Source organism: Flavobacterium sp. (assembly GCF_043778725.1).
GTDB lineage: Bacteria > Bacteroidota > Bacteroidia > Flavobacteriales > Flavobacteriaceae > Flavobacterium.
This window is the reverse complement of record NZ_JAYWFT010000054.1, coordinates 1-51720: the sequence shown is the minus strand read 5'-3', so window position 1 is coordinate 51720 and position 51720 is coordinate 1. Positions and strand designations below refer to the sequence as shown.

The window sequence follows — 51720 nt, the reverse complement described above, 5'->3', positions numbered from 1 at the left end:
TTTTTCTGTTTTTGTTTGGTGATATAAACAACTACGGTTAGAAATAATCCCAAAAATAAAGATGCTAACAAGGCAATTGTCGTATTTTTATTTAAAATCGTTTTTTCTTGAAGTCTAATTTGCTGTACTTTTTCCTGTGTTTGGTATTTTGTGTCAAGTTCAATAATTTTTTCTTGCATTACAGTGTTTCCCATGCTATCATTCACATTTCGTATTTCTTCTTCATAGACTAAAGCATCTTTGAAATTATTTTTTTCAATAGAATATTTTTTTAAAACATTATAAAACAGACTTAGTTTTTCATACTGCCTATTTTTCTTTAAGGTCGTAATTTCATTTTTAATATTAGTTATATCGGCACTTTTCGGATTGCTTAGTGCTTCATATTCAGCTACTGTAGCGTCATAGTCTTGCGTCCAATTGTTAGAATTCACTTTTATAACAAGTGGTTTTATACCATCAAGTAATTTTTTAGCCTCTTCAAATTTTGCTTCTCTAACTAAATAAAGAACTTTCCAATCATAAAACGCTATTTTTAATACATCACTTTCAAATTTACTTTTATCAAAAGCAATGATTACGGAATCTATTAACTTGGAAGTTCTTGAGTCTGAAAAATCCTCATAAGTGCAAATTTTATTATACAAACTCATATAAGTATCATATGTGTTACCGGATTGTACAAAACATTGAATTGCCTTATTACTGTATTCAATAGCTTTTCTTTTGTCTTTTATGGCTCTATAGATATTTGTATAATTAGAATAAACGGCGCCTATTCCTTCAATATCATTAATTTTAGTAGAATATTTTAATGCCTGATTATTGGCGTGTAAACTTAAATTTTGTTTGCCCATACCATAATAAGTATAAGCCAAACTGTAGTTAGCTCTTGCAATTCTAAAACAACTTCTATAATCGTTGGGTTCTAGTATGGTGATTTTTTTAAAGTAGTCACATGCTGTTTGAAAATTTCCTTTATCATAATTATAATCTGCAAAGTAACTGTCTACAAATGTTGATTTTAAAACCGGAACTTTACTTCTATATTTTTGATCAAATTCTTTTATTGTGTTTAAAAAATGTTCGTTAAAATCATAAAGATATGCCAATTTTGCACTTATAATATCTAGTATCTTTGCCGCGTCTAAGTAGTTTTTTTGTGCAATTTTAGTATTGTAATACGTGTAAAAAACAGGAAAATAGTTTTTATTATTATTGTAATTATCTGTATTTCTTAACCATATTGTAGTTGCGTCTTCTTTTTTATTGGTTTCTTTTTTAAAAACTACAGCGCTTTTTTTTTCTTCATTACAGGCAATAAAGAGCATCACTATAGTTAGCGCAATAAAAATTTTTGCTAGGGTTTTCATGGTACTTATTTTAAACAAAAGTATTTAATTAAAAACTCATAATAGATTTTTTAGTAAAAATCAGGGGTTAACCCTTGTAAAGTTTTTGTTCGTTTTTTTAGCAAACAAATACTATATTTGAAAGTTGACTGTTAAATAAAAAGAATGAAAACCGAAAAAGAAAAAATGCTCAATGGAGAAATCTATTTTGCAAACGATAAAGAAATTTCTTTAGAACGAACTTTTGCCAAAAAATTACTGCATAAATTAAATGTCACCGAATATTTAATGAACGGAAACGCAAGAGCGATTTTGAGACAATTATTGCCAAATTCCAATAAGAAAATCTACATTGAACCACCATTTCATTGCGATTATGGTTATAATATCCATTCGGGAGAAAATGTCTATTTCAATGTGAATTGCGTAGTTCTAGACACAATGAAAGTTACCATTGGCGATAATGTTTTTTTTGGTCCAGGCGTTCATGTTTATACAGCAACACATCCGCTTGATGCTATTGAACGTCGTACGGTGGAATTTTCAAAACCAGTTGCAATAGGTAATGATTGTTGGATAGGAGGAAACTCGGTAATTTGTCCCGGAGTTACAATTGGAAACGGATGCACAATTGGTGCAGGAAGTGTTGTCACAAAAGACATTCCAGATAATTCACTAGCAGTTGGAAATCCGGCAAAAGTGATTCGAGAATTAAATGTATAAAAAAAGCAGAAATATGTTTCTGCTTTTTTGTTTCTTAAAGTGGAAGTAGTTTAAAAGATGTTACTACATATTTGTCGTTAATAATTTCACCCGAAATTTCAGCTTTTCTTATGGCTTCGCAAAAACCATCTTTGGCATGAGCATCACCATGATCGTCTAGTTTTGTTCCTTCGACAAAGTAACTTTTTCCGTCAATTCTAACAGCTAAATCACAACCTTTTTTACTGGTCATTCCAAACTGACATTGTCCGCAAGAAGCTTCCACAACCTGAGTTTTTTGTGTTTCTTTTTTTTGTGCAAATCCTAAACTAAAGGTCAACATCAATAAGAATGTTACAATTGATTTCATAATATTTAATATTCTATCGTTATTAATTTTGCAGCACTTTTTGCTTTTTCAATAATTTCTTCAATTGGCGTGTCTAAAGAATCATTGACTAATGAAACTCCCATTCTTCGGTAAGGTCTTGAAGTTGGTTTTCCAAAGATACGAAAATCTGTTTTTGGTAATGAAGCAATTTTTTCAATTCCAGAAAAAGTTGGACTTGTAGAATTCTCTGAAGCCAAAATTACTGCACTTGCTCCATTTTTTTCTAATGTGATTTCAAATATTGGCAAACTCAAAATTGCACGAAGATGCAATTCAAATTCGTTGAAATTTTGCGTTCCTGCCAAAGTTACCATTCCGGTATCGTGAGGTCGTGGTGATAATTCTGAAAAATAAACGCCGTCATCAGCCAAGAAAAATTCTACACCAAAAAGTCCTGCGCCACCAAGTGCTTCAGTTACCTTTTCTGCCATATCTTGTGCTTCAAATAAATCTTTGTCTGAAATTCTCGCCGGTTGCCAACTTTCTTGATAATCACCACGTTCTTGTCGGTGACCAATTGGTGCGCAGAATAATGTTGGATTCTTATTTTGAGTTACGGTCAATAAAGTAATTTCTGAATTGAATTTTACAAAAGCTTCTACAATAACTTCAACCACATCGCCACGTGAACCTTCAACGGCATAATTCCATGCTTTCTCAATGTCTTCTTGAGATTTTATAGTAGATTGTCCTTTTCCAGATGAACTCATTAATGGTTTTACCACACACGGGATTCCAATTTCTTGTATAGCTTTTTCTAATTCTAATGCTGAGGTTGCATACCTGTAATTGGCAGTTTTCAATCCGAGTTCTTTGGCAGCCAAATCACGGATTGCTTTTCTGTTCATGGTAAAATTTGCCGCTTTCGCAGATGGAACTACGGTAATGCCTTGTTTCTCGTAGTCATAAAAACGTTCGGTTCTTATGGCTTCGATTTCTGGAACTATGAAATCGGGTTGGTGTTTGGCTACAATTCGATCTAATTCTGAGCTATCAAGCATGTTGATTACTTCAAAGCCGTGTGCGACTTGCATTGCTGGAGCATTTTCGTAATTGTCAACAGCGATTATCGTTTGCCCGATTCGTTGTGCAGCGATTACAAATTCTTTTCCTAGTTCGCCTGAACCTAATAATAGTATTTTTGCCATTTTTAAATCTGATGTTGTATTTTATTCTATGGTTGCGTTAGGGATTGCAGTGGAAATCCTTTTTTCAATAGCTCGGGGTTTAAACCCCGAGCTATTGAAAAAAGATTGCAACGTAAAGCCCGACCTGAAAGGTAACGCCCAAAAAATAAATGTAATTAAAAAAGCCCCAAGTTTCCTTGAGGCAATTGTGATTTATGCTAAAACTTCTTTGATTCTTTTCATTGCTTCGGTAAGTAATTCTTCGCTGGTTGCGTATGAAAAACGGATGCAATTTGGGTTTCCAAAAGCGTCACCTGTTACTGTTGCAACGTTGGCTTCGGATAGTAAATACATTGAGAAATCGTCAGCATTATTGATTAAAGTGCCGCGTAATGTTTTTCCGAAGAACGATGAAACGTCTGGAAAAACGTAAAATGCACCTTCTGGAGTATTGATTTTCAGTCCCGGAATTTCTTTGATTAATCCAACAACTAAATCACGTCGGCTTTTGAAGGCTGAAACCATTTCGTTAAGAACGCTTGGATCGGCATCGACTGCTGTGATTGTTGCTCTTTGTGCTATCGAATTTGCTCCAGAGGTAACTTGACCTTGCATTTTTGTACAAGCTTTGGCGATGAATTCTGGTGCGCCAATGTAACCAATTCTCCAACCTGTCATGGCGAAAGCTTTGGCAACTCCGTTTACGGTAATTGTTCTTTCAAACATTCCTGGAATGGATGCGATACTGCAAAATGTACCTGAGAAATTGATGTGTTCGTAGATTTCGTCGGCTACGATGAGAATATTTGGATATTTTTTTAAAACTTCGGCAAGTGCTGTAAATTCTTCACGAGAATACACAGAACCACTTGGATTACAAGGCGAACTGTACCAAATCATTTTGGTTTTTGGTGTTATTGCTGCTTCTAATTGTTGTGGTGTAATTTTAAAATCGTTCTCGATTGATGTTGAAACTTCTACTGGAATTCCACCTGACAATTTTACGATTTCCGAATACGAAACCCAGTATGGCGCAGGAAGAATTACTTCGTCGCCATCATTTAATAAAACTTGCGCAATGTTGTATAACGATTGTTTAGCACCAGTAGAAACTACAATGTTTGCTGGTTTATAGTCTAAATTATTATCTCTTTTAAATTTTCTACAAATGGCTTCTTTCAAATCCATGTACCCATCAACTGGAGAATACGTAGAGTAGTTTTCGTCGATGGCTTTTTTTGCTGCTTCTTTGATAAAATCGGGTGTGTTAAAATCGGGTTCACCTAGACTTAAACTGATAATATCTTTTCCTTGTGCTTTTAATTCTCTTGCCAAAGCAGCCATAGCAAGTGTTTGTGATGTAGAAAGGTTGTTGATTCTGTCTGATAATAAATGTTCCATAGTTGTAGTTAATTGTGCTGTAAATTGTTGTAAATAAAAAAGACGTACAAAAATACGTCTTTAGAATTAATTTTTTATGCTGAAAGCAAAGGTTTTTGTCCTAAATCTTTTAAATGTTTGAAATGTGCAATAACGGCGCTTCTCATAGTTTTAAATTCGTGGTAAGGCAAGTTGCATTCTCTAGCGGTTTCTTTCACGATTTCTGCAATTTTTCCGTAGTGAATATGACTTATGTTTGGAAACAAGTGGTGTTCTACTTGGTGGTTTAATCCTCCAGTGAACCAGTTTACAATTTTGTTTTTAGGAGCAAAATTGGCTGTTGTGTACAATTGGTGAATTGCCCATGTATTTTCCATTTCGCCTTCTTCGTTAGGAATAGGATTTGTAGTTTCATCTACAACATGCGCAAGTTGAAATACAATACTTAAAATTAAACCTGCTGTGTAGTGCATTACAAAAAATCCTATTAAAACTTGCCACCAAACGATTCCTAATATCATTGGAATTGCCAGCCATATTGAAAAATAAATAACTTTAGTGATAATTAAAGTTGTCCATAAAATCTTTGGGCTTTTAGGTTCGCCATACGATAATTTTCTGCCAAGGTAGGCTTTCATCTGTTTAAAATCTGTAGTCAGTGACCAGTTGAAAGTTAGTAATCCGTATAGAAAAACAGAATAATAATGTTGAAATTTATGAAATTTATGCCATTCTGCTTCTTGTGTAAAACGAATTACACGACCTGCATCTAAATCTTCATCATGACCGTGAATGTTAGTATAAGTATGGTGTAAAACATTATGTTGCACTTGCCAGTTGTAAACATTTCCTGCCAATACATAAATGCTTCCGCCCATGAATTTATTAATCCATGATTTGTTAGAATAGGAACCGTGATTCCCATCGTGCATTACGTTCATTCCTATTCCTGCCATTCCAATTCCAATGACAATTGACAATAAGAAAAATACCCAGAAAGGCATTGTTGAGATCGATAGTATTAAAAAATATGGCGTAAGAAAAACCGTAAATAAAATTACTGTTTTTAAATGGAGTTTCCAGTTACCTGTTTTTTCAATTTTATTCTCTTTAAAATAGGTGTTTACTCGAGAATTTAAAGTCCTAAAAAACTTCAAACTGTCTTGTTTAGAGAATGTTGGCATTGTTGTATTCATATAATAGTATAATTTGTACAAATATAAATATTATTAAGATTGCACAAGTGTTAATTATTCAAAAAATAACATTTGTAAATTGTTTACTTTTGTAAAAAAAATAAAATCATGGAAGAAATTCTAAAGCAATTTCCAAATTTAACAGATATTCAAAAGCAGCAATTTGAAAAACTAAACGAATTGTACCACGATTGGAACGCGAAAATCAATGTGATTTCGCGCAAAGATATTGATGAGTTGTACACTAAACACGTTTTACATTCGTTAGCAATTGCCAAAATTCAGCCTTTTGAACCGGGTACTTATGTTTTGGATGTTGGTACTGGTGGAGGTTTTCCGGGAATTCCATTGGCGATTTTATTTCCAGAAACACGATTTTATTTGATTGATGTAATTCTAAAAAAGATAAACGTTGTGAAAGCTGTTGCCGAAGCTTTAGAATTGAAAAATGTAAAGGCAGAACAAATTAGAGCCGAAAATGTGAAAGGCGATTACGATTTTATTGTAAGTCGTGCCGTTACCAACATGCCCGATTTTGTTTCTTGGATTAAAGATAAAATCAAGAAAACCAACAAACACGAACTTAAAAACGGAATTCTGTATTTAAAAGGTGGCGATTTAACCGAGGAATTGAAAGATTTTTCAAAAGCAACCGAATATAATATTTCAGAGTTTTTTGATAATGAATTCTTCGAAACTAAAAAAGTGGTTCACGTTCCTTTAAAGTTTAAAATTTAATTGGTTAGTTTTTCAAATTTATAGCTACAAGCTTCAATGCAAGGATAATATAATATTAAATTGTTACCTTCCAATTGATAATGAATATTTAATCCTGCGGCGAAGCAATTGTTGGGTAGAATATAGTTTTCGTCTGCAAAATAAGGTGCTGTCAATACGTTTCCATCAGAACATAATGAGTAGTTTGCAACGACTGTTCCATTAGTTAAAAATTCGATTGTTTTGTTTTCTGTTACATTTTGATAAACGCCACTTCCATCACCAGGATCTGATAATACTTGTGTTAATTTCCATCGACCAATAAATTCGGCTGTTTCTGATGATTTGTTTTCTTTGTCTTTTGAACAGCATATAAATAAAAATAAAACAGATAGCACTGAGATTGTTTTTTTCATAATTGTTAGTTTTTTTTGTAAAAATAATTATTCTTTAACTATTTTCTTTGTAATACTTCCTTTTTCATTTTTAACTGTTACCAAGAAAATACCGTTGGACAATGAAATTGGAATTTCCATTGTGCCGTTTATTGTTTGATTACTTGCACTAAATATAGTTTTTCCCAATACATCGACAATCGAAATTGAAGCGTTTTCAATGGTATAATTCGTATTTATTTGTACTGAATTTTCAATTGGATTTTTAATCCAAACACTAGCTAATGCAAGATTTTGATTGGTTGTTAAAACCGGATTTAATATTTCATTCAATGCAAAAGTTACATTGTTGGGTGTTAATGTAACATGGTTTTCATTTGTAGTTGGAATATAATAAGCAGCAAATGGTGTTGTAGATGTCGCATTTACATTAGAATACAAATTGGTAGAACTAGAAATTGCCATAGAACTTAGTGTTGGAATAAAATCAAAATACAATATTTGTAAGTTATTAAAAAATTCTGTCAATAAAGCATTTCCTGATGTTCCTGCAGAAAGTGAATTCATATCAAATCTTCCTCCAGGAGCAGAATCAAGTCCACTTGTGTAAGTTGGAGATTTCGAATTGGCCAAGCTTTCATAAACAGTAATCCAAAAAAACAGGTTTGTTTGACCTCTAAATCGGCTAACTTGTAACGACAGATTTGTTAACGGTGTAAAATTTAAATTAATAATTGCTCTTTGAGTTGCCGTTACATTAAAAGTATGATCCATAACAACCATTCCAGGAGTTCCAGTCATAGTTCCGTTTCCTGCGCCGTTAGCTATTGAAATATTTCTTGTTGTTGTAGGAAATCCGTAAGTATTCAATTCATTTTGAAAAGCTGTCCTAAAGTTTGGTGCTCCAGTTGGAAGTAAAGTTGCTGCCGCTGTATTAAATTCGGTAACGCTTCCAGTTTGTAGATGTCCTTCAAAATGGTCAATCAACATTTCTTTGGCAGCTGGACTTTTCAACATTCCGTTTACAATTGCTTGAACTGTTACATCACCAAGCGGACCATAAGCCATGTAATTGAACAAATGCTGAAAACCAATTGGTACATTTGCTCCCAAATGAGGTGAATCGAATGAAATGTACAATCTTGTGTCTGGATTCATGTTATTTGTTTCCATATAGCGAAGTGCATATCTCGAAATTAAACCTCCCATACTTGGTCCGATAATTACATTTTTTTCAGTTCCAATTTTTTGAGCATTTATTTGATTTATGAGCGCTACTAAAATCATCGCATTTCTTTGAATATAATCTACACCACCATCAATTACAGTAGTTGTATTTGGTCTTGTGTAGGTTGGAAAGTTCAAAACTATAATGTCAAATCCTTGAGCTCGAACTATATCGCCAAGATTTTGACCGCTTGTTCCATAGTTCAATAAAGAATAAATTGCCGTTGAATTTCTAGTGTCACCAGGATCAAATCCGTCTAGAAGAAAGATAGGTTTGTCTAGAATTCCATCTACTGTATCTGGAAATATTTCGTATTCTCCTTGACCTAAAAATGCTTGAGTTTCGGCATATCCTTGATAAGGAATAGTAGAACTTATAGTAGTAATTAAAGAAGGACTTTGCTGAGTTGGATCATTTTTATTGGTAAGAGTTGGGCAATCTACATCAAATGTTATCGATTGGGATATAATTTCTCCTGTTGAAAGTGTCAATTTAAATCGGATAATTTGACTGCCGTTATTAGTGAAATTAATTTTAAAAGCTTTGTTTAGATTGATGGTTTTCCAGCTTTTGCTATCGTTATAATTTACTGAAATAGACGAAATAGATCTATTAGTTGTATTAAAAATCAAATTGTCTTTAAGGATAAAATCAACATGATTGCTTTTGGATTTTTGTAATAATGCACCAATCAAATTGATGCTGTGTTTTTCAAATGGAGTAGGAGTTCCTGTTTTCATTTCCATTTGATTATTTTCGTTTAGGAAAATGTTTTTGCTTTCTATTTCCGCTGGTTTTATAGTTTCAAAATCAGATATCAAAATCGATAGAGGAATTTGTTTTTGAGCAAAACCTAGATTGGCTTGTTCTCTAATTTTTTCTAAAACAGGAAGTCTATTTTGAAAATCGGAACGTTGCATCTCATGATAAACTTGCAAAAAATAATTGGTTGAAATTTCTTCCAATTTTAAATTTGTAGCATTCGAAACACTAAAAACTCTGTCGTATAAAATGTTTGTTTGCGTCTTATTTTTTAATAAATCATATTTTTTATCTTGGCTAAATCCCAAAATAGAAAATAACATAAAAATTAGTAAGGTAATTTTTGTTTTCATGGTTTGTTGGTTTTGATTTTCGAAGATACAAAAAATTAACAATCAGGCAAATAAAAAAAGTTCAAACATTGCTGATTGAACTTTTTAAATTAAGAATTGTATTTAGTGCCTAGTATGTTGTACTTTATACTTTGAACTATTCTCCTAAAAATGGATATCTATAATCTTCTGGAGTTACAAAAGTTTCTTTTATAGTTCTTGGCGATACCCAACGCAATAAGTTTTGCATTGAACCAGCTTTGTCGTTTGTTCCAGATGCTCTTGCTCCACCAAAAGGTTGCATTCCTACAATAGCACCAGTTGGTTTGTCGTTAATGTAGAAATTTCCTGCTGCGTTTTGTAATGCATTGGTTGCTTCAATTGTTGCGTATCTGTCTTGACTGAAAATGGCTCCTGTTAAAGCGTATTCTGAAGTTTCATCAACTAAGGCTAAAGTTTCTTCCCATTTTGCATCATCATAAACGTAAATCGTCATTACTGGTCCGAATAATTCGGTTTCCATTGTGGCATATTTTGGATTTGTTGTTACAATAACTGTTGGTTCAATAAAGTAACCTTTAGATTTATCATAATTTCCACCAAGGATAATTTCGGCATCTGTATCTTTTTTAGCTTGGTCAATAAAACTTGCTAATTTATCAAACGAACCTTCGTGAATTACTGCGGTGATGAAATTGCCAAAATCTTCTGGTGATCCCATTTTCATTGATTTCACGTCAATAATTAATTGTTCTTTTACTGCTGGCCATAAACTTTGCGGAATGTATGCTCTTGATGCAGCAGAACATTTTTGTCCTTGAAATTCAAATGCACCACGAGTGATTCCTGTTACAACTTGTTTTACATTGGCTGAAGAATGGGCTACAACAAAATCTTTTCCGCCTGTTTCTCCAACAATTTTAGGATAGGTTTTATAAGTATGAATGTTGTTTCCAATTTTTTTCCAAATTTCTTTAAATACAAATGTAGAACCTGTGTAATGAACTCCAGCAAAATCTGGACTTGCTAAAACAGTATCAGTAATCATAACCGGATCTCCAAAAACTACGTTGATAACACCATCTGGAACTCCAGCTTCTTTGAAAATATCAATTATAATTTTTGCAGAAAAAACTTGGCTGTCACTAGGTTTCCAAACTACTGTATTTCCCATAAGTGCAGCACTTGCTGGAAGATTGGCTGCAATTGCAGTAAAGTTGAAAGGAGTAATTGCATAAATAAACCCTTCTAATGGACGGTATTCTACTTTGTTCCAAACATCGGAAACCGATTTTGGTTGGTCGTTATAAATTTGAGTCATAAACTCTACGTTGTAGCGTAAAAAGTCGATTAACTCGCAAGAAGCATCAATTTCTGCCTGATAAATTGTTTTAGATTGTGCAATCATTGTTGCAGCATTTATTCTTGCACGGTAAGGTCCAGCAATTAATTCGGCTGCTTTTAAGAAAATGGCAGCACGGTGTTCCCATGGCATGTTTGCCCATTTTTTTCTTGCTTCTAATGCTGATGCGATTGCTTTTTCAACATGAGATTTTTCAGCTAAATGATAGGTTCCAACGATGTGTTGGTGATCATGTGGCGCCGACATTTTTTTGGTATTTCCAGTTTTAATTTGTTCAGAACCGATGTATAATGGCACATCGATAGTTTCGTTCCACATTTTTTTGTAAGCTGCTAAAACGGCTGCTTTTTCTGGAGAGTTTGGTGCGTAAGATTTTACTGGTTCGTTGACCGCTTTGGGTACGTGAAAGAATCCTTTAGGCATATTTTTTTAATTTTAAATAATTATTGAATGAGATAATTTGATGCATCAAAGTTTGCGAATTATCTAATGAATAGCAAAAGTACAAAGGTTTTTTTGAACTTTTGATAACAAACAGTATTAAACTTATAGGTTGTTGTTTTAGATTGTGATTTGTCTAGCCCAGATAAGAATGGAAAGCTTTGTGAAGGAAAAAGCTATTTTTTCTTGACAAAAAACTGCGACCATAGAAGCACGTTTTTTGGCGTAGAAAAAAAGTTTTTTACAAGCAAACTTGCAATGGATAGCTGGAAATGGCTTCTAATTTAAAGCATACGGTGCACTTAAACGAAATGCTGGAACGATAACTTTGAAGTTTTTTGTGGTTGTAAAATTGATCATATTAAAGAAACCACGCATTGCTCCGTGAGGTGAAGAAAGCAAACAACCTGAACTGTAGGTGTGTGATTCGCCTGGTTTTAGAACTGGTTTCTTTCCAATTACGCCTTCGCCATCTACAACTTCTATATCGTTAAGAGAATCAAAAATTTCCCAATGACGTGAGGTTAATTGAACCGAATCTTTGCTGTGATTTTCTATTGTTATTTCGTAAGAAAAGGCAAAATGAATCTTATAGTTTTTGAAGTAAGTGCCTTCAAAACTAGTATTAACGGATATTTTTATGCCTCTTGTTATTTGAGTAACCATAAAGAAACTTTTTGTAAAGTTACAAAATTTATAAAAAAACAAATGTTTTTTTAATGTTAAAATATAATTAATTGATTATGTCTGTTGATGTTGCAACTCCTTTTCCTATAACTCTGTCGTAGCGTTGGTTGTTTTCGCGATAGTAAATAATGGCAAAATAATTGTTCTCTGTTTGATAGAAATTTCCGTCAATTGCGTTTTCGTCGTCTATTTTTCCTTTGCTGTCTGCAATGGTATAGTTGTAGTTTGTAAAGCCTTGTTTTATCATTATTGCTTTTTCATAAATGCCTTTTTCTACATTATAATCCATTTTATTTTCGTCGGAAAGTTTATTGTTATTGAACATTCCTGTGATGTAAATATTTTTGTTTTGATAAAACGCAGGTGCCGAAAGTGAGAAGTAAATCCAGGCATAATCGGCTTCAATTTCATCATTTTCTGCATTTAAATTTTTAATTAGGAAATTTCCGTTAATATCGGGCCAATAAGTATATGGTTTAGAGGCACGAGTAGTGTTGGTGTACAGATAACTATTATACAATCCGCCTTGTGTGTCTACTCTTGCAATGCTGTTGTTGGCTGCTCTAATGTTTTTATTTTCAAAGAAAAGGTATTCGTTTCCTGCCCAAAATTGTGTTTCGGTATCGTATTTATAAATTAAATCGTTGCCAATGGTGTACATTGGTTTAATGTTGGAAATCGTATTGTTGAATTTTCCGTTTTGCATTAAAAGTACTTTTACATTTTGCAACGGACTTTGAAATGTAATAGAAGTTGATTTTATAGAAAAATCTATATTGTGCTTTACTTGAACATCTTTAACGTTTCTCGCTCTTTTAACTTGCATGGGAACGGAAACCAACTCTTCAAAAACAATAAATTTTCTAGAAAAAACTATTTCTTGATCTTCATTGAGGATGCTTATTAGATAGTTTCCGCTTACTTTTAATTGGGTTAATTTGTTAGGAAAAGTTACTTTGTAGTGCGAATATATTTGAAGTGCATTGATAGAATTGGTGTATTCTTGAATTCGTTGGTTGTCAAATCCATTAAGGTATTCATTTATGGACAGTTGCGATTGTTTCCAGTCGTAGTCACAATGGGTTATTTTATAATAATAATTATCTTCTGTACCATGTAAATCATCAAATTGTAACTGGAATGAATCGCCGAGTTGAAAAAGTGGAATTGCATTTTGTCCGTTTTGAACAAATGATATTGTCTTAATATGATAAGGCGAATTCACTTCTTTTTCTTGAGCTTTTGATTTGGTAATCATAAAAAGTAAGCAAATGGATAGAAGATATTTTTTTAACATAATAAATTTTTTATGATAACGTAAAGATACTAAATATTAGTATCTACAATTATGCCAAATATAAAGTAATTTAGAATCTAAAAAAATTGATGCTTAAAAATAGAAAATTCTTGTTAATTTACAATAAAAGTATTTTTTAGGAGTTATTTGTTTATTAATTTTATTACCTAAAACTAAAATATTTATGAAACAATTAAACAAGATGTGGTGTCTTTTGTTGGCTTTGCCGCTTTCAATTGCCGCCCAAGATTTAAAAAGTGCTATTCCGTTTGATCCTAATGTTAAAACTGGTAAGTTAAAAAACGGATTGACGTACTACATTAGAAAGAATGCTAAGCCAGAAAACAAGGTAGATTTAAGACTTGTTATCAACGCAGGGTCGATTTTAGAAAATGATGATCAGCAAGGTTTAGCTCACTTTATGGAGCACATGTGTTTTAATGGAACAAAGCATTTTCCAAAAAATCAGTTGGTCGATTATTTACAAAGTATCGGTGTTAAATTTGGACAACACTTAAATGCTTACACAAGCTTTGACGAGACCGTTTATTTTTTACCTATTCCGTCAAATGATGTTGAAAAACTTGAAAAGGGTTTTCAAATTATAGAAGATTGGGCTTTTAATGCTAACTTAACTCCGGAGGATATTGACAAAGAAAGAGGCGTCGTTCTAGAAGAATACAGATTAGGTCTTGGTGCAGATAAAAGAATGGAAGATTTGTACATGCCCAAAATGATGTATAATTCGCAATATGCAAAGCGTTTGCCAATTGGTAAAAAAGAAATTTTAGAAAGTTTCACTTATGATAAAATAAAGACTTTTTATAGCGATTGGTACCGACCAGATTTAATGGCTGTTATTGTTGTTGGCGACATTGATGTGGCGCAAATGGAACAAAAGATTATGGCTCACTTTGGTAGTTATAAAAATCCAAAAAATGAAAAACCTAGAAAAATCTTCGAAGTGCCCAACCATAAAGAAACTTTTGTTTGTGTAGAAAGTGACAAGGAAGCATCTGACTCTCAGGTGCAATTGTTATATAAAGATGATGGATTGCCTAAAAAAACTATTTCTGTTGCCGATTATAGAAATGATTTAGTTAAAGGTTTGTTTACTACAATGATAAACAATCGTTTGCAAGAGTTAACAAATACGGCTAATCCGCCTTTTGTTTATGGTTTTTCTTATCATGGTGGAACTTGGGCAAGAAGCAAGGAAGGTTATCAATCTTTTGCAATGGTGTCCGACGATAAACAACTTGATGCTTTAAAAGTATTGGCTGTAGAAAACGAAAAAGCAAAGAGATTTGGTTTTACTCAAGGCGAATTGGATAGAGCAAAATCTGAAACATTGGCTAATTATGAGAAATCTTTTAATGAAAAAGATAAAACCAATTCAGATAGATTTGTGTCTGAATACCAGTCTTATTTTTTAACTAGCGTTCCAGCTCCAGGCATAGTTTGGGAATATGAAACTACTAAAGCTATGTTGCCAAAAATAACTTTGGCAGAAACAAATGATGTAATTAAAGGTTATGTTAAAGATGAAAATAGAGTTGTTTTACTTACCGGACCAGAAAAAGAAGGTTTGAAAAAAATTACAGAAGCAGAGGTTTTAAATGCATTAAAAGTCAATGATGCTGATGTTACAACTTATAAAGAAACTAAACTTGCATCAAGTTTGTTAAAAAATGAATTAAAATCCGGTTCTGTTCTAAAGAAAGAAAGTAATGAAAAACTAGGTACTACAACACTTTTTCTTTCTAACGGAGCAAAAGTTACTTACAAAAAAACAGATTTTAAAAATGATGAAATTTTAATGGAAGGCATAAGCTTTGGTGGCTCAAGTTTGTACAGTAATGAAGAGGCTAAAAAAGTGCAATTTGCAAATGGTGGATTAACTGAAGCAGGTTTTTCTGGATTAAAGAAAAATGATATTGATAAATTTATGTCAGGAAAAATCGCTAATGTTTATCCATATATTAGTAATGTAACAGAAGGTATTAAAGGTAGTTCAACACCTAAAGATTTAGAATATATGTTTCAAATGACACATGCTTACATGACAGATTTAAATTTTGACAAAGAAGCATTTGAAGGTTTTAAACAAAAACAATCTGCTTTTTATAAAAACTTATCGTCGCAACCAAATGTTTTCTTTCAACAAGAATTTTATGGTTATTTATTAAAAGAGAATCCAAGATTTATAGGTATTATCCCTACCGAAGAAATTTGGGCAGCAACAGATTATCAATTGGCTTATTCAAAATATAAAGAACGATTTGCTAATGCAGCCGATTTTGAATTTTTCTTTGTTGGAAATATTGACGATAAACAAATTGAAGATTTCTCTGCCAAATATTTAGCCTCTTTACCCTCAACACAAAATAAGGAAAAAGCAGTAGATTTAGGCTTTAGAATGCTAAAAGGCGATTTGAAAAAAGTGGTAAATAAAGGAGCAGACCCAAAAAGTAATGTTACAATTATGTACTATGGTGACGCTGTATATTCTCCTAAAGAGGCAATGGCAATGCAAGCACTGGGCGAAGTTCTTACTATTAAGTTAATTGAAGAATTAAGAGAAAATGAAAGTGGTGTTTATGGAATTTCTGCTAGAGGAAGCATGAGTAAAGTTCCTAATGGCGGTTATAATTTTTCAATTGGTTTTCCATGTGGACCAGAAAACACTGAAAAGCTAATTTCTTCTGCCCTAAAAGAATTGCAAAAAATTATTGACAATGGACCAGAAGAAAAAGATGTAGCTAAGTTTAAAGAAGGTGAAATTGCCGATTATAAAAAAGATAGTAAAGAAAATAAATTTTGGTTATCTAATTTTACAAAATCATTTAATAACACAACCAATCCCGAGGATATTTTAAAAATGGAAGAAAATATAAATGCAGTTACAACTAAAGAAATTCATGATGTGGCTAAAAAATATTTGACTAAAGACAAAGTTATAGGTGTTTTAATGCCCGAGACTAAGTAGAAATTTAATTATTTAAAAAAAAACCCTGTTATTATTTTTTAGTAACAGGGTTTTGGTTTTTATAAAACTATTTAAAACAAACCGGAATAATTTCTCCTTTTGCTAAGCAATATTTCTCAACTAATTCTGGTGCTAATTTAGCTGTATAATCTTCTTCAATTACTCTAAAACCAATGCTTCTTAGTTTGTCAAAATAATCTCTTCCATAAACGCGAACGTGATCATATTGTCCGAAAATTTTTGCACGTTCTTTTTGATCTATAATTGAATCGTCAGAAAAAGTTGTTGCGCGAGATAAATCTTGAGGAATTTGGAAAATTCCCATTCCGCCTGGTTTTAAAACTCTGTATAATTCTTGCATCGCTTTGGTATCGTCTGGAATGTGTTCTAGAACGTGGTTGCAAAGAATAACATCATATTGATTATCTTTAAAAGGCAAGTTGCAAATATCAGCTTTCACATCTGCCAACGGCGAAAGTAAATCGGTCGTAGTATAATCAATGTTAGTTTGCTTCTTGAAACGTTTATAAAATTCTTGTTCTGGTGCAAAATGAAGTACTTTTTTTCTCTCTTTAGAAGTAAAAAAATCGGTTTCATTATGTAAGTAAATCCATAATAAACGGTGTCTTTCTAAAGATAATGTGCTTGGTGAAAGCACGTTGTTTCTCTGGTTTCCATATCCGTAAGGTAAAAACATGCTAAAGCTTTTTCCGTCAATCGGATCCGTAAAACGACTTCCTTTTAATAGAAATGCTAAAATAGGACGTACCACAATACTAAGACGAATTAAGATTGGTCTTGGGATGGTGTTTAGTATGAACTTGAATATTTTTTTCATTTAGATGCCAACTTTATTTGTATTAATATAGTCATCAATAAACATCTTTTCATTTAAAATATCTATATGAAATATATTACCGTATTTTTCTTTTAAATGTGATTTAAGTGTTTTGAAATCATTTAAATCTGTTGACTTTGTCGAACTGAAAACAACCAAAAAATATAATTTACTATTATAGAAATCGATTTTTGGTATGTTGTTTTTTAAATATAAATCTAAAATCAAATTCATCGATTGAAATTTTTTAAAAATGATTTCAGTAATCTTTTTCCAATGATATTCAGGATTATAAACTCTTTCGTCCTTGAACTCCATTAAGTAATATTCCGTTCCGTTGAATTCTAAAGCATCTACAGTTGAATTGCTCAGATGTATTTTATCAAAATGGTAGCATTTTTTATCTGAATCAATAAGATGTTTAACTGATGAAGGATGTTTTTTATGCTCATTGTTTAAACTCAATTCTCTTAAGCTTTTACGAATAAGTTTATCATCCAGAATAGTAAAAATAGGATTACTCATCACTTTCGATATTTCTTAATTGATAAGAGGCTTCTGAAATAGAAGAATAAATTTTACTCAGAGAATCGTTAACATTTAAAATATTTGAAGTCAATCCATTTTCACTTTTTTCAGCAAAATAAAAATTTGTAGAGTCTAAATACTTATACTTTTTAGTAAATGCTTCCAATGCCTCTATAAAATACGGGCTATGTGAAGTTAAGAGAATTGGAATTGCAAATTCTTTAGAAAGTAATACTAAAATTTCAGCATATTTGACTTGCCAAGTTGGATGCAAATGCACTTCTGGTTCATCTATAATTAACAATGTATTTGAATTCAACTTACCTTTTTTAAATAACAATTGAAGTATTCCAAAACTTTTAATTCCAGTTGCAATATTTTCAAAGTCAAATTCAACATCACTTTTTTTAAATACTAATTCTTCATTAGAGTTAATTTCAAAATTACCGCCAATAACCTCTGAAATAATTGAACTTAATTTTTCAAAATCTTCTCTATTATCTGAAAAAATATCTTGTTCTATTTCTGGTTCAAAAATTTTAGTATTTAAATATGTGTTTTTATCTCTTGAGGTTGATTCGGGTAACCAATAAGACGATTTTTCAAGTAATATTGGTGACTCGATGAAGAAAACCTCATCGTAATAAAAATTATTATTTTGTTCAAATCCTTTAAATTCTAATTTATCATTTATTAAAATCTTTTTTTGGTATTTATCATCAATTAAAATAAAAGAATCTTCTTTACTGAACTTGTTTTTTATTTGTTTTCCAAATTGATCTTCAAGGTAGGATTCTAATTCATAAATCAATACTTCAACTGATTCTCTCTCAATTTCTAATCTATTTTTAATTTCGATTATAAAATTTTCCAGTTGTAGTTTTAATGTTTCATTTGAAAAAGAACTATAAAGTTCTTCAATTAAATCCAAGTCAACTAACATTTTATCGATGTAGTCTGGATTGTTTGTATTAATTCTTATAAGGCGATTAAAAATGGATTGTCTGTTATCAACAAAATCATTTAAAAACTTTTCGTTGATTGTTTTATCTGTTTCTGTAACTGACTTTGTTCTTAATAATAAATTTCTAATGTCTCTATTCCTGTTTCGAATGTATTCAACTTTAGAAGAATTAAATGATTTTTCATTAATATTGAAGCTTCTTACAATTGAATACAAAACTTTCCCAACAGTACTTTTACCAGAATCATTTTGCCCAGCAATTAATGTGATACCATCAACATTAATATCTGCACTTTCGATAATACCAATATTTTGAAGTTTTAACCTCATTTTTTTATTTTCTGTAAATGTAATCAATTTTATCAAATCTTTTAAGCGGATAAATTCATGTGTATTCTACAATGTGTAATGATTTCTAAACTCATCTTCCTCATTGCTCACAATTCCCAAAGCATCATAAATATACTTGAAAGTAGATAAAATTTCTGGTTTTCCATTAATTAAAGCAACATCATGTTCAAAATGTGCACTTGGTTTTCCGTCGGCAGTTAGAATTGTCCAACCGTCTTTTAATTGTTTTATGTTTTTTGTTCCCATGTTTATCATTGGCTCAATGGCAACAACCATGCCTTCTACAAACATTTTTCCGCGACCGCGTTTTCCATAATTTGGCATTTCCGGATCTTCATGCATTTTTTTGCCTAATCCGTGTCCAACAAGCTCACGAACTACACCATAACCTTGATTTTCGCAGTATTTCTGAATTGCACTTCCTACATCTTCTACACGATTTCCAGCTTTAAATTCACGAATTCCAATGTACAAACTTTCTTTAGTAACCTGAAGTAGTTTTTTAACCTCTGGAGCAACTTCGCCAATTTCAAAACTATAGGCATGATCGCCATAAAATTCATTTTTTAAAACACCACAATCTACCGAAATAACATCGCCTTCAAGTAATGGAGTATTGTTGGGAATTCCATGTACAACCTGAGCATTTGGACTCATGCACAAAGAATTTGGAAAACCATAAAGTCCTAAAAACCCGGGAATTCCTCCATTATCTCTTATAAATTCTTCTGCTATTTTATCTAATTGTAAGGTAGTTACACCTGGCTTAATCATTTTTGCAATTTCGCCCAATGTTTTAGAAACCAATAAAGCACTTTCGCGCATCAATTCAATCTCTTCTCTTGTTTTTGGAATAATCATTTTTCTAAATTTCTGAGTGCAAAAATAGTGAAAAGTGTTCAGTGTTCAGTAGTGAGTTAACAGAAATTTTTGAACTTAAATAATTGTTATTTAGATGCATCGTTTGATTTTTGAATTTTATACATTTAAGTTTTATTTAATGATGAAATTTTATAAGATTCATTAATTTTTGATTTTAATTTACTCAAAATCTTCATCATTTTTTTGCTTTAATAATCAAGAAGTATTTAAAACTAAAAATACCTCAAAAGCTTACTGCTATTTGAGGCATTTTTTATTCTATCATGTAAAAATTATTTTCTTAAAGTAACGAATGTTGCGTCATTACCGCAGGTTTATCAATTCCCATTAATTCTAAAATAGTAGGAGCAATGTCGCCAAGAACGCCGTCATGAATTGTTTTTAACTCTTTATCTACTAAAATAATAGGAACTGGATTGGTCGTATGAGCCGTATTTGGCGAACCATCAGGATTAATCATCGTTTCGCAATTTCCGTGATCTGCAATTATTAGGGTTGTATAATTATTGGCTAAAGCAGCTTCAATTACTTCTTTCACACAAGCATCAACAGCTTCGCAAGCTTTTATTGCTGCATCCATAACTCCTGTGTGCCCAACCATATCACCGTTGGCAAAATTTAAACACACAAAATCTACTTCACCTTTATTCAATTCGGGTACTAATGCATCTTTTAGTTCAAAAGCACTCATTTCTGGTTGTAAATCGTAAGTGGCAACTTTTGGTGAATTTCGCATAATTCGAGTTTCGCCAACAAACGGAATTTCTCTTCCGCCAGAAAAGAAAAAAGTTACATGAGGATATTTCTCGGTTTCGGCAATTCTAATTTGTGTTTTACCTGCTTTTTCTATAATTTCTCCTAGCGTTTCTGTCAAATTATCTTTGTCGTAAATTACATGAACATTTTTATAAGTGTCGTCATAGTTGGTCATGGTAACATAATACAAATTCAGTTTGTGCATGTTTTGTTCGTGAAAATCTTGTTGCGAAAGTGCTTCTGTCAATTCACGTCCTCTATCGGTTCTAAAATTGAAGAAGATTACAACATCATCATTTTGAATTGTTGCAATTGGCACATCATTGTGGTCAACCATCAACATTGGTTCTACAAATTCATCAGTAATATTGTGTTTGTAACTGTCAAGAATGCTTAATACGGCATCTTTAGAATGTTTTCCAGTTCCATTTACCAATAAATCGTAAGCCAGTTTCACGCGTTCCCAACGTTTGTCTCTGTCCATGGCATAATATCTGCCAATAACAGATGCCAATTTTACCGATTTATTATAGATGTAATTATTTAAATCTTCAAGGTACAATGCACCCGATTTTGGGTCAACATCACGGCCGTCAGTAAAGGCGTGAACAAAGACTTTTTCTAAGCCAAAATCTTGTGTTGCATCGATCAATCCGCGCAAGTGAGCAGTATGAGAATGCACGCCACCATCGGAAAGTAATCCTAAAAAATGAACCGATTTATTGTTGTCTTTTGCATATTGAAAAGCATCAAGAAGTGGTTTTTCTTGATTCATAGTTTTGTTTTGAACGGCTAAGTTTATCTTAGCTAAATCTTGATATACAATTCGTCCGGCACCAAGATTCATGTGCCCAACTTCAGAATTTCCCATCTGACCTTCTGGCAAACCTACATTTAAACCATCGGTTCTTAGTTGTGCACTTGGGTATTTAGTATATAAACTATTTATAAAAGGAACGTTTGCATTGTCAATTGCAGAAACTTTTGGATCTGGAGATTTTCCCCAACCGTCAAGAATCATTAAAATTACTTTTTTGTTCATGATTTTTTTTATTTTCTACAAAGATAATTCATTTAAAAAATGCAAGTTAATAGACTTGAAATTATTTTAAATAAAAAAGTCCGAATTATTACAATCGGACTTTTAAGGAATATTTTTTGATTATTTTTTAATGTTTCAACGAATTGTAGTCAATAAAATAGCGAATACTAATTGAGAATATATGGTCTAACGATCTATCGTTTAAGTTCTCTTTGAGCGTTGTAAGATAGTTTTTGTCTAAGGTTGAGCCAAACTGGTATGCGCCAGCATTATTTCTATATAAAATAGAAATTTGACTTCCTGGAGCAAACCACCATGAATAGGATAAATCTAAGTTCCAAGTTGAAAAGTTTCGGTCACTATTAGTCGTGTAAGATAAATTTTCAAGTAAACTGCCGTCGTCTTGAAGTGTGTAAAACTTGTTGTACTCTGCATAAGACCAGTAGTGGCGTATTGATAGATTAAAGTTCATTACATTGTTTACAGAATATTTTCCAGACAAAGTATTAGAAAAAGTTGTTCTGTCTCTTCGTCCCATATAAATTTCGTTAAGAGTATTGTTCTCATTTATGTAGCCAATATTGTTCTTTTGTTTATTAAATGAAAATTCATAAATCAATGCAAATTTATCTGTAAATCTATATCTTGGATTGATGTAAATACCATAGTTAATTCGTCCTTTTTGATTTGCAAAGCCTAATGATGGGTTAAGGTCAATAGCAAATTTTCTATTGTAGTTGGATGAAAAATAGAGAAAAGAATTTATACTTTTTGGAATTGTTAAAAATCGTTGTTGGTTTTCTGTTCTTGCTTCATAGAAATCATAAGTATCTATAGGTCGGCTGTTTATTCCTATATTATAAAAATCATTTTTCTTGGATGTGAAATTAGATTGTAAATTTAAATTGGCACTTTGTACTCTTCCAGTTCTATTGTCAAATTCTGTGTAGGTATTTAAATACACTCCAAATGAGTTTAATAATTTTGTAGGTTTAAGAATTCTATAACTTGCATTTCCATATCCTGCATGATAATGATTTTGAAATTGAATTCCCATATCATCTTTATCAAAACCACTAGAAACATATTCAGAACCAAAGCTGTATCTATAATTTCCGCTAGTTTCTGCAAAGTTTAAACTTGAGTTGTATCCTTTTTTATTATTAAACCCACCATAATCGTTTACATAGCTGTATTTATAATCTCCAGAAAGACTGTAGGTGTTTTTCTTAGTCTTTAAGTCAAATAATAATGCCGAAACATTGGCGTCTCTATATTCTCCATCGCGAGAAACATTAGTGTTAATGAAGGAAACAGAAGAGTTTTTTCTAAAACGTTGGTCTAAAACCAAAACATTATAATTGGCTAATGGCTCTATTAATTCAGTTCTTGTTGCGCCTGTACTTGTGTTTTGAATTTTAGCATAAGTTTGCGATGTAACAGCATTAAGAAACCCAATTCCAAGTCCGCCTTTTGTTCTACCCGAAACTTTCAATGCGTTTAATAAATTTACTTTACTAGGATTTTCAATGTATTCTTCGTCACTATTTAATGTTGCGCTAAGTGTTGGGCTTCCTCCAATTCTTCTAGAGTAGAACAATTCTCCTTTATTAAATAATTCAGTACCTTCTGTAAAAAAAGGTCTGTTTTCGCCAAATTGTTGTTCGAATGGACCAAGATTTAATTCGACTTTGTCAAAAGCTGTCTGTCCAAAATCTGGAACCAGAATTGCATCTAACGTAAAAGCATCATTTATACCATATTTAATATCTAAACCGCCTTTAAATTCACCTTTAGTTTTTTCATCGTTATTTCCATTTAAATAAAACGAAGTATACGGAATAAAAAATAACCTTGTAGGCGTTTTTATATCTTGAATTCCAGATAAAACTCCTGCTTGGTTAGCTTCGGTTCTTATTTTATTATCGATTAAGTTCCAAGTAAATTGTTGTCTGTCGCGTTGTATTTCTCTATAAAAATTTAAACCCCATGTTTGAGTTTTCTCTGATGAAAAACGTAATGCTGCATACGGAATTTTCATTTCAACTGTCCAACCAACATTCGTAATTTCTACATGACTATCCCATATAGCATTCCATGAAGTATCTTCGCCATTAGAATCTGTATATACAACATCTATCTGAACGCCAGCAGCGCTTACAAAAAATCTAAACTCTTGTTGTCCATCATTATATCCGTTTAAGAAAATACCAAAATGATCGGCTGTTGCAAAAAGATCTCTTGTGGTTAGCTCTTTGCTAATTTTGTTGGGTTGATTGTCATAAAGAGTTGCGGCTACATAAATTGCATCATTTGTGTAAACTACTTTTACCTCCGATTTTCTTTCTTTTAATTCTTCTTTTCCATTGTCTGGAGCAATCATAACGAAATCGGTTGCTATATCAGCTGTTTTCCAAATTTCTTCATTGAATTTGCCATCAAGAATTATCTTTTCATCAGAAAATTTTGTTTGAAGTGTTTTTTTTGGTACCTGAGAATACCCAACAAATGTTAGAAATAAAATCGTAATGTGTAAGAGTGGAATCTTTCTATTCATATAGTGCTCATTATTTGTACAAATATAAATCTTTATACTTATAACACAAATGTTATTGTAATAGTATAATAACTCTAAAAAAACTTAACTTTATATTATGTTAAAAAGTAAGAAAAAAGTTATATTAAATTAGTTAAAATGTATTATATCGATTAAAAATGTACTATTATCGATAATTTTAATAAAAATAATTAGACAAAGAAGGTTTCGTTTTCTATATTTGTAATCCCAAGTTTACCATAAATTAACCCAAGTATTAAATGAAATTATACAAAATAGCTTATATAACTTTGATTGGATTGGTATCGTTAGTTTCTAATCCGATAAAAAAAGTCACTGATAATCCGATAAAAAAAGTTCACCTACAGAATTATGCTTTAGTAAATTATTCTAAAAAAGTTGAAGTTTTATACAATTCTTTAGACTCTAATAATTTTAAACTACCAAAATTAGAAAGTTTTTCAAAAGCGTTAGAAGGATTTTATTTACTTAGAGAAAAAGGAGTTGTTCAAAAAGATTTATTAACCATTGTAGATTTTAGCCTAAGTTCTAGAGAAAAAAGACTTTGGGTTATTGACATGAATTGTAATAAAATTTTATTCAATTCGTTAGTAGCTCACGGTAAAAATTCTGGTGATGACTATGCTAATGATTTTTCTAACAAGAAAGAATCTAATAAAAGTAGTTTAGGTTTTTTTGCAACAGGAGAAGTTTATAATGGCAAGCATGGAATGTCTTTAAAACTTGATGGTTTAGAGAAAGGCATTAACGATAATGCTAGACAAAGAGCTGTTGTGGTTCATGGCGCAACTTATGTTTCTAATGTGTTTTTAAAAAATCATAACAGATTGGGAAGAAGTCAAGGTTGTCCTGCAATTCCGGTCGAATTAAGTAAAAAAATTATACAAACCATTAAAGATAAATCGTGTTTATTTATCTACCATCCATCAATAAACTACTTAGAGGTTTCTAAATTAGTATCTTAGTTTAGAATACAAATTAGAATCTAAACAGTAAATATCTTCTCTAAAATTTAGTATTCCATTGGTTTCCCATGCGGTCCAATACAGTTGATGAATATAAATATCGTCGGTTACTTTTATAACTATTGTTTTTAATTCTGGTTTTGCAAAGGTTTTTTTCTCAATTACTAAATCGGGATTTTTAGCTAAAAGTTTGGCGTTCTTTTTGTCAATTTCAATTTGTTTTTTCTTCTGTAACTTCAAGTAATATTTTATGTCTGTCGTGTCTTTAATTCTATTTAAAGACCATTTTGTAGTATCATTTATAATATAGGCGGCCATTTCTAGCGGTTTTTCTAGTCTCACGCAACCCGAACTTAAAGAACGATAAGAAAATGCAAAAAAATCTCTATGATTTGTATCATGAAGATAAACCGAATATTTGTTAGGAAAATTAATTTTCATTGATCCCAAGGAATTATTTCTACTAGGGTTTTGAACATATTTATACTTATTGGCATCTTCCTTCGTCCAAGTCCAAGGATTAACTTCATTGTTTTTTCGGTCTAGTATTATCAATCCTTTTTTCTTAAAAACACCTTTGTCTTTCTCGGCTTCGGGATAAATATCTTCTTTTAAAATAGTTGGAGGCACAGTCCAATTAGGATTCAAATTAATGTTAGAAACTTTAGATTCTAATATTGGTGTTCTTCTCGTTTCTTTACCAACAACTACTCTTTGAATTTGGGTTGTGTCATTTTCTTTAACAGCAACAATACTATAATCTGGAATATTAATTAGTAAATAGTGTTTTCCTAAATCGTGAGCAAACCAGCGCCAACGCTCCATATTAGCAACAACTTGTTCTATTCTTTGATTTCTAGAATAATTTAATGCTTCTATAGTACTTCTACCAATAACTGCATCAGGTTTTAAACCATGTCTTGCCTGAAAAATCTTCATAGCATCTTGTGTTTTTTTGTCGTAAAGAGTAGAAAGTAACGTGTCTTTTTCTTTCATATCGTTCCAATACATAAGTCTTTTCTTGATTATTGGAATGTAATTATTTTTTTTATTGGGAACAATTTTTTGTTTTAAATCAATTAACGCAAACGTGGTTTCTTCGGGAAACTGATTTAATAATTTAAGACACGACTTTAGTTTTTTATAAACTAGATGTTGTGGCTTGCAATCTTCAATTGAGTTTTTGAAATTATTGTTGTCAATACAATCAAATAGTATTTTGTTTACATCAATAGTTTTTTCTTCCAAATCCCAATCTTTGTATAGGTTTTTCGGATTTAATTTTCCCTTACTTATATGATTAATATATAATTGCGCGCTATTAGTAAGTAGAAAATCATATTTTACAATACTTGAATCGGGTAGTTGTTCGTATTTTTCTTCTAATGATTTTAGTGTGTTGTAATTGTAATCTTTTGCTTGCAGACCTTCATCATCGGCATTAGAAATTTCTTCAATAATAAAATCACGATTGTCTTTAGAGCTCCAAGCGGTTTCATAATTGTATTTTTTGTAAAATGCCTTAAATACTTCATCTGTTGAAGCATTTATTAAAGTAGAGTCAATTTTAATTTTATCATTTCCAAAGATAGAAAAGTCAACAAACGATGCATTCGCAGAAGAATCATTTGAAGTAGTTCTCTTGCAACTCGAAAGAAAGACAATAAAAAGTAATAAGTAAAATTTATTCATAGGCATTAGCCAATTTCTTTTTTCATTAAATAATGTAATCCAATATCGGCTATAGAAAATGGATTTCCAATTTTGTTATATCCTAGTTTCTCATAAAACGGAACAGCTTTTTCACGTGCATTAAACCAAATAGTGATATTATTTTCATTTTTAATGAACGTTTCACAATGCTTTACCAAATCTTCACCAAACCCTTTTCTTTGAAATTCTGGCAAAATCGCCATTCCTCTTATTTGAAATTGATTTTGAGTATTAAAAATAGTGTTTTTATTTTTAAAAAACGACACAACGCCTATTAAATTTTCATCAATAAATAATCCAAAATGATTAGTAGTAGATAAATCATCACCATCAAATAGGCAACTTTCTAGAGGTTTTCCTTTTCTTAAAACAGGTTGCCGAACTAAAAAAGTGGCGGTTGAACTAATATTTTGTATTTTTTTCATAAAATTTTTCACTGCAAAGAAACCGATAACAATTTAATAATAAAACTTTTACAAGGATAGAATTTTGTAGAATTATTTCTATATGAAATTTTTTTAAAAAAAACTTGCATCAAAACAAACAATTGTTTTATATTTGCACTCACAAAAGCGGAAGTAGCTCAGTTGGTAGAGCTCCAGCCTTCCAAGCTGGTTGTCGCGAGTTCGAGCCTCGTCTTCCGCTCTGCTAAAACCCGAATCAAACGATTCGGGTTTTTTGTTTTTAATTAGTTTCCTAAAAAACTAAAATCGGTTTCTGGATTTAATTCCTCCGGATTTAGATTTTGTCTAAACAATCTTGCAGAGAAAGTGCCTTTCAATATTATTTTTTCTCCTTTTACATCCAACCAACTTCCTTCGCGCAAACCAAGGACAGCAGTTGCATTAAAGGCATGAAATTCTTTAATTCTAGTTTCGCGAGTTTCTCCCATGTGTTTACTTTGTATATCGGCATCCAAATAATGTGGGTTTAAATTAAAAGGAATTGCTCCTAGAGTTGTAAAACTTGGCGGATAAATTATAGGCATATCATTAGTAGTTTGCATAGATATTCCAGTAATGTTACTTCCAGCACTTGTGCCAAGATAAGGAGTTCCATTGGTAATCACTCTAGATAAAACTTCCATCACATTGTTTTCATACAATTGCGTTACTAAAAGAAAAGTATTTCCGCCTCCTGTAAAAATTCCTTGTGCGTTATTTATTGCTTCTTCTGGATTTTTAAAAGTATGTAATCCTATTACTCTTTTATTGATTTTGGCAAAAGCCGTTTTAACTTTTCCTGTATATTCATCATGCGATATTCCTCCCGGACGCGCATACGGAATGAAAATTATGGTATCGCAATTTTTATAATGATGTTCTAATGTAGGTAATAAATAGTCTAAGTAATCACCTCCATGAAGCGTAGATGTACTTGCAATGATTAAATTTTTCATGGGTTATTAAATTTTTCATCAAATTTACAAATTAATAATTAACATAAATTTACAATTGCTTTGGCTAATTTTTTGGAGTACTTTCAAATACTTTTACCCTCAACAAAAAGAACCTCAATCGCTTTGCAAAAAAATATAATCTATTTCTCCCTTTTTTTTATAGTTAGTGCAACTTATGGTCAAAGCACGCCAACTGGAAAAAAAATTTACGGAAAAGTTACTGCCGACTATAATGATCTAGAAGGCATTTATATTGTAAATCTAAAAACCGAAAAAGCAACTCTAACCGAAAGAGGCGGATATTTTGCAATCAATGTGTCTATTGGCGATACATTACTTTTTTCATCGGTACAATTTAAAGGATTGAAAGTAGAAATTCAAGATAAAGATTTTAATAAAGAACTGTTTTTTGTAAAAATGGAAACTTTAGTGCGGTTGCTAGATGAGGTACGAATTAATGAATATAAAAATATTAATGCTGTTTCCTTAGGTATTATTCCTGCAAGCACAAAACATTATACACCTGCCGAAAGAAAACTTAAAACAGCTTCAGATAGTGATGCCCAATTTGGTACTGACACCAAGGTAGGCTTAGACCCTTTAATTAACTGGATTTCGGGAAGAACAGCGATGCTCAAAAAAGAAGTTGAAGTAGAGAAAAAAGAAACATTATTGGATAAAATTGAAGGATGGTATGAAGAAAAATATTTCCTAGAAACGTTGAAAATTCCTGAAGAATATGTAAAAGGATTTCAGTTTTATATAGTAGAAGATTCTAAATTTGTTGAAGCAGTGAAATCTAAAAATAAAACTATGGCAACCTTTATCATGAAAGAATTGGCAGTAAATTATAAAGAATTGTTGGCTACAAAATAATTAATATAAGAGGTGTAGGCAATTATTTTAAAATTTGTGATCATTTTAGAGAAATAAAAAATAGAAAAGAGTAACTTTATAAGTGTATTTAAAACAAGGCTTTATTATGAAAACAATTTACAAAGTAGTAGTGTTAATTTTATTCTTTCAGATTGGTTTTTCTCAAAATTCATTAAGAAAAATAGTGCATGGTCAAGCAGTAAACGATTCTATTCGAGTTAAAAATGTGGTAGTTTTTAATATAAATACCAACAAAGGCAAGATTGTAAATCCAGATGGTTCGTTTGAGGTTTTAGCTAAAGCAAAAGATACCCTGGTTTTTTCTAGTTTATCTTACAAGCCAGTAAAAATGGTTCTTACTCAAAAGCAAATAGACGATCCTATTTTATTGGTACTCTTAGAGGTTTTTTACAGCCAACTAAATGAAGTTGTCATTAATAATAAAAGCGCACACCCAATTGGTGGCAAATCTCAGAAAATAGTTGATAAACAATATGTTGCCGATGCAAAGTCTTCTCCTAAAAACCAATATATTTATGATGGAACAATTGTAAATGGTGTAAATTTTGTTCGGTTGTATAAAGATGTTTTAAGTGTTCTAAAGAAAAAAAATCCAAAAAAATCCAGTTTTACTTCCCAATCCAACTTTACAGAAAAAGCTTTGCAACAGACAAACTATACATTTTTTACAAAAACACTAAATTTAAACGACGAAGAAATTAAACTTTTTTTGATGTATTGTGAAAATGATATTGAAGCAAACGCTGTTCTTAAATTAAAATCCGATTTCGAATTGATGGATTTTATGATAAAAAAAAATAAAGAATTTAAGAAACTTAAGCAGTCATAACCAATATTTGTACACATGGCAAAACATATACTTTTATTTTTAATTTTTTTACCAATGCTTTCGTTTTCACAAAATGAAAGACTAAAAATATTGCGTGCTATTATAGTTTCCGATTCTATTCAAGTAGAAAGATTATCAGTTGTAAATGTAACTGCCGAAACTTTTACAATCACAGATGATTTGGGTCAATTTTCAATATTTGCCAAAGAAGACGATGTGTTAATCATATCAGGTGTTGCCTTTGACTCAAAAGAAATTATATTAAAAAATTCCGATTTTAAAGAAATGATTTTTAAAATCCATGTCAACATTAAAGTAAATCAACTCGACGAAGTAAAAATAGCACCTTTTAAATTATCTGGTGATTTAGTTTATGATGCTAAACGAATTAAACTAAAACCAGCGTTTAAGGTAGAATTGCCCAAGTTGGATGTTTCTAAACTTGAAATTACAGGTGTAAGTGTTAGAACTGTAAATATGTTCGAACCCAAAAAAATGAATGGCGTAGATTTTATAAAAGTAGGAGGAATGGTTGCCGATTTATTTAAAGGTTCATCCAATACATTTAAACCAATTCCTGAAAAAATAATTACTTATGAAGAATTTGTAACGCAAACTAAAGTAAGATTTTCTACAAATTTTTTCAAAGAAACTTTAAAGCTTGACGAAGATCAAATCAATCTTTTTTTAACATATTCTTTTTCAAATGAAATTCAGGCTAAAAAACTTCTAGATCCTAGCAACGGTTTAGCTTTTATGGAATTTATGATTGCCAAAAGCGAAGAGTTTCATAAAAAAAATTAAAAAACTATCTAATTTAAGTACTTTTGAAAATGCCAAAAATTGTCCGAAATACACTGCTCATAGTTCTTTTAGTTAGTCTGTCTTCTATGGCAGTACACAAATTTTATATGTCAATTTATCAGATAAATTATGCGCATCAAAAAAAAATGATTCAAATCACCTCTCGCATTTTTATTGATGATTTGAACGTTGCTTTAGAAAAAAAGTACCACAAAAAATACTTTATCGGAACCGATAGAGAAACAGCAGATGATGAAGTTGCAATGAAAAAATACTTGTCTGAAAAATTTATTTTAAAAGTCAACGGAACTGTCAGGCCAATGAGTTTTCTCAGTAAAGAAGTAGATACAAATGTGTTGGTTTGTTATTTCAAAATTGCAGATGTTTCTAAAATAAACAAACTTGAAATAGAAAATAGCGCTTTGACAGAATTGAATGACGAGCAACAAAATATTATTCAAGCAAATATTACTGGAGAAAAACAAAGTTTACTTCTTACGTCAGAAAACTTTAAAGGAATGTTAAAATAATTTCAATCCCATAATCTTACTTAAAAAACAATTACTTTTATATCCTTAAAAAAAATTAGGTATGAAGAGCAATTCGTCTATTTTAAAATTCGGTTTTTTATTTTTTACACTTGGAGTTTTAGCACAAGAAACCCCAAAACCAGCAGTTCAAAGTGAGAAAAACCCTGATAAGTTTAAACAAATGTACGATTTGTTGGCAACGCCCAATATGTATCGTACCGCTTCTGGCGCACCTGGACCAGAATATTATCAGCAACAAGCCGATTATAAAATAGATATTGAACTCGACGATAAAAACACAAAATTATACGGTCAAGAAACCATTACATATACCAATAATGCCAAAGAATCACTAGATTATCTTTGGGTGCAATTGGATCAAAACCAGCAATCTCGCAAATCACTTTCGCCTTTGGTAGAAAGTAATAAAACCGATCCGGCAATGGGTGTTCAAGGATTTTCTAGAAAATATCTTGAAGCCGATTTTGATGGCGGATTTAATATAGATTATGTAAAAGATGCTTTGGGAAAACCCATGCAATATACAGTCAATCAAACGATGATGCGTATTGAGTTGCCTAAAGTCTTAAAGCATGGCGAGAAAATTTCGTTTTCTATAAAATGGAATTACTTGATAAATAATTATACATTAGATGGCGGTCGTTCAGGCTACGAACATTTTGATAAAGACGGAAATAATCTTTATATTTTAGCGCAGTTTTATCCAAGAATGGCAGTTTACAACGATGTTGAAGGTTGGCAAAACATGCAATTTTGGGGTTCAGGAGAATTTGCTTTGCCTTTCGGAAATTTTGAAGTTAATATTACAGTTCCAGCCGATCATATTCTAGAAGCTACTGGAACATTATTAAACAGAGCTGAAGTTTTTACTCCTGCACAACTTGCTAGATATGCGCAAGCAGAAAAATCGTTTGATAATCCAGTAATTGTAGTAACACAAGCCGAAGCCGAAGCATCCGAAAAAGGATTTTCTGACAAGAAAAAAACATGGAAATTTAAAGCAGAAAATGTTCGTGATTTTGGAATTTCAACTTCAAGAAAATTTATTTATGATGCGACGGCTGTTAGAACAGGAAAGACAGTTTCTATGGCAATTTCATTATATCCTAAAGAAGGAAATCCGCTTTGGGAACAATATTCTACTAGAATAATTGCACATACTTTAAAAAGTTATTCAAGCTACACATTTGATTATCCTTATCCAAAAGCAATTTCTATAAATGCAAGAGATCAAGGTATGGAATATCCAATGATTTGTTGGAATTATGGTCGCCCAGATGCAGACGGAAAATATACAGACCAAACAAAATACGGAATGTTGGGCGTTATTTGTCATGAAGTTGGACACAATTTCTTTCCAATGATTGTAAATTCTGATGAGCGCCAATGGACCTGGATGGACGAAGGTTTAAATTCATTTATGGAGTTTCTCGCCGAATCTACTTTTGATCCAAAATTCCCATTGCGTCGTGGTCCAGCTAAAAATATTGTACCTTACATGAGTGGCGATCAAAAAGGATTGGAACCAATTATGACCAATTCTGAAAGCATTCGCCAGTTCGGTAATAATGCCTACGGAAAACCAGCAACAGCATTAAATATTCTTCGTGAAACTATTATGGGACACGAATTGTTTGATTATGCATTTAAAACATATGCTAATAGATGGAAGTTTAAACATCCAACTCCAGAAGATTTCTTTAGAACAATGGAAGATGCATCGGCTGTCGATTTAGATTGGTTTTGGAGAGGTTGGTTTTATTCTACCGATGCCAATGATATAGGAATTAAAGAAGTGAAAAAATATTTTGTAAGCAATGAACCTTCTAAAGAAGTTACAGAGTTTATGAAAACTAGACGTCGTCGCGATTCTAATCCTGGTCCAATGGTTTACATGATTGCTGACGGAAGTGAAGATTATAAAACAGAAATGAATAAACCATTCAAAATTTCAGATTATAAAGCATTAGATGATTATGTAAACGAACATTTCTCTGCCGATGAAAAAGCAAAACTAAACGAACCTAAGTATTTTTATCAAGTTACTTTTGACAAACCTGGTGGATTGGTTATGCCAATTATTGTAGAATTAACTTATGAAGATGGTACTACAGAAATTCAAAAATTTCCAGCTCAGATATGGAGAATGAATGATAAAGAGGTAAGCAGAACATTTGCAACTCAAAAAGCGATTACTAAAATTCAAATCGACCCAAAATTGGAAACAGCCGATATTGATGTAACTAATAACACTTGGCCAAAAGAAGAAGTAAAATCAAAATTTGATTAAGAACTTCGTAACTTTGCAATTCAATAAATAAAAAAATCATGTTTGGAATAGGAGGAGGCGAATTAATTTTCATCATTTTTATAGCATTAATGCTTTTTGGAACCGATAAACTTCCAGAAGCGGCTCGAACTTTTGGTAAAGTTATGGCCAATCTAAAACATGCTACAAATGAAATAAAAAGTGAAATCCAAAAAGGTGTAGATGCTAACGGATTGGATATTTCAATGAATCAAATAACAAATACTTTTACAGCGGAAGTAGATAAAGTAAAAGAAAGTGTTACAGCTAATGTTCCAGATTTAGGGACAAATGTTTTAAATGATGCCTCGGCAAGTGTCACTAAAATAAAAGAAGATTTCGAAAACATTACCGGACCAATAAAACGTCAAATGTAATGCTCGATAAAATCATTGCACTTGATAAACAATTGCTTGTTTTCTTAAACGGATTAGGTTCGCCAACTTTTGATGGACTTTGGCTAATTATTACAAAACAAGCTTATTGGACACCTCTTTTTTTGTTGATTTTTTATTTAGTAATTAAGAAAATTGGTTGGAAAAACTTTTTTATTGCTATAGGATTCATTGCACTTCTCATACTTTTGTGTGACCAATCTGCCAATCTGTTTAAAAATCATTTTCAGCGCTTACGTCCATGCAATGATCCACAAATAAAAGATATTATTAGAGTTGTAAAAGGTAGTGATTCCTTTAGTTTTTATTCGGGACACGCTACAAATTCTATGGCGACTACCGTATTTATATTTTTAATAATTAGAAAATATTACAAATATGTAGTCTTGTTGTTTCTATTTCCTTTAATATTTGCCTACAGTAGAATTTATCTAGGATTGCATTTCCCAATAGATATTTTAACAGGATATGCCTTTGGAGCACTTTACGGATCGCTGTTTTACAAAGTCTATCAAAAGTATTTTATAAAAGATTAAATAACTCTCGAAACGGTCAAGCCATCACGAATTGGAAGTAAAACGGTTTCAACTCTCGGGTCATTGTTAACTATTTGATTGTATTCCAATAATATTTTCGTGCTCATGTCTTTAGGGTTTAGTTCTTCCAAAACTTTCCCACTCCAAAGTACATTGTCCGATAGAATTATGCCGCCTTTATTCATCATAGGAACAATCATATTAAAATAATTGATGTAATTTTCCTTGTCAGCATCAATAAAAACCAAATCGTATTTTTTATTTAAAGTTGGAATAATTTCTAAAGCATCACCCAAATGCGCAGTTATTTGACCTTTCCAAGACGATAAATCAAAATATTTTTGTTGTATAGAAACCAATTCTTCTTTTACATCAATCGTGTCTAAAGTTCCCTCTTTTTGCATTCCTTCGGCTAAACATAATGCTGCATAACCAGTATAAGTTCCAATTTCAAGGATGTTTTTCGGATAAATAATTTTAGATAACATACTCAAAACGCGTCCTTGAAAATGACCACTCAACATTCTTGGTTGCAAAACTTTTTGATGGGTTTCTTTAAATAATTTCACCAACAATTCGGGTTCGTTTTGTGAATGTTGTTCTACGTAATTTTCTAATTCTTCAGATATGAAATGCATGATGTTTTATTTTATTGCAAAATTACAAATTACCAAACACAAATTACCAAATCAACAAATTGTTTTACCTTTGCACAATGATTGATAAAAAAGACATTCGCGCTATATCCAAAGAACAACTTCGAGATTTTTTTGTTGCCAATGGCGATAAAGCATTTCGTGGCAATCAAGTTTATGAATGGTTGTGGAGCAAAGGCGCACATTCATTTGAAGACATGACTAATGTTTCTAAGGAAACTCGTGCCATGCTTGAAGCCAATTTTGTTATTAATCACATCAAAGTTGATACCATGCAACGAAGCGAAGACGGAACGGTAAAAAATGCTGTTAGACTTCATGACGGTTTGGTGGTAGAAAGTGTTTTAATTCCAACAAATACAAGGACTACAGCTTGTGTTTCATCGCAAGTTGGTTGCAGTTTAGATTGTAATTTTTGCGCCACAGCACGATTAAAAAGAATGCGAAATCTTGAACCTGGCGAAATCTACGACCAAGTTCTTGCTATAGATAACGAAAGTAAATTATACCACAATCGTCCACTTTCTAATATTGTTTTTATGGGAATGGGCGAGCCGTTAATGAACTATAACAATGTCATCAAGGCAATTGACATGATTACTTCCGAGGAAGGATTAGGAATGTCGCCAAAACGTATTATGGTATCGACATCTGGAATTCCGAAAATGATTAAAAAAATGGCCGATGATGATGTGAAATTCAAATTGGCGGTTTCTTTACATTCAGCAATTGATGAGGTTCGCGCTAGAATTATGCCTTTTAGTTCTAATTTTCCACTTAAAGATTTGCGTGAATCTTTAGAATATTGGTACCGAAAAACCAAAAGTAAAGTTTCTTACGAATATGTCGTTTGGAAAGGAATCAACGACAATAAAGAAGCGGTCGATGCACTAGTCAAATTCTGTAAATACGTTCCGTGTAAAGTAAATTTAATTGAATACAACCCAATTGATGATGGCGAATTTCAACAAGCATCAGAAGAATCGGTAAACTTATACATCAAAGAACTTGAAAAAGCTGGTATTGTTGTAAAAGTTAGAAGAAGTCGCGGAAAAGATATTGATGCAGCTTGCGGTCAATTGGCCAATAAAGAAGCATAGCTTTTCTAGAAGCGAATCGCTTGGGCATTTTTTGCAATCCTTTTTCCTGCTTTACATTCCAATCTTTTCTAACTCCGACAGAGTTCACAACTCTGTCGGAGTTAGAAAAGGATTTCCATTTCAATCAGTGCTAATTAGATTTTGTATTGAATAAAGTTAAGATTATAACAACAACTTTTTTTCTTAAAACAAAAAGCGTTATTTTTGTATTCAATAATGAACATCACTTCGCAAATAAAACAACCCATTCAGGATGAAATGGAACTTTTCGAAAAAAAGTTCTACGAGTCAATGTCTTCCAAAGTAGCGTTGTTAAACAGAATCACCTATTACATAGTAAACCGAAAAGGAAAACAAATGCGACCAATGTTTGTTTTTTTAACAGCCAAAATGATTTCTGGCGGAACGGTCGATGAACGAACCTATCGTGGCGCTTGTGTAATTGAGTTAATTCACACCGCAACTTTGGTTCACGATGATGTAGTGGATGATAGTAATCGCAGAAGAGGATTTTTCTCTATCAATGCGCTCTGGAAAAATAAAATAGCCGTTTTAGTTGGCGATTATTTACTTTCAAAAGGATTGTTGCTTTCGATAGATCATGGCGATTTTGATTTACTTAGAATTATATCTGTTGCTGTGCGCGAAATGAGTGAAGGCGAATTACTTCAAATAGAAAAAGCAAGAAGATTAGACATTACAGAAGATATTTATTACGAAATCATCCGACAAAAAACAGCTACACTTATTGCTGCTTGTTGTGCACTTGGCGCAAAATCGGTTTCAGATGATGAAGTTCAAGTAGAAACCATGCGTAAGTTTGGCGAACTTATAGGAATGGCTTTTCAAATAAAAGATGACTTATTCGATTACACCGATGAAGCCATCGGAAAACCAACCGGAATTGACATCAAAGAACAAAAAATGACCTTGCCATTAATCTATGCTTTAAACAATTGTACTTCTAAAGAAAAAAGTTGGTGCATCAATTCGATTAAAAATCACAACAAAGACAAAAAACGTGTTAAAGAAGTAATCCAATTTGTAAAAGACAAAAACGGATTGGACTATGCCGAACAAAAAATGGCGCAATTCCAACAAGAAGCACTCGCTTTGATTCAAAATTTCCCAAATTCTATTTATAAAGACAGTTTGATCTTAATGGTTAACTATGTTATTGAAAGGAAGAAGTAATTAGATAATTAGATAATTAGATAATTAGTGTAATTATTTGCCATGCTTAAATATTTGATATTGTGGGTTTTATAATTATCTGATTATCTAATTGAAAAATTATCTAATTAATCATGCAACCATTTTACAAATACAATCGTCTATGCTAATAGAAGTCTGAATTAGTTTGTTAGGTAAATCCTAAATAATAAAATCCTAATTCCTAAATCAAAAAATGAAAGTAATCAACTTACATCAAGAAGAAAAAGAATTAATCGAACTGGCTGTCGAGAATAATCGTCATGCTCAACATCAGATTTATTCTAAGTTTTCTCCAAAAATGTTAAGTGTTTGCAGACAATATATAAAAGATTTGCATCAAGCAGAAGATGTCATGATAACTGCTTTTATGAAAGTCTTTACCAATTTAAAAAATTTCAAACACGAAGGAAGTTTTGAAGGTTGGATTAGACGAATAATGATTAACGAATGTATTTCTTTTATAAGAGTTCAGAAGAAAGTAAAGTTCATTGAAGACGAAAATTATTTCGAGGAAAGTTTCAATAATATAGAAAGTCAGTTTTCTGTTGATGATATTCAATCTTTAATAGATAGTTTGCCCGATGGATATAAAATGGTTTTCAATTTATATTGTATAGAAGGATTCAAGCATCAAGAAATTGCAACTTTATTAAATATTAATGAAGGAACATCAAAATCGCAATTATCGCATGCTAGAAAAATGTTGCAGGAACAAATTAATACCTTAAAAAATTACGAAAATGGCACTGAATAAATTAGAAACCCAAATAAAAGAGCAATTGAACGCTCGCGAAATCAAACCAACCGAAATATCTTGGGATAGATTAGACGCAATGTTATCTGTAGCCGAAGAAAAAAAAACAGCACGTTCACCTTTTCTTTCGTCTCGATTTATTGGAATTGCTGCCAGCGTTTTGGTATTGGTGTCGCTTGGTTTGTTTTTCTTCAATCAAAAAGAAATCGTTGTTAAACCAGAAGAGAATGTGGTAGTAAACGAAGAAGTAAAACAAAATAATTTGAAACAGAACACAAACTCTATTAACGGAAATTCAGGCATTGACAATAACGGTTTAGAAGGATTTGATGAGCAAGTAAAACAACGAGCTAATCAACAAAAAGAAGAAAATAAAACAATTATCACACAATCATCAAAGAGTTTCAATCAAAACAATCAAAAAACAACAGTAAATCCGATCATCAATCAAAACAAAGAAATTCAATTTCAAAACAATGAAGTTGTCGCTCAAAAAGAACTTCCAGTTCTTGAATCTAAAAAAGAAATTGTTTCAAAGCCAAGTACAGTAAACGTTGACGATTTATTAGCATCAGTTGAAAAAACACCAAAATCAACACTAAAACCTAAAGTAAAAGTAAACGCCAACAGTCTTTTGTCTCAAGTCGACGGAGAATTAGACCAAACATTTAGAGAAAAAGTAATAAACAGAGTTAGTAAAAATTACCAAGAAGTAAAAGTGGCACTAGCCAACAGAAATCAAGAATAAAAATCATCAATTAATCATTTAAAAATCAATCATTATGAGAAATTTTACAATTTACTTAGCACTATCACTATGCTTTTTTGCAAGCAAATTGGTAGCACAAGACCAGGGCAAAAAAGAAGAAAGAGAAATGCAAACTTTTGAAGCCAAAGCCAGAGTTATTGGAGACAAAATAGAAAAAATTACTGCCGAAGAAAAAGCTACATTAAAAATTGAAGTTGAAGAAGTAAACGTTCAGTTAGAAAAAGGAACAATTACTAAAGAGCAAGCTGATTTTAAAAAGAAACAATTAGCTGAAGCTAGAGCAACAATTATTGAGAACAGAATTGCGGTAGCTCAAGAAGAATTGAAAGATTTAGTACAGGCAAAAGTTGATGGAAAATTGGCAGAATATTCTAAGAAAAAAAATTTCGGATCTTTTTCTGTTTATAGAACAGACACCATCAAAAAATCTGAAAAAAGAACAACTTCACAATTTGTGTTTGCCGCAGGTGTAAACAATTTAGTTACAGACGGAAAAGTTGCAGGTTCTGATTTTAGATATTGGGGTTCACATTTTTACGAATGGGGAAACACCTACAATACTAGGTTGCTTAAAAACAATAATTTATTGCATTTAAAATATGGATATTCTGTGATGTACAACAACCTTCGTCCAACAGATAATAGAGTTTTTGTTAAAAGTGGCGACCAAACCAATCTTCAAGTAAACGGAATTGATTTAGACGATTCTCGTTTTAGAAATGTGTATTTAGTTGCGCCATTGCATTTAGAGTTTGACTTTTCTAAAAACAAATCTAAAGACGGAAAAGCATTTTTTCAATCCCACCAAAGTGTTCGTTTAGGACTTGGTGGTTATGCCGGACTTAGAATCAAATCGAAACAATTTCAAAAATTTGAAGATGTAGACGGAAACGATATTACAGTTAAAGAAAAAGGAGATTTCAATGTAAATAACTTTGTTTATGGAGTAAGTGCCTATCTTGGATACAAAGAAACAAGTTTGTATGTAAAGTATGATTTGAATCCAATGTTTGAGAACAACGCAGTGAAGCAAAACAACATTTCATTAGGAGTTCGATTCGATTTCAATTAAAAATTTGTTTAGGTTAGTTATATTTCTACCTGCAAGGTTTTTCTAGAACCTTGTAGGTTTTTTTATTTAAAAATTGGTAACTTTAAACCCTTAAACTTTAAACAATTTTAAACTAAAATTTTGATTACCAAAGAAACCATAGATAAAGTTTACGAAGCGGCTCGAGTAGAAGAAGTTATTGGCGATTTTGTATTGTTAAAACGCGCCGGTAGTAATTTTAAAGGACTGAGTCCGTTTTCAGATGAGCGTTCTCCTTCGTTCATGGTTTCGCCTGCCAAAGGTATTTGGAAAGATTTTAGCTCAGGAAAAGGAGGAAATGCTATTGCGTTCATCATGGAGCATTCGCAGTTTACCTATCCAGAAGCCATTCGGTATTTAGCCAAAAAATACAACATCGAAATTGAAGAAACTGAGCTTTCTGATGAAGATAAAGTAGTTGCTAACGAACGTGAAAGTTTGTTTTTGGTTTCTGAATTTGCATCCAAATATTTTCAAGATATTTTGTTAAATTCTGAAGAAGGAAAAGCGATCGCACTTTCTTACTTCAAAGAACGCGGATTCACTAACGAAACTATCAAGAAATTTAGTTTAGGATATTCACCTGCAACATGGGATGCTTTGACCAAAGAAGCACTCGGAAAAGGGTATAAATTAGAATTTCTAGAAAAAACAGGATTGACAATTGTTGGAGAAGACAAGCAATTTGACCGCTTTAAAGGTCGTGTAATGTTTCCAATTCAGTCCATGAGTGGACGCGTTTTAGGATTTGGAGGACGAATTTTAACTAACGATAAAAAGGCAGCCAAATACCTCAATTCGCCAGAAAGTGATTTGTACCATAAAAGTAAAGTTTTGTACGGAATTTTTCATGCCAAACAAGCCATTGCCAAACAAGATAATTGTTATTTGGTTGAAGGTTACACCGATGTTATTCAAATGCATCAAGCCGGAATTGAAAATGTGGTTTCTTCGTCTGGAACAGCTTTAACACCAGATCAAATTCGTTTGATAAATCGTCTGACAAAAAATGTTACCGTACTTTTTGATGGTGATGCTGCAGGTTTGCGCGCTTCCATTAGAGGAATCGATTTGATTCTTGAAGAAGGAATGAACGTAAAAGTTTGCACATTTCCTGATGGTGAAGATCCAGATAGTTTTGCCAAGAAAACGCCTTTGCAAGATTTAATCCAATATTTTGAAGAAAATGCTATGGATTTTATCCAATTCAAAGCATCACTTTTAATGAAAGATGCCAAGAATGATCCTATCAAAAAAGCCGATTTGATTCGTGATATGGTTGCCAGTATTTCTAAAATTCCAGACAGAATTAAACGCGAAGTTTATATCAAAGAAACGTCTAGAATTATGGATATTTCCGAAGATGTACTTTTTAACACCTTGGCACAACTTGTTAAAAAGGACGTTAGCGATTTAGGAAAAAAACGCAAAGAAGAACAAACGGCATTTGAAGTTCATAAAAATGAAAATCCAATTATTACTGCCAATGTCGATATTCAATATGAACTTGAACATAAAATCATCGAAATTTTACTAATTTACGGAAACGTAGAAGACGATTTTGAAGATGTTTTACTTAAAGCAAATGAAGCTGGCGAAATGGTTGAGGTTACAGAAATGAATAAATATAAAGTTCATCAACGCATTTTCTTGAGTTTGCAAGAAGACGAAACGGAATTAGCAAATCCTTTGTTTAAAGATATTTATAATGATTTGATTGCCTATTTTAATCACAATGAAACCTTTGAACTAGAAAAATACTTAACCCAACTTGCTCCAGAATTATCGCAAGAAGTAACCTCAATTGTTATGAACGATGAGCGCGACGTACTTCACGATTGGGAGGCAAAAAATATTTTTGTAAAGTCTAAAGATAAAACTATAAGTCAATATGTTTCCGAAACCATCTTAACGCTACGTTGGTTTTTAGTAAATAAAATAATAGACGAATTGAAATCTTCAATAACACAACAATCAGAAATTGATAATTCAGAAACGCTATCTATGGTTGTAGATTATCTAGGATTGACCAATATGTTTTCTAAAAAACTGGGTAGAGTTATTTCTAGACATAACTAGATAAATATAAAAAAAGCAAAAAATTCCAAATTCCAATCTATAATCAATTGGAATTTGGAATTTAAAAAATTCGAATTTCTTTACACAATATCCAAAGTCTTAGCTTTATTCACTAAATCTACTAAATTAGTAACATTCAGTTTCTGCAAAAGTCTTAATTTGTAAGTCGAAATTGTTTTTTCATTCAATTCTAGAACTTTCGAAATTTCGTTATTTTTCTTTCCGTCACACAAGTAACGCAAAACTTCAATTTCTCTGTTAGACAATTTTCTATACAGTCGTTCGCTTTTATTTTGTTTAGCAATAAGCGCTAAATTTTTCTTTATAGCATCGCTCATCATTATTATTCCTTGATGAACACGAATTATTGTAGTTCCAAGAGTTTCAAGTTTAGATGATTTATGAACAAAACCAGAAACGCCAGCTTTTATAGCATTAGGTGCATATATTTGTTCGTTCAAGCTTGTAAAAACTAAAACTTTAGTGTTGGGAAAACTTTTAATTATTGCCTTCAATTCATAGATACTTTTCAATCCATCCAATTCAAGATCAATAATTAAAACATTAATTTCCTTATTTCTAAGCGCATCAGGAACCATATAAAAACTACCCACATTAGATACGACACTAATTTCTGGATGGTCTTTAAAATATGATTTTACGCCATAATGAACCACGGGATAATTATCGGCAAGACAAACATTTATCATAATTTTAATTTTTTTGGAAACACTTATTTTGATAAAATAAATGTAAAGTTAAGCAAAAAAATGCAATTAATTGTAAGTCAACTCCATTTTATATTCTAAAGGCGTCTGGAATCTCACATACTGGTATTGCATTCATCTTATGTTTATTTACGAAATTTAATCGTTTATAGATTTCATAAACAACTTTTTCCCTTACAGAAAAAGCATTTTTGTCACTTCCTTTTTCCACTGCTAGCATTGCCCACTCTAGCTCGTCATAACTTGCACCAAGTTGATCTTCGTCTGTTCTATTATCACCAAACAATCCGTCTGTTGGCGCAGCTTTTTGTATAGATTCTGGAATTTTTAAAAACGCTCCAAGCGCATAAACATCACTCTTCATCAAGTCGGCAATCGGACTCAAATCTACACCGCCATCGCCATATTTTGTATAAAAACCAACGCCAAAATCCTCTACCTTATTTCCAGTTCCAGTTACCAAATAACCATGAATACCAGCATGAAAATATAAAGTAGTCATCCTCAATCTAGCTCTTGTATTAGCCAACGATAAATGGTACTTTGTCGCATCTGTTGCATGCGGCATCTCTGTTTTAAAAACCTCGTATACTTCAGTTAAATTAGATGCTACACTACTCACATTAGCAAACCTCTTTTTCAATTGATCAATATGTTCGCGACCACGACTTACTTGATTCTCAGCCTGATGAATTGGCATTTCAACACACAACGTAGGAAATCCAGTCTGTGCACATAGTGTAGAAGTCACCGCAGAGTCAACTCCACCAGAAATTCCCACAACAAATCCATTCACTTTTGCGTTATCAGCATACGTTCTCAACCAATTTACAATATGCTCATTTACTTTTTCAACCTCAATTGTGCTAGTTTTTGACATTTTATTTAGAAATTTTAAAAATCCGTAATGTATATTTGCAAAAATAATAAATTTTTTAAAGCCATTTCCTGCTATTCGCTTCAATCTTTTACAATTATGCCTTGACTATCTAAGATAAAAAAGGAGCTTCCTGCAGTCGCTCTTTTTTATCAAGATATTCTAAGCCATAATTATAAAAGGATTTTCGCTACTATCACGGCTAGTTCAAGTAAAATTAAACAATTAGTTACTTAAATAAAATTATAAACCATAAAAAAAAATAAAAAAGCAACAAACACATAATCTAAAATGAAAAAATACCTCATATTTATTCTTATTGTCATTTTTTACTCCTGCGATAAAAAAACCAAAGTAGAAAAAGCAGTAGAAGAAATTCCTGTCTCAATGAAGTTACACCGCTTTGAACAAGCTTTCTTTGAGGCCAACCCAAACGATTTAACATCTGTTAAAGCTCAATATCCCGATTTTTTTCCTCCAGGAATTCCAGATACGGTATGGACAAACAAAATAAAAAACACACAATGGAGAGAGTTGTACACCGAAGTAGAAAAAAAATATAAAAACTTTAGTTCCCAGCAACAAGAAATTGAAGACCTCTTTAAACACATAAAGTATTATTTTCCAACAGTCATTACACCACAAATTTATACTGCAATTGGCGACATGAACGACCAGTATAAAACAATATATGCCAAAGACAAATTGATAATTGCACTAGAATTATACTTGGGTAATGAACATAAATTCTATTCAGATTTTCCAGTCTATTTGAGACAAAATTTTGAGCAAAACCAAATTCTGCCCGATGTAGTTTCTAGTTTTGCATCTGGCGTATTGCCTGCTCCAACAGATAAAGACTTACTATCACTAATGATTTACTCAGGTAAAGAACTTTATCTAAAAGATATACTTTTGCCCAATTATTCAGATGCAAATCGCATTGGTTATAAAGAAGAACAAATAAAATGGTGCAATGAAAACGAAGCCTACATGTGGGAATATTTTATTAATGATAAATTATTATTCAACTCCGATGCTAAATTGCCCAACCGATTTATAAACCAAGCACCGTTTTCTAAATTCTATTTGGAAATAGACAACGAATCGCCAGGAAGAGTAGGACAATGGATAGGATGGCAAATTGTACGTGCCTTTATGGAAAACAACCCACAAGTTACCGTTCAAGAATTAATAAAAATGGATGCAAAACAAATTTTTGAAAAATCTAAATACAAACCTAAAAAATAATGAGCACAATAACTTCAGAAATAAAATTCTTAGTAGAATTAGACGAAAATAGAGTTCCCGAAAAATTAACTTGGACAGCACAAGATGGTGGCGTGCAACTAGAAGAAGCCAAAGCCATGTTATTGTCCATTTGGGACAGCAATACCAAAGAAACCTTGCGTATAGATTTATGGACTAAAGACATGCCGGTAGACGAAATGAAAATTTTCTTTCACCAAACGCTAGTTGCCATGGCAGACACTTTTGAACGTGCAACACAAGATGAAACAATGACCGCGACAATGAAAGACTTCTGTGATTATTTTGCAGAAAAATTGGAATTAAAAGCATAAAAAAAAGGTTCTCTCTGAGAACCTTTTTTGGTTAAAATGTATATCCTAATCGAAGGTGTAAATCTCCAATTAAGTTTTTATTGGAGCTGTAGTTTTTATCTAAATATTTAACATAACCCAAACCAATTCCGGCTTCATAAGTAAAATGATCTCCAAGAGTTCTCTTTATTCCCCATTTCGGAATAAATGATATTTGAGAAATGACATTAAATTTTGTGCTGTTCACGCCAGGAAAATAATGAATTCCTAACGTTAAAAAATCAGCGCTATTTTTAGAGATGTTTTTGTTTTTCGAAGCTCTTTCAGATAGATTATAATACCATCTTGGCTCTAATGAAAATGATGGTGCAGATATTAATGTTGTTCCATTATGAATTTCTCCGCCAATTAATCCGAAATTTACTCCAAGTTCAGATCTTAAACTAAATTCATTGGCAAGCTTAAATTCATTGTGAGCCCAAACGCCTAATGTGCCAATTTGAATTCCAAAAATTGATTTTTCAACGCTACTAGTTTTTTTTTCTTGAGAAAATCCAACTTGTGTTAACGATAAAATTAAACATAAAAATAGAGTTTTTTTCATAAAAGTGAAATAAAATTAATAAATAAAAAGGCTAATCTATTTTTTTTTTCATTAATTTTAATGTTTTAACAAAAAATTAAAACTCATTCAAATCTTTGTAAACATCAACATTAATTTCTTCTATATAGTTTAGAAGCGCATCTTTTCCTGTTCCTTCTGTTGCTGAGGTTATAAAGTATGGAGGTATTTCTTCCCAGTTATTAGCATGAAGTTGTTTTTTGTATGCAGCAATGTGTGAGTCAATTTTGGTCTTACTTACTTTGTCTGCTTTTGTAAAAACTATGCTAAACGGAATTTCACTTTCGCCCAAATATTCTAAAAATTCTAAATCAATTTTTTGTGCCTCAAGACGAATGTCTATTAGAACAAAAGCACAAACAAGTTGTTGTCTGCTTTCAAAATAATCGGTAATAAATTCTTGAAATACTTGTTTTGTTTTCTTAGAAACTCTTGCGTAACCATATCCTGGTAAATCGACCAAAAACCAATTAGAATTAATTTTGAAATGATTAATCAATTGTGTTTTTCCTGGTTTTCCAGATGTTTTGGCCAAATTTTTATGATTGGTAATCATGTTTATTAGCGATGATTTTCCAACGTTGGAACGGCCAATAAAAGCATATTCTGGCAAACGTTCCGTAGGACATTTACTTACGTCAGAATTACTAATTATAAATTCGGCAGTATTAATTTTCATATGTTTAAAATTTATTTGTCAGCGCTAACATATGGTATTGATTTTTTATCATAGGTGTTTGCTTACGCAAATTTGTCAATTGCGATTTCATGATTATTTGGGTAGGTTTTTCAAAGTTTCACTTTTTTCATTCAACCATACTTCAAGTAATCTATTGAATTCATCAGGATGCTCCATCATTGCTGCGTGTCCGCATTTGTCAATCCAGTATAAGGTAGAGTTGGGCAATAATTTTTCAAATTCTATTGCTACTTCTGGCGGCGTAACAGAATCGTTTTTTCCCCAAATTATACATGTTGGAATATGCATTTTTGGCAAATCTTTCGCCATGTTATGTCTAATAGCACTTTTAGCTATTGTTAGTGTTTTTATAAGTTTGATTCGGTCGTTTGCCATAGCATAAACTTCATCAACTATTTCTTTGGTAGCTATTTTTGGATCATAAAAAACAGCTTCTGCTTTTTTCTGAATATATTCATAATCGCCTCTTCTTGGGTAACTATCGCCCATTGCGCTTTCGTAAAGTCCAGAACTTCCTGTAATTACAAGCCCAAGCATTTTCTCTGGATACATTTTTGCATGATACAAAGCAATGTGTCCTCCAAGAGAATTTCCTAGTAAAATGACTCTTTCGTAACCTTTAAAAGTGATGAAATCTTTTACGTATTTAGCGAAAGCTTTAACATTAGTTTTTAAAATATTTTGAGTATAAATTGGTAATTCTGGAATGACAATTTTGTAGCCTTTTTGAGAGAAATATTCTGCAACACCATCAAAGTTGCTTAATCCGCCCATTAGTCCATGCAAAATCACAATTGGCGTTCCTTCTCCAATTTCTAAATAGCTGTATCGACCTTCTTTTTTAATGTTTTTATTCATTTTAAAAACCTTTTTTTCAATTGTTACAAATATAGGTTTTTATCTATAAAATCATAGTATTTACTTAAATATTTAGGTTATTAAATTGGTTTGTTTTAGTTTTTATAAAGCATCTGTAAAATTGTAATTGTCAACATTTCAATTAGTTATTTTGATTAATCTTGAAATGATGGGTTTTTTAATTTTTATTAAATATTTCGCAATAAAATCTGCTATCTCTTAATTTTTTTTCTAATAGTGTAACGATTCTTAATATTCTGTTAATTATCATCAGTTCAGAGTGTAAATCTTTCAAAATCATTTTTTCTAAAAGTGGTAAAACTTATTAACAAAGTGGTATTTTGTGGTAAATTGTGGTAAAATATTTTATATTTTTGCTCAAATCATTTAATAACTAATTTGTTGAACTCAATAATCGGAACATACGAGTGTAAAGTTGACGCCAAAGGAAGGTTGCTTTTGCCTGCGCCTTTCAAAAAGCAACTTGCTGCTTCGCTTCAGGACGGATTTGTCTTGAAACGTTCTGTTTTTCAGCCTTGTCTGGAATTGTATCCAATGAGTGAATGGAATTTAATGATGCAAAAAATCAATAAACTCAACCGATTTGTAAAGAAAAATAACGACTTCATTCGTCGTTTTACTGCAGGTGTAAAAGTGGTTGAAATTGATAATTTAGGACGCTTACTTGTCCCAAAAGATTTAACAAGTTTTGCTCAAATTTCTAAAGATATTGTGCTGTCTTCTGCGGTAAATATTATTGAAATTTGGGATAAAGATTTATACGAAAAAGCAATTGATGATTCTGTTGTTGACTTTGCCGATTTGGCCGAAGATGTAATGGGAAATGTAAATGACGACGACAATGGAATATCATAATCCGGTTTTATTAAAGGAAACAGTTGATGGTTTAAATATTAAGCCTGATGGTGTTTATGTAGATGTCACTTTTGGTGGTGGCGGACATTCAAAAGAAATTTTGAGTCGCTTAAATGCTAATGGAAAATTGTTTGGTTTTGATCAAGATGAAGATGCTTGGGGAAATGCTTTGCCAGATGAAAGGTTTACTTTAATTCAAGAAAATTTTAGATATATAAAACGTTTTTTACGATTTCACGGAGTTAAGCAAGTAGACGGAATTTTAGCCGATTTAGGTGTTTCATCACATCAATTTGATGTTCCAGAAAGAGGTTTTTCTACACGTTTCGATGCTGGTTTAGACATGAGAATGAGCAAACGAAACGAATTGGATGCCTACAAAGTAATCAACGAATACGACGATGCTAACTTGAAGAGGGTTTTTCTTGATTATGGCGAATTGAAAATTGCTCCTGCGCTTTCAAGAACAATTATTGAAGCGCGAGAAATAAAAGCTATTGACACAACAGACGATTTGAAATTTATTTTACAACGTTTTTTGCCTGACCAATTTAAGAATAAAATATTAGCCCAAATCTATCAAGCCGTCCGAATTGAAGTGAATCAAGAAATGGATGTGTTGAAAGAATTTCTAGAGCAATCATTAGATATTTTAAAGCCAGAAGGAAGATTGAGTGTTATTTCGTACCACTCATTAGAAGACAGATTGGTGAAAAGATTCATGAAAAACGGAATGTTTGAAGGTGAACCAGAAAAAGACTTCTTCGGAAATTTTTCTGTTCCTTTTAAATTAGTTGGAAAGTTAATCGTTCCATCTGATGATGAAATCAAAATCAACAATAGAGCAAGAAGTGCAAAATTAAGAATAGCGGAGAAAAAGTAACCAGTGTACAGTCGCAGTTTTCAGTTTCTAAATAACTGATAACCAACAACAGATAACAGAAAATGAAAGGTGGAGTTTACAACATATTAAAAGCTAGATTTCTTGTCAATGAAGACGCTACCAAAAACTGGCGTTTCATTTTGTTTATAGTGGTTTTAGCTATTGTTATGATTGCCAATACACATCGTTTTGAACAAAAAATTTTCAGAATTGCTGATTTGACAAATGAAGTAAAAGAATTGCGTTCAGAATTTGTAGACCGACGTTCAGAATTGATGAAACTTAAAATGGAATCTACGGTTTCTAAAAAAATGGAGGCTAGAAATATTTTTCCATCTCAGGTTCCACCACAAAAAATTAAAGTTAAAAAAACAGAAGAAAAAAGTTTCTTTAAAAAATTATGGCAGTAGAAGATAAACATATCTCTTACAGAATTTATCTGATGGCGTTCATCATCTTTTTGATGGCGTGTGCAGTTACTATAAAACTAACTAATATACAGTGGGTTGAAGGTGACTATTATAGAAAATTAGCCAAAGACAGAACGGTAAAAACTTTTGTGATTCCGGCAAATAAAGGAAATATTTATTCGGCAGATGGAAGTTTGTTGGCAACATCAATTCCAAATTATACCATCAGATTTGATGCTGTAGTTCCAAAAGCTGCTGATTTTGAAAAAAATGTAAAACCATTATCTGATAATTTGTCAAAATTGTTAGGTAAACCAAGCTCGGCATACGAAGCGCTTCTTAGAAAAGCAAGAGCAAATAAAAACCGATATACTTTGGTTGCCGAAGATTTGAGCTATACCGAATATTTCAAAATAAAATCATTTCCATTATTTGAAAAAGGAGCCAATAGAGGCGGAATTATAATTGAACAAAAAACAGTTCGCGAACATCCTATTGGGATTATTGCCGAAAGAACTATAGGTTATGATAGAATAGACCAAGATGGTCTTCAAAAAAGAGTAGGAATTGAAGGCGCATTTGGAAAATATTTGAATGGAAAAGACGGAAAAATTCTAAAACAAAAAATTGCAAAAGGACAGTGGAAACCAATTCGAGATATCAATGAAGTTGATCCTCAAGATGGTTACGATGTGATTTCTACCATTGATGTTTACATTCAAGATATTGCGCATCATGCACTTTTAAAACAGTTAGAAGAATATGGAGCAGAACATGGTTGTGTTGTTGTTATGGAAACCAAAACAGGTCAAGTAAAAGCAATTTCAAATCTTGGAAGAGACGAAAAATCGGGTAATTATTATGAAACAATTAATTATGCAGTTGCCGAAGCTCACGAGCCAGGTTCAACATTTAAGTTGGTTGATATGATTGCTCTTTTAGACGATAATAAAATTGACACCAGTAAAGTTTATGACAGTCATGGCGGAACAATTGTTTTTAGAGGAGATAAAGTTAGAGATTCTCATGATGGCGGTTATGGAAAAATTTCAGTAGGACGTGGTTTTGAAGTTTCTTCTAATACAATTTTAGTTCAGGCGGTTTATGAAAATTATAAAAATAATCCTGAGCAATTTGTAAACAGAGTAAATAATTTGGGTTTAAACAAACCATTAGGATTACCATTTCAAGGAGAAGGAATTCCTATTGTGCACCAACCATCAGACAAAAGTTGGTATCCTAATATTTTACCTTGGATGGCTTTTGGATATAATGTTACAATGACTCCTTTGCAAACCTTGACTTTGTATAATGCTGTTGCAAATAACGGTGAGATGGTAAAACCACAATTTGTATCAGAAATTAAAGAGTGGAATAAAACCATTAAAAAATACGACAAGCAAGTTATCAATCCGAAGATATGTTCTGATGAAACTATAAAAAAATTGAAATCGCTTTTACAAAATGTTGTAAAAAGAGGGACAGGTGCTAAACTCTATTCTAAAGATTTTTCAATGGCAGGAAAAACAGGAACAGCACAAGCAAATTACGGAACAAATGGCGGAAATGATAAACATTATATTTCATCGTTTGTTGGTTTTTTTCCAGCTGAAAATCCAAAATATTCTTGCATTGTTGTGGTTCACAAACCAAATACATCAAAGAATAATTATTATGGCGCCGATGTTGCTGGACCAGTTTTTAAACGAATTGCACAAAAGATTTTTACCGATGCACCATCAACAAACGAGATTAAAAACTTGGATAAAAAAATCGCAAAACAAGAAAATAAATACCAAGAATATTTTACAAAAGCACAGAATGTAAACAATACCATTCCAAATTT

Annotated in this window: 48 protein-coding genes and 1 tRNA gene; 24 read left to right on the top strand and 25 right to left on the bottom strand. The window is 31.8% G+C overall.

The annotated features are described in order from the left end of the window. Positions 1–1373: hypothetical protein (locus ACH2CG_RS04775; RefSeq protein WP_395062736.1), on the bottom strand; the 1373-nt coding region annotated here is incomplete at its 3' end. Between the two features lie 144 nt (positions 1374–1517). Here ACH2CG_RS04775 and ACH2CG_RS04770 point away from each other — a divergent pair. Beyond that, the gene (locus ACH2CG_RS04770) at positions 1518–2075 is read left to right on the top strand and encodes a sugar O-acetyltransferase (protein WP_395062734.1); all 558 of its coding nucleotides are present in this window, start codon (positions 1518–1520) and stop codon (positions 2073–2075) included. 34 nt (positions 2076–2109) lie between these two features. Here ACH2CG_RS04770 and ACH2CG_RS04765 read toward each other — a convergent pair whose 3' ends face one another. The 4 genes from ACH2CG_RS04765 to ACH2CG_RS04750 all read right to left on the bottom strand — a co-directional run bounded on the left by ACH2CG_RS04765 (position 2110) and on the right by ACH2CG_RS04750 (position 6148). Further along, the gene (locus ACH2CG_RS04765; RefSeq protein ID WP_395062732.1) at positions 2110–2424 is read right to left on the bottom strand and encodes a DUF6370 family protein; all 315 of its coding nucleotides are present in this window, start codon (positions 2422–2424) and stop codon (positions 2110–2112) included. Positions 2425–2429: 5 nt separating this feature from the next. Next, positions 2430–3593 (bottom strand): formate-dependent phosphoribosylglycinamide formyltransferase, encoded by a 1164-nt coding sequence (purT, locus tag ACH2CG_RS04760; protein WP_395062730.1) that lies wholly within the window; start codon positions 3591–3593, stop codon positions 2430–2432. A gap of 192 nt (positions 3594–3785) precedes the next feature. Continuing rightward, positions 3786–4973: a pyridoxal phosphate-dependent aminotransferase gene (locus ACH2CG_RS04755; RefSeq protein WP_395062728.1), complete on the bottom strand. Its 1188-nt coding sequence runs from the start codon at positions 4971–4973 to the stop codon at positions 3786–3788. Between the two features lie 74 nt (positions 4974–5047). Beyond that, on the bottom strand, positions 5048–6148 hold the full coding sequence (locus tag ACH2CG_RS04750) for a fatty acid desaturase family protein (RefSeq protein ID WP_395062726.1): 1101 nt from the start codon (positions 6146–6148) through the stop codon (positions 5048–5050). Between the two features lie 108 nt (positions 6149–6256). Here ACH2CG_RS04750 and rsmG point away from each other — a divergent pair, with 108 nt between their 5' ends. Next, positions 6257–6886 carry a 16S rRNA (guanine(527)-N(7))-methyltransferase RsmG gene (gene rsmG / locus ACH2CG_RS04745; RefSeq protein WP_395062724.1) on the top strand — a complete coding sequence of 210 codons (630 nt, stop codon included), beginning with the start codon at positions 6257–6259 and terminating at the stop codon, positions 6884–6886. On the opposite strand, the gene ACH2CG_RS04740 is transcribed toward rsmG, so the two are convergent. The 5 genes from ACH2CG_RS04740 to ACH2CG_RS04720 all read right to left on the bottom strand — a co-directional run bounded on the left by ACH2CG_RS04740 (position 6883) and on the right by ACH2CG_RS04720 (position 13370). After that, positions 6883–7281, bottom strand: a complete 399-nt coding sequence (locus tag ACH2CG_RS04740) for a hypothetical protein (RefSeq protein WP_395062722.1) — start codon at positions 7279–7281, stop codon at positions 6883–6885. The genes rsmG and ACH2CG_RS04740 overlap by 4 nt on opposite strands. A gap of 27 nt (positions 7282–7308) precedes the next feature. Continuing rightward, positions 7309–9603, bottom strand: a complete 2295-nt coding sequence (locus ACH2CG_RS04735) for a T9SS type A sorting domain-containing protein (protein WP_395062720.1) — start codon at positions 9601–9603, stop codon at positions 7309–7311. 136 nt (positions 9604–9739) lie between these two features. After that, on the bottom strand, positions 9740–11368 hold the full coding sequence (pruA, locus tag ACH2CG_RS04730) for an L-glutamate gamma-semialdehyde dehydrogenase (protein WP_395062718.1): 1629 nt from the start codon (positions 11366–11368) through the stop codon (positions 9740–9742). A gap of 297 nt (positions 11369–11665) precedes the next feature. Then, on the bottom strand, positions 11666–12052 hold the full coding sequence (apaG, locus tag ACH2CG_RS04725) for a Co2+/Mg2+ efflux protein ApaG (RefSeq protein WP_395062716.1): 387 nt from the start codon (positions 12050–12052) through the stop codon (positions 11666–11668). Between the two features lie 67 nt (positions 12053–12119). Continuing rightward, positions 12120–13370 carry a DUF5103 domain-containing protein gene (locus tag ACH2CG_RS04720; RefSeq protein WP_395062714.1) on the bottom strand — a complete coding sequence of 417 codons (1251 nt, stop codon included), beginning with the start codon at positions 13368–13370 and terminating at the stop codon, positions 12120–12122. Between the two features lie 184 nt (positions 13371–13554). Between ACH2CG_RS04720 and ACH2CG_RS04715 the strand changes: the two genes are divergently transcribed. Continuing rightward, positions 13555–16359 carry a M16 family metallopeptidase gene (locus ACH2CG_RS04715; RefSeq protein ID WP_395062712.1) on the top strand — a complete coding sequence of 935 codons (2805 nt, stop codon included), beginning with the start codon at positions 13555–13557 and terminating at the stop codon, positions 16357–16359. 67 nt (positions 16360–16426) lie between these two features. Here ACH2CG_RS04715 and ACH2CG_RS04710 read toward each other — a convergent pair whose 3' ends face one another. From ACH2CG_RS04710 to ACH2CG_RS04685, 6 genes are all read right to left on the bottom strand, one after another. After that, the gene (locus ACH2CG_RS04710) at positions 16427–17197 is read right to left on the bottom strand and encodes a class I SAM-dependent methyltransferase (RefSeq protein WP_395062710.1); all 771 of its coding nucleotides are present in this window, start codon (positions 17195–17197) and stop codon (positions 16427–16429) included. Continuing rightward, a complete protein-coding gene (locus tag ACH2CG_RS04705; RefSeq protein ID WP_395062708.1) occupies positions 17198–17722 on the bottom strand; it encodes a hypothetical protein in 525 nt (174 codons plus the stop codon). After that, positions 17715–19019 (bottom strand): AAA family ATPase, encoded by a 1305-nt coding sequence (locus tag ACH2CG_RS04700; RefSeq protein WP_395062706.1) that lies wholly within the window; start codon positions 19017–19019, stop codon positions 17715–17717. The genes ACH2CG_RS04705 and ACH2CG_RS04700 overlap by 8 nt, the downstream gene beginning before the upstream one ends. A 66-nt stretch (positions 19020–19085) precedes the next feature. Beyond that, positions 19086–19901 carry a type I methionyl aminopeptidase gene (gene map, locus ACH2CG_RS04695; protein WP_395062704.1) on the bottom strand — a complete coding sequence of 272 codons (816 nt, stop codon included), beginning with the start codon at positions 19899–19901 and terminating at the stop codon, positions 19086–19088. 301 nt (positions 19902–20202) lie between these two features. Next, positions 20203–21720 carry a 2,3-bisphosphoglycerate-independent phosphoglycerate mutase gene (gene gpmI / locus ACH2CG_RS04690; protein ID WP_395062702.1) on the bottom strand — a complete coding sequence of 506 codons (1518 nt, stop codon included), beginning with the start codon at positions 21718–21720 and terminating at the stop codon, positions 20203–20205. Positions 21721–21847: 127 nt separating this feature from the next. Continuing rightward, positions 21848–24277 (bottom strand): DUF5916 domain-containing protein, encoded by a 2430-nt coding sequence (locus ACH2CG_RS04685; protein WP_395062700.1) that lies wholly within the window; start codon positions 24275–24277, stop codon positions 21848–21850. 260 nt (positions 24278–24537) lie between these two features. On the opposite strand from ACH2CG_RS04685, the gene ACH2CG_RS04680 reads away from it, so the two are divergent. Beyond that, positions 24538–25263 carry a murein L,D-transpeptidase catalytic domain family protein gene (locus tag ACH2CG_RS04680; protein ID WP_395062698.1) on the top strand — a complete coding sequence of 242 codons (726 nt, stop codon included), beginning with the start codon at positions 24538–24540 and terminating at the stop codon, positions 25261–25263. On the opposite strand, the gene ACH2CG_RS04675 is transcribed toward ACH2CG_RS04680, so the two are convergent. Then, positions 25252–26955 (bottom strand): murein L,D-transpeptidase, encoded by a 1704-nt coding sequence (locus ACH2CG_RS04675; protein ID WP_395062696.1) that lies wholly within the window; start codon positions 26953–26955, stop codon positions 25252–25254. The genes ACH2CG_RS04680 and ACH2CG_RS04675 overlap by 12 nt on opposite strands. A gap of 5 nt (positions 26956–26960) precedes the next feature. Continuing rightward, positions 26961–27401: a GNAT family N-acetyltransferase gene (locus ACH2CG_RS04670; protein ID WP_395062694.1), complete on the bottom strand. Its 441-nt coding sequence runs from the start codon at positions 27399–27401 to the stop codon at positions 26961–26963. A gap of 147 nt (positions 27402–27548) precedes the next feature. Between ACH2CG_RS04670 and ACH2CG_RS04665 the strand changes: the two genes are divergently transcribed. Beyond that, positions 27549–27621 (top strand) — tRNA-Gly (locus tag ACH2CG_RS04665). A gap of 43 nt (positions 27622–27664) precedes the next feature. Here the strand turns inward: ACH2CG_RS04665 and pepE are convergent. Then, the gene (pepE, locus tag ACH2CG_RS04660) at positions 27665–28375 is read right to left on the bottom strand and encodes a dipeptidase PepE (RefSeq protein ID WP_395062692.1); all 711 of its coding nucleotides are present in this window, start codon (positions 28373–28375) and stop codon (positions 27665–27667) included. 123 nt (positions 28376–28498) lie between these two features. Here pepE and ACH2CG_RS04655 point away from each other — a divergent pair, with 123 nt between their 5' ends. From ACH2CG_RS04655 to ACH2CG_RS04625, 7 genes are all read left to right on the top strand, one after another. Next, a complete protein-coding gene (locus ACH2CG_RS04655) occupies positions 28499–29251 on the top strand; it encodes a hypothetical protein (protein WP_395062690.1) in 753 nt (250 codons plus the stop codon). 106 nt (positions 29252–29357) lie between these two features. Further along, the gene (locus tag ACH2CG_RS04650; RefSeq protein WP_395062688.1) at positions 29358–30101 is read left to right on the top strand and encodes a hypothetical protein; all 744 of its coding nucleotides are present in this window, start codon (positions 29358–29360) and stop codon (positions 30099–30101) included. A gap of 15 nt (positions 30102–30116) precedes the next feature. Then, entirely contained in the window at positions 30117–30905 is a 789-nt protein-coding gene (locus ACH2CG_RS04645; RefSeq protein ID WP_395062686.1) for a hypothetical protein, read from the top strand. Between the two features lie 29 nt (positions 30906–30934). Continuing rightward, entirely contained in the window at positions 30935–31435 is a 501-nt protein-coding gene (locus ACH2CG_RS04640; protein ID WP_395062684.1) for a DUF6702 family protein, read from the top strand. A gap of 61 nt (positions 31436–31496) precedes the next feature. Then, on the top strand, positions 31497–33746 hold the full coding sequence (locus ACH2CG_RS04635) for a M1 family metallopeptidase (protein ID WP_395062682.1): 2250 nt from the start codon (positions 31497–31499) through the stop codon (positions 33744–33746). Between the two features lie 38 nt (positions 33747–33784). Continuing rightward, a complete protein-coding gene (locus ACH2CG_RS04630) occupies positions 33785–34141 on the top strand; it encodes a twin-arginine translocase TatA/TatE family subunit (protein WP_395062680.1) in 357 nt (118 codons plus the stop codon). Beyond that, positions 34141–34695, top strand: coding sequence for a phosphatase PAP2 family protein (locus ACH2CG_RS04625; RefSeq protein WP_395062678.1), 555 nt, complete (start codon positions 34141–34143; stop codon positions 34693–34695). The genes ACH2CG_RS04630 and ACH2CG_RS04625 overlap by 1 nt, the downstream gene beginning before the upstream one ends. On the opposite strand, the gene ACH2CG_RS04620 is transcribed toward ACH2CG_RS04625, so the two are convergent. After that, complete coding sequence (locus tag ACH2CG_RS04620; RefSeq protein ID WP_395062676.1) at positions 34692–35333, bottom strand: O-methyltransferase; 642 nt, start codon at positions 35331–35333, stop codon at positions 34692–34694. The genes ACH2CG_RS04625 and ACH2CG_RS04620 overlap by 4 nt on opposite strands. Before the next feature lie 77 nt (positions 35334–35410). Here ACH2CG_RS04620 and rlmN point away from each other — a divergent pair, with 77 nt between their 5' ends. The 6 genes from rlmN to dnaG all read left to right on the top strand — a co-directional run bounded on the left by rlmN (position 35411) and on the right by dnaG (position 42358). Next, entirely contained in the window at positions 35411–36451 is a 1041-nt protein-coding gene (gene rlmN, locus ACH2CG_RS04615; protein ID WP_395062674.1) for a 23S rRNA (adenine(2503)-C(2))-methyltransferase RlmN, read from the top strand. A gap of 216 nt (positions 36452–36667) precedes the next feature. Beyond that, positions 36668–37645, top strand: coding sequence for a polyprenyl synthetase family protein (locus tag ACH2CG_RS04610; protein WP_395062672.1), 978 nt, complete (start codon positions 36668–36670; stop codon positions 37643–37645). A gap of 214 nt (positions 37646–37859) precedes the next feature. Then, on the top strand, positions 37860–38420 hold the full coding sequence (locus tag ACH2CG_RS04605) for an RNA polymerase sigma factor (RefSeq protein ID WP_395062670.1): 561 nt from the start codon (positions 37860–37862) through the stop codon (positions 38418–38420). Beyond that, complete coding sequence (locus ACH2CG_RS04600; protein ID WP_395062668.1) at positions 38407–39168, top strand: hypothetical protein; 762 nt, start codon at positions 38407–38409, stop codon at positions 39166–39168. The genes ACH2CG_RS04605 and ACH2CG_RS04600 overlap by 14 nt, the downstream gene beginning before the upstream one ends. A 34-nt stretch (positions 39169–39202) precedes the next feature. After that, positions 39203–40261 carry a hypothetical protein gene (locus ACH2CG_RS04595; protein ID WP_395062666.1) on the top strand — a complete coding sequence of 353 codons (1059 nt, stop codon included), beginning with the start codon at positions 39203–39205 and terminating at the stop codon, positions 40259–40261. A gap of 120 nt (positions 40262–40381) precedes the next feature. Continuing rightward, entirely contained in the window at positions 40382–42358 is a 1977-nt protein-coding gene (gene dnaG, locus ACH2CG_RS04590; protein WP_395062664.1) for a DNA primase, read from the top strand. Between the two features lie 80 nt (positions 42359–42438). On the opposite strand, the gene ACH2CG_RS04585 is transcribed toward dnaG, so the two are convergent. Next, complete coding sequence (locus ACH2CG_RS04585) at positions 42439–43068, bottom strand: LuxR C-terminal-related transcriptional regulator (protein WP_395062662.1); 630 nt, start codon at positions 43066–43068, stop codon at positions 42439–42441. 88 nt (positions 43069–43156) lie between these two features. Beyond that, positions 43157–43966 carry an NAD(+) synthase gene (gene nadE, locus ACH2CG_RS04580; protein WP_395062660.1) on the bottom strand — a complete coding sequence of 270 codons (810 nt, stop codon included), beginning with the start codon at positions 43964–43966 and terminating at the stop codon, positions 43157–43159. A gap of 288 nt (positions 43967–44254) precedes the next feature. Between nadE and gldB the strand changes: the two genes are divergently transcribed. Both gldB and gldC read left to right on the top strand, forming a co-directional pair. Next, the gene (gldB, locus tag ACH2CG_RS04575; RefSeq protein ID WP_395062659.1) at positions 44255–45214 is read left to right on the top strand and encodes a gliding motility lipoprotein GldB; all 960 of its coding nucleotides are present in this window, start codon (positions 44255–44257) and stop codon (positions 45212–45214) included. After that, positions 45214–45546 carry a gliding motility protein GldC gene (gldC, locus tag ACH2CG_RS04570; protein ID WP_395062657.1) on the top strand — a complete coding sequence of 111 codons (333 nt, stop codon included), beginning with the start codon at positions 45214–45216 and terminating at the stop codon, positions 45544–45546. The genes gldB and gldC overlap by 1 nt, the downstream gene beginning before the upstream one ends. Before the next feature lie 31 nt (positions 45547–45577). On the opposite strand, the gene ACH2CG_RS04565 is transcribed toward gldC, so the two are convergent. The 3 genes from ACH2CG_RS04565 to ACH2CG_RS04555 all read right to left on the bottom strand — a co-directional run bounded on the left by ACH2CG_RS04565 (position 45578) and on the right by ACH2CG_RS04555 (position 47705). Further along, the gene (locus ACH2CG_RS04565) at positions 45578–46129 is read right to left on the bottom strand and encodes a hypothetical protein (protein WP_395062655.1); all 552 of its coding nucleotides are present in this window, start codon (positions 46127–46129) and stop codon (positions 45578–45580) included. A gap of 76 nt (positions 46130–46205) precedes the next feature. Next, a complete protein-coding gene (gene yihA, locus ACH2CG_RS04560) occupies positions 46206–46826 on the bottom strand; it encodes a ribosome biogenesis GTP-binding protein YihA/YsxC (RefSeq protein WP_395062653.1) in 621 nt (206 codons plus the stop codon). A gap of 93 nt (positions 46827–46919) precedes the next feature. Next, positions 46920–47705: an alpha/beta fold hydrolase gene (locus ACH2CG_RS04555; protein ID WP_395062651.1), complete on the bottom strand. Its 786-nt coding sequence runs from the start codon at positions 47703–47705 to the stop codon at positions 46920–46922. 402 nt (positions 47706–48107) lie between these two features. Between ACH2CG_RS04555 and mraZ the strand changes: the two genes are divergently transcribed. The 4 genes from mraZ to ACH2CG_RS04535 form a co-directional block, all read left to right on the top strand. Beyond that, positions 48108–48581 carry a division/cell wall cluster transcriptional repressor MraZ gene (gene mraZ, locus ACH2CG_RS04550; protein WP_395062649.1) on the top strand — a complete coding sequence of 158 codons (474 nt, stop codon included), beginning with the start codon at positions 48108–48110 and terminating at the stop codon, positions 48579–48581. Continuing rightward, positions 48556–49464 (top strand): 16S rRNA (cytosine(1402)-N(4))-methyltransferase RsmH, encoded by a 909-nt coding sequence (gene rsmH, locus ACH2CG_RS04545; protein WP_395062647.1) that lies wholly within the window; start codon positions 48556–48558, stop codon positions 49462–49464. The genes mraZ and rsmH overlap by 26 nt, the downstream gene beginning before the upstream one ends. A 62-nt stretch (positions 49465–49526) precedes the next feature. Beyond that, positions 49527–49874: an FtsL-like putative cell division protein gene (locus ACH2CG_RS04540; protein WP_395062645.1), complete on the top strand. Its 348-nt coding sequence runs from the start codon at positions 49527–49529 to the stop codon at positions 49872–49874. Continuing rightward, positions 49865–51720, top strand: a 1856-nt coding sequence (locus ACH2CG_RS04535) for a peptidoglycan D,D-transpeptidase FtsI family protein (RefSeq protein ID WP_395062643.1), incomplete at its 3' end; no start/stop codon positions are given. The genes ACH2CG_RS04540 and ACH2CG_RS04535, both read left to right, overlap by 10 nt.

Bases quoted from the DNA above. Each gene is read 5' to 3' on its own strand.
- gldC (WP_395062657.1), top strand. From the start codon at position 45,214: ATGAGCACAATAACTTCAGAAATAAAATTCTTAGTAGAATTAGACGAA.
- ACH2CG_RS04585 (WP_395062662.1), bottom strand. From the start codon at position 43,068: ATGATAAATGTTTGTCTTGCCGATAATTATCCCGTGGTTCATTATGGC.
- ACH2CG_RS04675 (WP_395062696.1), bottom strand. From the start codon at position 26,955: ATGAATAAATTTTACTTATTACTTTTTATTGTCTTTCTTTCGAGTTGC.
- ACH2CG_RS04735 (WP_395062720.1), bottom strand. From the start codon at position 9,603: ATGAAAACAAAAATTACCTTACTAATTTTTATGTTATTTTCTATTTTG.
- pepE (WP_395062692.1), bottom strand. From the start codon at position 28,375: ATGAAAAATTTAATCATTGCAAGTACATCTACGCTTCATGGAGGTGAT.
- ACH2CG_RS04670 (WP_395062694.1), bottom strand. From the start codon at position 27,401: ATGAAAAAAATACAAAATATTAGTTCAACCGCCACTTTTTTAGTTCGG.
- ACH2CG_RS04705 (WP_395062708.1), bottom strand. From the start codon at position 17,722: ATGAGTAATCCTATTTTTACTATTCTGGATGATAAACTTATTCGTAAA.
- ACH2CG_RS04630 (WP_395062680.1), top strand. From the start codon at position 33,785: ATGTTTGGAATAGGAGGAGGCGAATTAATTTTCATCATTTTTATAGCA.
- rlmN (WP_395062674.1), top strand. From the start codon at position 35,411: ATGATTGATAAAAAAGACATTCGCGCTATATCCAAAGAACAACTTCGA.
- ACH2CG_RS04700 (WP_395062706.1), bottom strand. From the start codon at position 19,019: ATGAGGTTAAAACTTCAAAATATTGGTATTATCGAAAGTGCAGATATT.
- ACH2CG_RS04710 (WP_395062710.1), bottom strand. From the start codon at position 17,197: ATGAAAAAAATATTCAAGTTCATACTAAACACCATCCCAAGACCAATC.
- ACH2CG_RS04685 (WP_395062700.1), bottom strand. From the start codon at position 24,277: ATGAATAGAAAGATTCCACTCTTACACATTACGATTTTATTTCTAACA.
- gpmI (WP_395062702.1), bottom strand. From the start codon at position 21,720: ATGAACAAAAAAGTAATTTTAATGATTCTTGACGGTTGGGGAAAATCT.
- ACH2CG_RS04765 (WP_395062732.1), bottom strand. From the start codon at position 2,424: ATGAAATCAATTGTAACATTCTTATTGATGTTGACCTTTAGTTTAGGA.
- ACH2CG_RS04635 (WP_395062682.1), top strand. From the start codon at position 31,497: ATGAAGAGCAATTCGTCTATTTTAAAATTCGGTTTTTTATTTTTTACA.
- rsmH (WP_395062647.1), top strand. From the start codon at position 48,556: ATGACGACGACAATGGAATATCATAATCCGGTTTTATTAAAGGAAACA.
- ACH2CG_RS04620 (WP_395062676.1), bottom strand. From the start codon at position 35,333: ATGCATTTCATATCTGAAGAATTAGAAAATTACGTAGAACAACATTCA.
- ACH2CG_RS04600 (WP_395062668.1), top strand. From the start codon at position 38,407: ATGGCACTGAATAAATTAGAAACCCAAATAAAAGAGCAATTGAACGCT.
- apaG (WP_395062716.1), bottom strand. From the start codon at position 12,052: ATGGTTACTCAAATAACAAGAGGCATAAAAATATCCGTTAATACTAGT.
- ACH2CG_RS04640 (WP_395062684.1), top strand. From the start codon at position 30,935: ATGCCAAAAATTGTCCGAAATACACTGCTCATAGTTCTTTTAGTTAGT.
- ACH2CG_RS04680 (WP_395062698.1), top strand. From the start codon at position 24,538: ATGAAATTATACAAAATAGCTTATATAACTTTGATTGGATTGGTATCG.
- ACH2CG_RS04605 (WP_395062670.1), top strand. From the start codon at position 37,860: ATGAAAGTAATCAACTTACATCAAGAAGAAAAAGAATTAATCGAACTG.
- ACH2CG_RS04555 (WP_395062651.1), bottom strand. From the start codon at position 47,705: ATGAATAAAAACATTAAAAAAGAAGGTCGATACAGCTATTTAGAAATT.
- ACH2CG_RS04720 (WP_395062714.1), bottom strand. From the start codon at position 13,370: ATGTTAAAAAAATATCTTCTATCCATTTGCTTACTTTTTATGATTACC.
- purT (WP_395062730.1), bottom strand. From the start codon at position 3,593: ATGGCAAAAATACTATTATTAGGTTCAGGCGAACTAGGAAAAGAATTT.
- ACH2CG_RS04625 (WP_395062678.1), top strand. From the start codon at position 34,141: ATGCTCGATAAAATCATTGCACTTGATAAACAATTGCTTGTTTTCTTA.
- gldB (WP_395062659.1), top strand. From the start codon at position 44,255: ATGAAAAAATACCTCATATTTATTCTTATTGTCATTTTTTACTCCTGC.
- ACH2CG_RS04755 (WP_395062728.1), bottom strand. From the start codon at position 4,973: ATGGAACATTTATTATCAGACAGAATCAACAACCTTTCTACATCACAA.
- ACH2CG_RS04565 (WP_395062655.1), bottom strand. From the start codon at position 46,129: ATGAAAAAAACTCTATTTTTATGTTTAATTTTATCGTTAACACAAGTT.
- ACH2CG_RS04645 (WP_395062686.1), top strand. From the start codon at position 30,117: ATGGCAAAACATATACTTTTATTTTTAATTTTTTTACCAATGCTTTCG.
- ACH2CG_RS04715 (WP_395062712.1), top strand. From the start codon at position 13,555: ATGAAACAATTAAACAAGATGTGGTGTCTTTTGTTGGCTTTGCCGCTT.
- ACH2CG_RS04740 (WP_395062722.1), bottom strand. From the start codon at position 7,281: ATGAAAAAAACAATCTCAGTGCTATCTGTTTTATTTTTATTTATATGC.
- ACH2CG_RS04650 (WP_395062688.1), top strand. From the start codon at position 29,358: ATGAAAACAATTTACAAAGTAGTAGTGTTAATTTTATTCTTTCAGATT.
- pruA (WP_395062718.1), bottom strand. From the start codon at position 11,368: ATGCCTAAAGGATTCTTTCACGTACCCAAAGCGGTCAACGAACCAGTA.
- yihA (WP_395062653.1), bottom strand. From the start codon at position 46,826: ATGAAAATTAATACTGCCGAATTTATAATTAGTAATTCTGACGTAAGT.
- nadE (WP_395062660.1), bottom strand. From the start codon at position 43,966: ATGTCAAAAACTAGCACAATTGAGGTTGAAAAAGTAAATGAGCATATT.
- ACH2CG_RS04595 (WP_395062666.1), top strand. From the start codon at position 39,203: ATGAGAAATTTTACAATTTACTTAGCACTATCACTATGCTTTTTTGCA.
- ACH2CG_RS04610 (WP_395062672.1), top strand. From the start codon at position 36,668: ATGAACATCACTTCGCAAATAAAACAACCCATTCAGGATGAAATGGAA.
- ACH2CG_RS04750 (WP_395062726.1), bottom strand. From the start codon at position 6,148: ATGAATACAACAATGCCAACATTCTCTAAACAAGACAGTTTGAAGTTT.
- ACH2CG_RS04770 (WP_395062734.1), top strand. From the start codon at position 1,518: ATGAAAACCGAAAAAGAAAAAATGCTCAATGGAGAAATCTATTTTGCA.
- ACH2CG_RS04540 (WP_395062645.1), top strand. From the start codon at position 49,527: ATGAAAGGTGGAGTTTACAACATATTAAAAGCTAGATTTCTTGTCAAT.
- rsmG (WP_395062724.1), top strand. From the start codon at position 6,257: ATGGAAGAAATTCTAAAGCAATTTCCAAATTTAACAGATATTCAAAAG.
- map (WP_395062704.1), bottom strand. From the start codon at position 19,901: ATGATTATTCCAAAAACAAGAGAAGAGATTGAATTGATGCGCGAAAGT.